Below are 53749 nucleotides of genomic sequence, written 5' to 3'. Positions count from 1 at the left end.
TTCTTTTTCATTCTCTTTTTCATCAAATAGTTGAAGAAGCTCACTTTCATCCTTCGCTTCTAATAGTTGCTTGCGAAACCCTTCATCCATTAATAATGTCGATAAACGAGACAACGTTTCTAAATGAGTATTATTCGCTCCTTCACTTGCAGCAATCATAAAGAATAAGTGTGCCGGTTGTCCATCAAGCGACTCATAATTGATACCGCTTACACTTCTACCAAAACAAATCGATGGTTGTTTAACAGCCTTTGTCTTCGCATGAGGTATTGCAATACCTTCCCCTATTCCAGTCGTACTTTGGGACTCCCGCTTTAAAATAGCTTCTTTAAATTCCGTTTTACTATTTAAACGATTTGCCCCGTTTAATTTCTCAACTAATTCATCTATGACAGCTTCTTTATTTGAAGCTGTCATATCCATAATGACTGTATCCCTTTTTAATAGTTCTGTAATTTTCATATGTTGCTTCCCCCTATCGCTTAGCTACAATTACTTGCGACAATAATTCTTCTACTTTTTCCTTCTTACATAAATCAGCTGAAAATGCTGTTGCACTCCCTGTTGCAACGCCGTATTGAAATGCCTTTTCAATATCTTTTGTCTGTTCATATTTGCCTACAAACCCTGCAACAAGAGAATCTCCGGCCCCAACTGAATTAATTACAACACCTTTTGGAACAGTCGCTTCATATATACCTTCTGCCGTAAATAATAAAGCTCCCTCTCCAGCCATCGATACGATAACGTGTTTTACACCTTGTTCAATTAATTTTCTTCCATAAGGTAAAATGTCTTCTACTGTTGAAAGCTCCACTCCAAACAACTCACCAAGTTCATGGTGGTTTGGCTTAATTAAAAACGGCTTATTTTTAATCACATGTTGCAGTGCACTTCCACTTGCATCTACTACTACACGAATACCTTTTTCAGCTCCAAACGCAGCAATTGATTCGTAAAAGGTACTTGGAATAGAGACTGGTACACTCCCAGCGAGTACAACACAATCTCCAGGTTGCATACTCTCAATTTTTTTCATTAACTGTTCGAACTGCTCTTTTGTTACAATAGGACCTTGGCCATTTAATTCTGTTTCTTCTTTCCCTTTTATTTTCACATTAATGCGAGTATCTTCATCTACTTGGACGAAGTTTGTTGTTACACCTTCCGTCTGTAATACCTCTTTAATAAATTGACCAGTAAATCCACCAGTAAATCCAAGTGCTATATTTTTAACACCTAAACGCTGAAGAACACGAGAAACATTAATTCCTTTTCCTCCAGGAAACTTCATATCTTTCTCCGCTCGATTTATTGTTCCTAAATCAAAAGAAGGAACTTGCACTACATAATCAATAGATGGGTTTAAAGTAACTGTATAGATCATTGTTTATCAGCCTCAATTACATTGGTTTGTTTTTTATATTTTTCTAAATCAATTTCTAAATGGTTTGTAATAATATTTGCATCTTCAACATTTGCAATTTTCGCAAACGCAACTTCTGAAAACTTACTTTCATCAATTAAGAAATATCCTTCGTTTGCTAATGTTAATGCCATTTGTTTTAGGAGCGCTTCTTCTGGATCTGGCGTTGTAAAGCCAAGCTGTTCATGTACACCATTTGCACCTAAAAAACATTTATCAAAGCGATACTTCTGCATACTTTCCTGTGCCATAGCACCGATTAAAGCTTTCGTCCTACTCTTCATCATTCCGCCTAGTAAATACGCACGAATATTATTTTCAACTAAAGCTTCAATATGCATAAGTCCATTCGTAACGACAGTAACATCTTTATTGATTAAAAATGGAATCATTTCAAATGTTGTACTCCCTGCATCTAAATAAATACAATCACCTTGTTCAACAACGCTAGCCGCATAATTAGCAATTTGTTGTTTTATTTGAATGTTTTTGGATGATTTTTCAACCATCGTTGGTTCTTGCCCTTTTCCTGTTAAAACAGCGGCACCACCATGAACTCTTTTTAATAACCTTTGCTTTTCCAATTGTGCTAAATCACGGCGAATTGTCGACTCAGAGCTTTCTGTTCTTTCAACTAATTGCTGTAATTTTACAACTTTCTGTTCTTTTACAAGTTGCAATATCATTTGATGACGTTCAGGAGTTAACATTTTATTCACCTCTTCTTTGATTACAGTATAATGAAAACGGTCACAAAAATCAACCATAAACAATCAAAAATAATCACAAACATTCATAAACGCTTATAAAAAGCAAAAAAGAAACCTATTCGATCAAACAATCAAATAGGTTTCTTTTCTAAATTCACTTATAAAGAAGCTTTATATATACTTAGAACATCATCTTTATTTAATTTTTTAAAGTTACCAAATTCACCATACACCATCGCTTTATTAGCCATTATATCAATTTCATTTTCTCCAATACCGTAATCAGCTAATGTTGCTGGTGCTTCAATTGAAGTCCAAAATTGACGCAGTGCCTCAATTCCTTCTAACGCCACTTCTTTATCTGTTTTGCCATCTGTTTCTATATCAAATACACGAATAGCGAACTGTTTAAAACGACTTACATTTTCCTCTACAACATGTTTCATCCAGTTCGGGAATAAAATCGCAAGCCCACCTCCATGCGGTATATCATGAACAGCAGAAACTGCATGTTCAATATTATGAGTTGCCCAGTCACCTCTTACTCCCATCGCTAAAATGCCATTTAACGCCATCGTTCCGCAATATAAAATTGTTTCCCTATGCTCATAATTTTCTAAATCACTTAAAAGCTTAGGTGCTGTTTCAATGACTGTTCTTAAAACAGATTCACAATAACGGTCTTGTAGTTCTGTATTCGTTCCATGATGGAAATATTGTTCTAATACATGTGACATAATATCTACCATACCATAAATCGTTTGATCTCTCGGTACAGATGCAGTATGAACTGGATCTAAAATTGAAAACTGCGGGAATGTAACTGGGCTTCCCCATCCATACTTTTCATTCGTTTCCCAATTTGTAATTACCGAGCCTGCATTCATTTCAGAACCTGTCGCAGCAAGAGTAAGTACAGTGCCAAATGGTAATGCCTCACTAGCAAATGCTTTTTTCGTTACAATATCCCATACATCTCCATCATATTTGCTACCAGCAGCAATCGCTTTCGTACAGTCGATTACACTTCCTCCACCAACTGCTAAAATAAATTCAACTCCATTATCTTTACAAATTTGAATCCCTTTCTTTACAGTTGATACACGAGGATTCGGTTCAACACCCGTCAATTCAAATACTTCTACATTAATATCGTTTAAAATAGAAATTACATTATCATAAATACCGTTTCTTTTAATACTGCCTCCTCCATATACGAGAAGAACCTTCTTACCAAACTGTGGAATTTCAGTTTTTAACTGTTCTAATTGATTTTTACCGAAAATAAGTTTCGTTGGATTACGAAATACAAAATTTTGCATATTTCTTTACCATCCCTTCTATATGAAAAGCAACTATACTTTTGTATACCATATTTTTTTCATTTCACAAAAAGATTTGCTTAACAAAAAAGCCCCAGCCTAAGGGCTGAGACTTTTATTGATAATAAGGTGAGATCATTAAGTAAACAATAACACCAGATAAACTTACATATAACCAAATTGGCATCGTCCAACGTACAATTTTACGGTGACGTGTTAATTGATTTGTAAAACCAAATACAAGTGCAAACAATGCAAGTGGTACAATAATTGCAGCAAGGATAATATGCGTAATTAAAATAATGAAGTACACATATTTAATGAACCCTTCTCCGCCAAAATGTGTTGCTGGCGCCAAGTAATGATACGATAAATAAGAAACACAAAATAGCAACGTCGTTGTAAATGCTGCGAGGATAAAACCACGGTGCATTTTCACATTCTTTTTAATAATAGAGTATAAAGCTGCTAATAAGAATACGAACGTAAAGCTATTAAAAATCGCATTTAACATTGGTAAAATTGTTACATCAAAATGTACTTCTCCTTCATAGCCAACAGGTCCAAAGAACAAAAATAAAATAATCGCATTTACAATTACAGAAAGCGTTATCACAATAGGAGCATAGCTTTTCTGATTTGTTGATTGATCCACCAAAATGGTCACTCCCTCTTCCTTCGAGTATGTATACATAACCTCACTATTTTAACATATTATTCACAGTGTAAATGTGACAATAGTTTGACACAGCAAGACAAGACAAAGAAAAAAATCCTTCTTAATAAAACTTCTTAAGAAGGATTTTATCGCTTTATTATTCAAATAGCAACGCGATTAATTTTTGTTAAAAAATGTATCGCTATATGCTTGAAAAATTTCAGACACTTGATATCCCATTAATGAAATTGCTGTTAATGAAAAGAAACCAATCATAAGAAATCGAAACCACATATAAATCTCCTCCTTGTATTTAGCTTAAAAAACGTTAGCTACCTTACAAGTTGCGTGGCACTCTTCATCATCACTTTCCTTCTTCTTTACAATTGCTGTTATAAATCGAATCATAAAGAATAGTACAAAAGGAAATTGTTCGTAATTCACATTGGCATAGTTTAGCAACGGCTCGCGCTGCACATCGAACGGAGATGAGAAGGAATAGAACATACCTTGCTCTTCCATATATACAATTACAATTTTCATGCAAAATACTATTCCTAGAAACGAAACAATATCTTGCCATTCTGTCGTATATAACAAGTTATACAGCTCTAATACGTACTCTTCCAACATCATCCCCCCCTTCCTTTTTTACCATTCTGCTCGCCTTCGTATAAAAAGTCAAGAAAAAAGTTTATATTCACTATGACAATAGTAATTACTTGTTTCTATGATTATATATGATTCTTTTATAGCGATGATTGGGTGTAACTCTCTTCTAAAACAAGAAATTAGAATCGAACAGATTCCTCATTTTTACTTTCGGAATTCAATACTGTACTATTTTTATTTCTATTAAAAATAAAATAAGAAATTATTATAAGAAGAGTAACAAGTATCGTTAATAGTGCCTGTGAACGTAAAGATTCAATTGCGATCATTGCAACTAAAACTGCTATAATCGCAGCAATTGTAACATATGTTACATATGGAAAAAGCCACATCTTCACTTTCAAATTTTGTTGTTCTGCTTTCCCCATTTTTTTACGTATCTTGAAATGTGAAATTGCTATAACGAGATAAACGAGTAATGCAATACCGCCAGATGCATTCACTAAAAATAAAAATACTTTATCTGGAGATATGTAACTAAAAACAACTCCAATGTAAGCAAAGAAAGTTCCAAATAAAACCGCCCGAACCGGAACACCACTACTATTCAATTTCAAAAATGCCTTTGGTGCATCTCCTCTTTCTGCCATTGAAAAAAGCATTCTTGAGTTCGTATATAAACCCGAATTTAAACAAGAAAGTACAGCTGTTAAAACGATAAAATTCATAATTTGTGCTGCCGCTGGTATCCCTATATGTTCCAATACCGCCACAAATGGGCTTTTTAGTATGTTCGCTGAATTCCACGGAAGGAGTGTAACAACTACAGCGATCGATCCAATGAAAAATACGAGAATACGCCAAATCACACTATTTGTTGCTGTTTTTACTGCTTTTACAGGTTCGGCAGACTCTCCAGCGGCTACAGCAACAATCTCTGATCCCATAAATGAAAATATAACGACGGTAATTCCAAGTAACACCGAACTTATACCATTTGGCATAAATCCTCCTTGCCCTACTAAATTCGAAGTGCCAGGTGCTTCCGTTCCTGGTACAAATCCTAAAATAACAGCAAGACCTAAGCAAAGGAACAAAACAATACTTATTACTTTAATAAATGAAAACCAATATTCAAATTCTCCAAATGATTTCACCGAGAAAACATTCGTCAACGTTAATAAAATCGTTAATATTAAGCTTAATAACCAGAGTGGGATTTCCGGAATCCAGTATTGAATAATACCAGCACCTGCTGTAGCTTCTATTGCAATAACAATTACCCAGAAAAACCAATATAGCCACCCAATTGTATAACCTGCCCATGGACCAATTGCTTCTCTTGCATATGTTGCAAATGAACCACTTGTCGGATTAATAGCTGCCATTTCCCCCAGCATTCTCATAACGAAAATAACTAGAAGCCCTGCTAATGCATATGAAACGATAGAACCAGGTCCTGCCGAATGCACAACCGCACCACTTCCAACAAACAAACCAGCTCCTATTACGCCACCAATTGAGATCATTGTAATGTGGCGTATTTTGAGGTCTTTCTTAAGATTTTTATCCAACTCTTGTACATCCCCTTCCAAACTAAATTTTGAAATTTATGTAAGAGTACTGTGCGAAAGATTTTGTCCTATACTTTAAAATATATCAAAATATTCTGAATTTAACAATTGCAATTCAATCTCCTTCAAAAATTATTTCATTAGGTTTAATACTTTCCCATACACAATTGTTGAGAAAATTATAGTCCTCTTACAAAAGAAAGAATTTTCAGATATCATTAGATAAACAAGATTATACATCTAGACAACTTTTTGTATAGGAGTGTTAATATGTTAAACAAGTTCAAATTTTTTTGTTGTATTTTAGTAATGTTCTTACTACTACCGCTATCCCCTTTCCAAACACAAGCAGCAAACAATTTAGGTTCAAAATTACTCGTTGGATACTGGCATAACTTCGATAACGGTACTGGCATTATTAAATTAAGAGACGTTTCACCAAAATGGGATGTAATCAATGTATCTTTCGGTGAAACTGGTGGTGATCGTTCCACTGTTGAATTTTCCCCTGTATATGGTACAGATGCAGAATTCAAATCAGATATTTCTTATTTAAAAAGTAAAGGAAAGAAAGTAGTTCTTTCAATAGGTGGACAAAATGGGGTCGTTTTACTCCCTGACAATGCCGCTAAGCAACGTTTTATTAATTCCATACAATCTCTGATTGATAAATATGCTTTTGATGGAATAGATATTGACCTTGAATCGGGTATTTACTTAAACGGAAATGACACTAATTTCAAAAACCCAACTACTCCTCAAATCGTAAATCTTATATCAGCTATTCGAACAATCTCAGATCATTATGGTCCAGATTTTCTATTAAGCATGGCTCCTGAAACAGCTTATGTTCAAGGCGGTTATAGCGCATACGGAAGCATCTGGGGTGCATATTTACCAATTATTTATGGAGTGAAAGATAAACTAACATACATTCACGTTCAACACTACAATGCTGGTAGCGGGATTGGAATGGACGGTAATAACTACAATCAAGGTACTGCAGACTACGAAGTCGCTATGGCGGATATGCTCTTACATGGTTTTCCTGTAGGTGGTAATGCAAATAACATTTTCCCAGCTCTTCGTTCGGATCAAGTCATAATTGGACTTCCTGCAGCTCCAGCGGCCGCTCCAAGTGGCGGGTACATTTCTCCAACTGAAATGAAAAAAGCTTTAGATTATATCATTAAGGGCATTCCTTTCGGAGGAAAGTATAAACTTTCAAATCAGAGTGGCTATCCTGCATTCCGCGGCCTAATGTCTTGGTCTATTAATTGGGATGCAAAAAACAACTTTGAATTCTCTAATACTTACAGAACATATTTTGATAATCTTTCCTTGCAAAAATAATAAAAAACAACAATAGGTTACATAACCTATTGTTGTTTTTTATTTATGTAAATTACTTTTTCACTTCTACATGATGAAGAGATTCTTTTTCATCTCTTACATAACTATTCACAAGACTTAAAAGTAATTTACCACCAATTAACATTGCTTGTTCATCAAAATCAGCACGTAGCGCTATCGTCTTCCCAGGTCTTCCACCTTCAATTACGCCGATTACTCCTCTGCTCCCGATATTTGTTTTCACATCAATATGAAAACTTTTTAAGATTTCAGCTATTTTTCTCGGCGTTTCTATTTCTTGAAACGCTAGCTCTGGATATTGATGAAAATCTCTTCGTCATGAAACTATTTGATTATATAAACTTTCCAATTCTTTATGCCATGTTTCTATCCTAGAAATTCCCCTTTCTTTATTTAACACTTTAAACAAAACTTACATAATATTCAGTATTTAACTATTAAAAAAAGAGAACTTTCTCTAAAAGTCCTCCTACTATTCTAGTCACTATTTTGCTTCAACACAAAAATTGAAAGTTCAGGTACACTCCAAAATCTAACAGGCATCCTAGTAGTCCCAATGCCACGATTTACATATAAATATAACGGCTTACTCTTCCCCTCTACTTCATACATACCTTCAACATAGTTCTCAGCTAGTTTGGTAGTAATTAACGGACCTACAAAAGGAATTTGGACTTGTCCTCCGTGACTATGTCCTGACAGTTGAAGATCAACTGGGTAACGATTGATTTTGGTTACAACATCCGGCTCATGTACTAATAACATGTTGAAATCATTTTGTTTCAAGTTTTTTAAAGTTGAACCTATTTGCGGCTTCCCTAATAGAAAATCATCCAAACCTGATATTGTAATATATTTGCCGTTTTCCACTTTAATTTTCTGCACTTCATTTACTAATACAGAAAAACCAGCTTCCTCCATATATTTTTTGTAAAATAAACTACCGCCCCCGCCCCTATCATGATTCCCAAACACAGCATATTTCCCTAAGGGAGCGTAAATTTTCTGCAAAATAGCCTTCGCTTCTTCTCTTTCCGCACTATAAGACCCAAATTTATCTATTAAATCTCCAGTAAAAACTACTATATCTGGATGTAATTCATTCATCTTCTCCACTAAATGTTCAAGTTGTTTCAGTGTAAACTCTGGTCCTAAATGTACATCTGAAAACTGTAATATTTTTTTATTATTAAATTCTTTAGGAATTGCAGAAGCTTCTATTTCATTCCACGTAACTGTTACTAATTTTCGTTCTATTTCTGTCGCATAATAATACAAACTTACTGGTATCATTAATATACTTATAAAAATAATAATAAATATCTTTACGATTGATTTTTTTCGTTCTTTTTTTACATGATTCGTATTCATGTTTTCACCTCTAGAAACACTTTAAATCCTTATTGTTACATTAATGTGACAACATGAACAATGTTATCAATATGTCGTTCCCTCTCTATTCACTTTGACAATTTTATACAGAAGTCATAACATATTTTTATAATACGTAGATTTTTGAATTTTTTCTATTCATTCCATCATTTTATTACGGAGGGGTTATTCATGTCTGTATTTACACCAGAAGAAATTACGAAACTTGCTGCGAATTCAGGAAGGAAAAAAGGTCATTTATCATTGCTCCCTATACTAATTCTTGGTTTTTTTGGTGGTGCTTTTATCTCATTAGGGTATTTACTCGATATTCATGTTATTGGGACAATGCCAAAATATTGGGGATCATTTTCTAGTTTTCTAGGCGCTGCTGTATTCCCTATTGGTCTTATTCTCGTTATTCTTGCAGGCGGTGAACTAGTTACTGGTAACATGATGACAGTTTCTATGGCCTGGTTCCAAAAGAAAATTACTTTATTTTATTTCATACGAAATTTAGTTATTGTTACATTTAGCAATTTCATAGGAGCTGTATTCGTAGCCTATTTTTTCGGTCATATCGTCGGCTTAACTGAAGGAGCTTTTTTAGCGAAAACTATTTCTATCGCTCAAGCGAAACTACAAGATACACCATTGCAAGCATTTATTTCTGCAATCGGATGTAATTGGCTCGTTTGTTTAGCTGTTTGGCTCAGTATGGGAAGTAAAGAATTTATCGGAAAGATTATCGGTATTTGGTTCCCAGTTATGACTTTTGTTGCGATTGGATTTCAACACGTTGTAGCCAATATGTTTGTCATCCCAGCTGCGATTTTTGCCGGTCATTTCACTTGGGCTGAATATTTTCCAAACTTTATTTTTGTTTTCTTTGGAAATTTAGTAGGGGGTATGTTATTTGTAGCACTACCTTACTTCATATCTTATAATAAGAAACTACCTTCTCATCAAGAGAAGACTGAAATGAGGAACAAATCTCTATCCGCTTAAATGGAATGTCTATAAAGTGTCCTAAAAAATATTACAAATTTCATTTTTTTTGCGAATATATGTACGTACACTTGTTCTCGAATGTTTTATACGTTATAATAACAACTTAAATAGCATTATTTACATATGAGGTGAAAAACATGAACAAAACAGAATTAATTAAAAACGTAGCACAAAATGCTGAGATTTCTCAAAAAGAAGCTACTGTAGTTGTACAAACTGTAGTAGAATCAATCACTAACACTTTAGCTGCTGGTGAAAAAGTACAACTTATCGGATTCGGTACATTCGAAGTTCGCGAAAGAGCTGCTCGTACAGGCCGTAACCCACAAACTGGTGAAGAAATGCAAATCGCAGCTTCTAAAGTACCTGCTTTCAAAGCTGGTAAAGAACTAAAAGAAGCTGTAAAATAATGAAAAATATCCTTCTCATTTATGAGAAGGATATTTTTTTCATAACATAATTAATAAAAATCTGACCATTATGCTGTTTCTTTTGTTCTTTTATGCAAATAAAACCTTTACTTTTAAAAAAAGGTTTTGCGGTAATGCTCGCCTCTGTATATATCTCCCTATGCCCCAATTTCACTGCTTCTTTTTCTAACATCTGTAGTATGTATGAAGCGACTCTTTTCCCTTGATAATCTTTATGTGTAAATAAACGATCTACGTAATGATCATCGTTATAATCCCCAAATCCCAATATCACACCGTTATGATCCGCTACATAACTAATATTCTTCTCTAAAGACTTTAACCAGCTTTCTCTATCTAGTCGATTTGGTGCCCACGCCTGTAGCTGTAACTCATTATAATCTTTTGCATTAACCGTATGAACTGTCTCATAGAACAATTGTAATACTTGCTCTAAATCTTCTTTCTGAAATGTTCTAACTATAATATCTTTTAACATATATAAGTCTCCTTACCAAACTACCTCTTAACTTTTCTACTACATACGATTCCATATTTCTTCTTTATTATATCGTTTTAATTTCTATACGAACAAAAAAACAATACTTATTCAAAGTATTGTTTTTTAATTCTATTCAATTACTTTAATGTAGCTTTTTAAGACTTTAATTTAACTCTTTGTAATCTTAATGCATTTAATACAACGGATACAGAACTAAATGCCATCGCTGCTCCAGCAACCCAAGGTGCTAAGAAGCCTAATGCCGCGATTGGAATTCCTAACGCGTTATAAGCTAATGCCCAGAATAAATTTTGTTTAATATTTCTTATCGTCATTTTACTCATAAAGATCGCATCAGCAATACTATTTAAATCCCCACGGATTAACGTAATATCTGCCGCTTCCATCGCTACATCCGTTCCTGTTCCAATTGCCATACCGATATCCGCCGTAGCAAGAGCAGGAGCATCATTTATTCCATCTCCAACCATTGCTACTTTCTTACCTTGTGCTTGAAGTTTTTTCACTTCTTCTGCTTTTCCTTCTGGCAATACTTCTGCAATTACGTGATCAATACCAACTTGCTTTGCAATCGCCTGAGCAGTTTGTGTATTATCTCCTGTAATCATCACAACGTCTAGACCCATTTTTTTCAGTCTTGCGATAGCTGCTTTTGAAGTATCTTTCACAGTATCTGCAACGGCAACTATACCGGCATATTCTTTATCGATTGCAATAAGCATTGCTGTTTTTCCTTCTCGTTCTAGCGCTTCCATTGATTTAGAAACTTCTTCAATATCAATATTGAATTCCTTCATTAATCGACGTGTGCCAATTAATAATTGTTTTCCTTCTACAACTGATTCGATACCGAATCCTGGAATCGCTTCAAACGTTTCTGAACTTGGGATATCAATTTTCTTTTCTTTAATTCCTTCTACAATCGCTTCTGCAAGTGGATGTTCAGAATTTCTTTCTGCTGCCCCTACTAAACGTAGTATTTCTTCTTCACGGAATCCATCTGCTACAATTACATCTGTTAACACCGGCTTCCCGTTTGTCACAGTACCTGTTTTATCTAGAATAACTGTATCTAATCGGTGTGTTGCTTCTAAATGCTCCCCGCCCTTAAATAAAATACCATACTCAGCCGATCTTCCTGATCCTGCCATAATAGATGTAGGCGTTGCAAGCCCTAATGCACACGGACAAGCGATAACAAGTACGGCAATCATTTTCTCAAGTGCTCCGCCAAAATCACCAGGTGTAACAAATAGCATCCACACTGCAAATGTGATAATTGCAATCACAACTACAACTGGTACGAAAATACCTGAAATTTGATCTGCTACCCTTTGAATAGGAGCTTTTGAACCTTGAGCCTCTTCTACTACTTTAATAATTTGAGCTAATGCAGTATCTCTGCCTACCTTAGTGGCTTTCACTTTTAAAAACCCATTTTTATTTATTGTAGAACCGATTACTCCATCTCCAATTGTTTTATCAACCGGAATACTTTCGCCTGTTAACATCGATTCATCTATCGCTGACTTTCCTTCTACAATTTCCCCATCTACTGGGATTTTTTCACCAGGCTTTACATAGACGATATCACCAGCTACTACTTCTTCAATCAAAATTTTTATTTCTGTTCCATCTCGCACAACTGTAGCTGTCTTCGCTTGTAAACCCATCAATTTTTTAATCGCTTCTGATGAGCGCCCTTTTGCTTTCGCTTCAAATAATTTACCTAAAATAATTAATGTAATAAGTACCGCACTCGTTTCAAAATATAAATCTGTCATATGTTCCGAAGAACCAATAGATTGAATACTTAAATATACACTATAGAAATAGGCGGCCGACGTTCCAAGCGCCACGAGAACATCCATATTAGCACTTTTATTGCGTAACGCTTTATAAGCCCCAACATAAAACTGTCCACCAATGATAAATTGAACAGGAGTTGCAAGTGTTAGTTGCACCCAAGGGTTCATTAACATATCTGGTAAATAAATAAACGAAGTAAATGAGAAATGACTAACCATTGCCCACAATAATGGGAAAGATAAAATAAACGAAATAATAAACTTCTTCTTTTGTCGCTCAATTTCTTGTAATCGATGATCAGTTGATGCATCTTGATCATCTGGTTTCACTTCTAATTTATATCCTAGCTTCGTAATCACGCTCTTCATTTCATTTACATTAACTTCATCAGGATTAAAGTCTACTGTGGCTGATTCTAAAGCAAAATTTACTGTCGCCTTGTTCACACCATCTAACTTATTTAAACGCTTTTCAACTCTATTTGCACATGCTGCACATGTCATTCCTGAAACAGTAAATTCAGCTTTATCACTTACAATTCCATATCCTAACGATTCAACTTTTTCTTTAAATTGTTGCGGATTTGTTTTAGTTGGATCGTACATTATTTTTGTTTTTTCAAGCGCAAAATTTACATTTGCCTCATGAACACCTTCTACTTTTTTTAGACCTTTTTCAATTCTATTTGCACATGCCGCACATGTCATTCCTGATATTTGAAGATTGGCCTCTTTTTTTTCATTCATGTCTCTCACCTCTATATACCCTTATGAGGTATAATTATTAGCAAAATAAATCGTACTTCATTTAAAGTACGATTTATCTCCATATCTAAAAATAATTATTGAACATCGTATCCTTGATCTTCGATTACAGCAACGATATCTTTTAATGTTACAGCAGACGAATCGATAGTAACTTCAACAGTTCCTTCTGCTAATTGAACCTTCACTTGTTCAACACCGTTTAGCTCTTTCACACTGCTTTCGATAGCATTTACACAATGTCCACAAGACATACCTTCAACTTGTAATGTTAACTGTTCCATTTAAAATCCTCCTCTTGTTTATTCATTGTTTGTTAATCACAATTACATCTTACCATACCCCCCTAAGGTAATCAATGGTTTTATATCATGATTTTTCAATTATTTTCTAAAAGTTTATTTTACACACACTTTTTCACTACAATACACCAAAATCCAATATAAGGGTAAACAAAAAAACAAGCCAGTTAAATACTAGCTTGTTTTTACGCTTTTGAAAAACGTTCAAATACTGTCATTAATTCTTCAATTGCTTCGTCACCATTTCCATTTTTAATAGCTCCTGAAACACAATGACTCGTATGATTTTTGAGAACGCCCATTCCTACTTTTTTCATCGCTGCATTAATCGCTGAAATTTGCACTAAAATATCCACGCAATAACGATCATTTTCAATCATATTTTGAATACCGCGAACCTGTCCTTCAATTCTCTTTAATCTATTTATAATCTGTTCTTTTTCTTTTTCTGATCTATGTGTTACTGCTTCATTCTCTTTATGATCCATATTATCACCTTCTTAAAGTTTCTCTTCATCCAATAAAACAATTGTTTTTATGAGTATACCAATTATAGCATTAAATATCTACGCATGATACCCCATAAGAGTATATTTACACTTTATGCCTATTCTTAACAACTTATTAGCTTCTCAGCCTCAATTATCATGATACCCTTTCCTTTTTTCAAAAAAATAATAAGAGGGGATTATCCATCCCCTCTTATTATTCATCCATAAATACAAAAGTCTCAATTTATACGTGTATAAATTGAGACTTTTTTCCTTCTATATATAATTATTGCTGATCACATACTTTTTCATCATTCACTACTGAAGTTCCTTCCACGGTTACCGTATGAAAACAGTCATTTACACGAACTGTCACAACATTATCTTGCCGATCAATAACATGATATTCATTAAAATTTTTATTCAGAGCACTGCGAATTTGTTCTCCTTCATAAATTGGAATTCCATGTGATAAAACCCAAATAAGCCCAGCGATAGCAAGAATAGTTTTCATACGATCTACCTCCTTGAAAATATAGTGAACTTTTAATCCATGCTTTTGCAGCTCTACGAATCATGATTGGAATGAACTAAGCTTTTTTGGAAATAAGTTCATTTCGTCTATTTTATGTTTATGCTAATTGTGACCGAATTGTGACAACTTTTTGTCTCTTTAGACGAAAAGTTGAAACAAAACGTTCAAAAAGGACAATTCTACATATCAAAAAAGGTTATGGAACGTTTCATCCATAACCTTTTTAAGTCCAATCCTACAACTCATCCACCGTACTTCATGTGATCTTTGTAGAGTTGTTTTATTTTCATTCATTGACATCAAAGCAAAACTTCGAAAATACTTCCCACACAAGTTCATTTCTGCTACTTACCCCAGTCTTTTCAAAAATGGATTTTAAATGATCTTGTACCGTGTATATAGATATACAAAGTTCTTGGGCTAATTCCTTTGTCGACATACCTGTAAGAATTTTACGTATTACTTGCTTCTCACGTATTGTAAAACTATAAGCTTCCATAATAAGTGGAAAAATCTCTTCCGGTCTTGCTCTTTCGAATAGAACAATATAACCACCTTGAAAACTACTTGTACGTTCTAACTTACTAGCCCGAATGATTAAAAAATGGCCATAGGCTAAAGGTAGACAAACGTTTTCTTCTCTATTCATACACCCTACATTATACTCGTTAGCCTTTACTTTCGAACAAACCGCACGTATTGGCCTTGGTATTTCTTTTATATTTAACTGTTCATGCTTTCTAAGATTTGAAAGCCACTCGCTGCCACCTTGATTCCAATATAATACACTAAAATCCTCACTTACTATAATCGTACCTGTGCCTATCACCTTCTCTTCTGAAAAAGGTATAGAAACTGTCTTCTTTAAAGCCTCTCCAGCGATTGGGACTATCGTTGCTAAGTACTTACAATCATCGATATGAAAAGCGGGACTTATACTTCCTCGAAATAAACTAAGATGGCCATAACATTTCCCCTTACTCATACAAACGCCCCTTAATTCATCTCCAAAACTTGCTGGTTTTAAAATATTTCGGTATCTAGAGCTTTTCTTTTGTTCACCATTTGTCGCCATACTTAGAGAAGCAACATGAGGAGAGTGTTCTGTTAAACATTTAAATTTATTAAAATCATCTTCTAAAAATTCATTCATAAACAATTGTGGATGAATCTTTTCAACACTCTCATCGGTAAATGCCCCAGTAGATAAAAAAGAAATTGGGTCTATAGTTGTAAAACAAGCGGCGTCAAAATCAATAACTTTACGTATCAAGTGGAGAAATGACTCTTGAAATGATCTTATAGAACTTATATGATTCGCTACCATTTTAATTTCTTTCATTGTTTTTTCATGCATCCTCTTCCCCCCCAGATTTACGGGATTGTTCCCCTTCATAATTTCATTTCATAATAAACCTATAAAACACATACTTAGGAGGTTAAAAATGAATTGGAATGATACTACCGTAAATTCATATGAACAAAGAATTCCATGTAAAATCCCAGGCTACTACCACCTATATGAAATGATGAACCATTTTTTATTTACTACACTCCCTATAAAAAACATGAATCCAAATTTACTAGTTATAGGTGCTGGTGGCGGACAAGAAATTCTCTCAATAGGCAAACAAAATAACAACTTATCTTTTACAGGGGTCGATCCATCTGAAAGCATGCTACAGTTAGCTAAAAAAAGAATTAAAAACGAAGGCATACAAAACCATGTTCATCTTGTACATGGAACTATCCATACATTATTACCAAATCAGTTATTTGACGCTGCCACCTGTATGCTCGTCCTGCACTTCATTCCAACTAATAAGGAGAAAAAAGAACTTATTAATGATATTAGTAATCGCCTAAAGCCTGGTGCGCCATTCTTTCTCGCTTCAATAAATGGTGTGCCCCATACAAGTATGTTTTCTACACAATTACATGCTTGGCGCAATCATATGATGCAAAATCAAATTCCATTAGAAGATTGGGACCGATTTGAAAATTCTTTTGAAACAGAAATATTTCCTATTTCCGAAGCTAATTTATTAACTATTATCGAGGAATGTGGCTTTACTCAAATGACTCGCTTTTTCACTAGTTTTTTAATTGATGGATACGTTGCCTTTAAACAATAAGGAAAAAAGGTAAGCAATTGCTTACCTTTTTTCCTATACGTAACTAATAAATCTCAATCCTTTACTTAAAGACGTCGGCACAACAGATGCATGATTCTCTCCTTCAGCTTCATAAAACTTAAATTTAAGTTTATCGTGGTTTACTTGGAGAAGGCGCTCTGATAATTCATTTGCACCTACAACCATATGCTCTCGTTCTAGTGACCCAACTGTAAGGAACACTCCTGTTTCAAACTTAGCATTGTTTAATTCATGTATAAGGTTCTCTTCTTTTTCAAGTACAGATTTATTATTCCACCATATAGATGGACTACTAATAAAATAATTTTGAAAAGCATTTAAGTTTGTAAATAGTATATGGAGAGCAAATAGTCCACCTAAAGAATGCCCAAATAACGTTTGCTTACCTTTATCAATCTCAAAATTCTTTTCAATTTGTGGTTTCAGTTCTTCTTCAATAAAAGTAAAGAAATTATGTGCTCCTCCTGTTTTAGGCCACGGTTTACCATCTGGTTTTAAAGGAGCATCTTTTGAAATTACGCTAGGCGTAAAATCATAGCATCTTTCTTCCCCTGAAAATGCGCCTTCAATTGGATAACCCACTCCTACTATAACAGCTGGTGAAACACCGGTTTTTTCCGCTCTTACTGATTGTATTTTAACTGCTTCATGAAATGTTTGAAAAAAGGCATTGCCATCTAATACGTAAATGACAGGATATCCTGAATCCGGTGCTGGTTGCCTCGGCTTTGAAATATGAATTTGATATTCTTTACCTTTTAATTTTGAATACATTTTCCACTGCTCTGTATTAGATGTTATAATCTGCTGTTTTTCAACTGTAGTATTCACCCTATCCCCCCCTTTTTAACTTGTTACATATATTTCGATTTTTTCTTCTTGAGATACAACGCTATCATAACCGAAACAAACAGGAGCCCCGTTATACGGATCAATCATGACACGCGCATCAATATGAAATACTTCTTTTAACACTTCATTTGTAATGATTTCTTCTGGGCTACCAGTTATAACAATTTCTCCTTCCTTCATTGCAATAATTTCATCTGAAAACCTTGCTGCATGATTAATATCATGTAATACCATAACAACCGTACAATTATGTTCTTTATTTAACTTCTCCACAATTTGTAATACATCTAATTGATGAGACATATCAAGGTATGTAGTTGGCTCATCTAATAGCAACACTTCTGTCTCTTGTGCTAATGCCATCGCTAGCCATACCTTTTGTCTTTGACCGCCCGATAAATTTGCAATTTGTCTCGTCCGAAATTCAGAAGTTTTCGTTATATCTAATGCCCAATCAATCATTTCTTTATCTTTTGTCGTTAACTTATTTACGTTATTTCGATGTGGATAGCGTCCATAAGAAATTAATTCTTCCACTTTAAGTTCACCTGGTGCAATTGGCGTTTGCGGGAGTAAAGCTAACTGCTTCGCAATTTCTTTCGTTGGAATTGTATGTAAATCTTGCCCTTGCAAATATACTTTTCCGCTTTTTTGTTTTAAAATTCTTCCCATTGTTTTTAACAATGTCGATTTACCGCAACCGTTTGGACCTATAATTGTCGTTACTTTTCCTTCTTGTATTTCCACATTTAAATCGCGAAACACTGTAAGCTTTTCATAACTTGTTTCTAAATTTTTTGCACTTAAAATACTCACTTTTATTCCTCCTCTTACGCTTTCGCCTTATAAAGTAAATATAAGAAATACGGTACACCGACAATAGAAATAACGATTCCAACTGGTAGCTCTACAGGTGTGAAAACTGTTTTCGCAATAAAGTCTGAAGCAATTACAAGAAACATTCCTATTACGCCGCACGTAGGAATTATATACTTATGTTGAATACCGACAAGTCTTTTCGCTATATGCGGTGCCATTAGTCCAATAAAACCGATACTCCCTGAAACAGCAACACATGCGCTCACAAGTCCGATACTGCTTAACAGTAAAATCGATTTCTCTCTTTCTACTGAAACACCTAAACTTGTAATACTCGTTTCTTCCAATTGAAATAAATCTAATAAATAAGCTTTCTTTTGTATAAGCGGAATTAAGATAATAAGCCATGGTAACATAGCCACAATATACTTCCAGTTTGCACTATATATACTTCCAGACACCCACACTGCAGCCATCTCGAAATCGGTTGACTTCATTTTGAGTGATAAATACATAGAGAATGCTCCAAACCCTGAACCGATTGCAATCCCTGTTAATAACAGTCGTTGCGAATCTAACTTACCGTTTTTCCAAGAAAACAAATAAATGATTAGCGCTGCACCTAATCCACCTATTAAACCAAACATAGGCATCATCATTATAGAAATCCAATCTGTGCTCTTTAGTTGCCCTTGAAAGAAAAACATAAAAATAACGATGGCTGTTCCTGCTCCGGCGTTTACGCCTAAAATACCTGGGTCTGCCAATCCATTTCTTGTAATCCCTTGAATAACGGCACCCGCAACACCAAGGCCTAATCCTACTAATCCAGCAATTACAATACGCGGAAGGCGAAACTCAAAAATAACTAAATCATGTTCTGGTACTGGATCAATTCTAAAAAGTGTTTTAAATACATCTGTAATCGTAATATCAAACGTACCATTCGTTAAACTAATGTAAATGGCACATAGTATTAAAAATACAATAATCCCCATCGTCATTCCAAAACGTTGACTTGAACTTTTAAGCATGTCTCTCTCCTCCTCTTGTACGAATTAAATAAAGGAAGAAAGGAATTCCAATTAAAGATGTTACGACTCCAATTGGCGTTTCAAATGGATAATTTACAAATCTACTTAAAACATCACATAACGCTAAGAAAACGCCACCAATAACGCCTGCACATGGCAAAATCCACTTATAATCTACCCCAATTATAAAGCGAGTAATGTGCGGAATAATTAAACCTACAAAACCAACTTTCCCCACTAAAGCAACTGCTGTTCCTGTTAAAAAGATAACTGATAAAATTGCCATCGCTTTAACTAGTTTTGTACGCTGCCCTAAATTAATAGAAACCTCTTCGCCTAATGAAAGAATGGTAATAGATTTTGATATTAACAGCGCTAAAATTATTCCAATTATCCCAAACGGTATCGTGATTTTAATGATATTAGGATCTACTTGATCTAATTTTGCATTAAACCAAAAACTAACATTTTGAGAAATTTGAAAATATGAAGCCATTGCAGCCGATACACTGCTTAAAAATGTTCCAATAACTGTCCCTATAATCGCTAACCTAACTGGTGATAAGCCATTTTGAAGGAGCGAACCAAAACCAAACACGATACCGGCTCCTAGTGCAGAACCAATCATTGAACATAAAACCATACCAATTGATGACATTCCCGGAAGAAAGATCATACAAAGTGTAATAACAAAGGCAGCGCCATCCGTCACACCCATAATAGAAGGGGATGCAAGATAGTTTCTTGTCATCCCCTGCATAAGTGCTCCTGATATGGCTAGAAATGCTCCGACTAAAAGAGCTGCAACTACCCTTGGTAAACGTGAAGTAATAATAATATTATGATTTACATCGCTTGAATCAAAATGAAATAATGCGTTCCACACTGTTTCAGCATCAATACTTTTCGCCCCATACAAAATCGAAAGTATAACTGTAAATAAGATGAGTATGGGTGCTATACATAATATGGTTACTGGTACTGCATTTGTTTTCTGCATATCATTCAACGCACCTTACTTATTGTATTATTTAGATAAATTTTTCACTGCTTCTTTTAAGAATGCTGTTTTACTCCAAGCAGTACCACCTTGTGCCATTGGATCTACAACATTTACAAATACTTTCTTTTCCTTCGCAGCATTCATACTTTGCCAAATTGGATTACTTTCAATTTCTTCTAACACTTTCGGGTTTTTATTTTCACTTGCCTCATATTGTAAGAAAATATAATCTGGGTTAAGTTCAGCAAGTTTTTCAAATGAAATTTTCTCTTGTGCTTTTACAGTTTTCAATTGTTCTGGAGCAGTTAGTCCAAGATCTTTATAAATTACAGGGTTGAAGTATACTCCATCTGGATATAAGAATAATTCGTTTGCTCTTAATCTAATGACAAGTACTTTTTTATCTTTTAACTTATCTCCTAGTTTTGCTTTTGCTTTTTCAGCGTCCGAATTGTAGTCTTTAATAATTTTTTCTGCTTTATCTTTTTTACCAGTTAATTCTCCCATTAACTTTAAGTTATCTTCCCAATTTGTTGAAACGTGTGATACCGGGAATGTAGGAGCTACTTTCGTAAACTTTTCAGCTGTTTCTGCTGGGAATTTCGTACTCGATGTAATAACATCTGGTTTTAATTGTAGTAATGTTTCGAAATTTGGTTGCATTTTCTCACCAACAGATTTCGCACCTTCTAACTCTTTTTCAAGGTATTTTGGTAATTTACCACCTACAGTAATGGCACCAACTGGTTTAATTCCAAGTACCGCCGCATCTTCCATTGACTCTAAACTAGCTGTCGCAATTTTATCTACTTTTGCTGGCACTGTATATTCTTTACCTAAATATGTAATTTTTCGTTTTTCATCTTTTTTCGTTTCCGTAGCTTTTGTCTGTTGTTTTTGCTCGCCTGAAGTTTTATCCGCACTATTACATGCCGCTAAACCTACACTTAAAACTGTAATCATCCCTAAAGTAAATAATTTCTTGTTCATCTTTATATGTCTCCTCTCGAATTTTCAAACTATATTCTCAATAAAATTTAACTATATGAACCTTGTCTCAAATATATATTTCATTAGATTAATAATTTTATCCAGAACTCATTCACGTTCACTTCCCCTAGACTATAATTCTTTTACACCTTCACCACTTGATAACCGTTTCTACTGATAATGATTATCGTTACTAAGTATATATTTAATATGAAATTATTTCAAGAATGATTTGAAAAATTTTAACAAACTGAATTAAAAAAAGAAGTATCCGCCTGATTTTAGGGAGATACTTCTTTTTTTAGAAATTTATATGTAATTCAACTGGACAATGGTCTGATCCCATTACTTCACTATTAATTTTCGCTTCTGTTATTTGGTCTTTCATTCTTTCCGAAACAACAAAATAATCTAAACGCCATCCGATATTTTTCGCTCTCGCGCCCATACGATACGACCACCACGAGTATGCACCTTCTTGATCAGAATAAAGGTAACGATACGTATCAATAAATCCTTCTTCTAAAATACATGTAAATTTCTCTCGTTCCTCATCGGAGAATCCAGGGTTTTTACGATTACTTTTTGGATTTTTCAAATCGATTTCTTTATGAGCAACATTTAGGTCTCCACAAAAAATAACTGGTTTTTTCTCATCTAATCGTTTGATATAGGATCTGAAATCATCTTCCCATTTCATTCTGTAATCTAATCGTTCTAATCCACGTTTTGAATTTGGTGTATATAACGTGATCATGTAAAAATCTTCGAATTCTAATGTAATAAGTCGCCCTTCTTGATCATGCTCTTCAATTTCTAAGCCGTATGTAACAGAAAGCGGTTCTTTTTTTGTAAAAATAGCCGTTCCCGAATACCCTTTTTTCACAGCGTAATTCCAGTATGTATAATATCCCTCTAGATTTAAATCAATTTGGCCACTTTGCAATTTAATCTCTTGCAGACAAAATATATCTGCATTAGATTCTTCGAGATATTCTAAAAATCCACCCTTTGCAATAACTGCACGTAAACCATTTACATTCCATGAAATTAACTTCACTTATAGTCCTCCTCTTGATGTTCACTTTCAAAGTTCATGCTATCACAAAATAGAAAAACAATCATATGTTCATCTTTGTAATCTTGCTCTTACATTTGTAAATACGTACATACGCACTTTATTCAGGTTATACTACTTTCAGAGGTGATGTTTTTGCACAATGAAGGGTTAACATTAACGAGTGAGTATTGGCATGCAATTATTCATAATGATTCTTCCTATGATAGCAAATTCTTTTATGCTGTGAAATCAACTGGAATCTTTTGCAGGCCATCATGCAAATCAAGAATACCGAATAGAAACAATGTACGAATTTTTCATCATGCAGAACAAGCATTAAGTGAAAACTTTCGCCCGTGCAAACGTTGTAAGCCAAACGGGATCACTTTACCTAATGAAGAGTGGGTAGAACAAATTAAAGACTATATCGAAAAGCATTATGACGAATCCTTAACTCTCGACATGCTTGCGGAAATGTGTCATGGTAGCCCTTTTCATTTACAGCGTACTTTCAAAAGAATAATAGGGCTAACTCCTATAGAATATATACAACAATTCAGGGTTCTTAAAGCAACCGAATACCTTTTACACACAAATCAATCTATTAAAGAAATTAGTACTGCTGTCGGGATAGAAAACCCAGAGTATTTCGCAACTTTATTTAAAAAGAAAACCGGATTTACTCCTACTGAATATCGAAAAAAGAACGAAATGAAAGAGGGATACGATAATGAATTCCTACAAAAATAATTATATATATTGGACGCTACTTACACATAAAAATTGGCGATTTCATATTGCTGCAACTGAAAATGGACTATGTTTCATTGGATCACAAGACGAAAACTTTGAAGAATTAAATATATGGGCTAGAAAAAAACTGCCCCAACATATATTGATCCATAGTCCAGATTACTTGCAAATATATACGAAAGAAATTATCGAATATTTAGAAAGCAAGCGAGAAACTTTTACATTCCCTATCGATGCTTATGGAACTAATTTTCAATCATCTGTTTGGAATGCGGTACGTGAAATTCCTTATGGAAAGACCTATTCTTATACAGAAATTGCTGAAAGAATTCAAAAACCTAAAGCTGTGCGCGCCGTTGCTTCTGCTATTGCTGCTAACCCTCTTCTTATTACCATTCCTTGTCACCGCGTTATTGGGAAGAATGGGAAACTAACCGGATTTAGGGGTGGATTAGAAATGAAGAAAAAATTGCTTACATTAGAAAAGTTGCAGGTGGAATTCATATGACAGCAGAATATAATAGCGCATTATCTATAGCAGTTCCAAAAGAATTTTGTTTCCAAGAAAATTTACGTTATCTATCACGTTCTAACAATGAATGTATGTTCCATATTGAAGATAACAAAATTTATAAAGTTATCCCTGTTCAAGATATAAATCCTTTAGTTGAAATTAGTGTGAATACAGATGGCAATATTCAAATACTTTGTTTAGAAGAATCATTCACATCTGAAAAATCGATACGTGAAGCTGTAGCTAACTATGTAAAAGGATGGTTTGATTTAACTACTGATTTAGCCCCCTTTTATACATTAGCTAAACATGATTTACTCCTTCAAGGACCAATTGAACAATATTATGGCCTTCGTACTTTAGGTATTCCAGACTTATTTGAGGCACTTTCCTGGGGAATTATCGGTCAACAAATTAACCTAACATATGCTTATACGCTAAAAAGAAGATTAGTTGAGCAATTTGGAAGTTATGTAGAATGGGACGGTAGAAAGCATTGGATATTCCCATCACCTGAAACAATTGCAAATCTACATGTAGAAGATCTCCAACAATTAAAAATGACGACTAGAAAATGTGAATATTTAATCGGTATTGCGAAGCTTATCACAGAGGGAAAACTATCAAAAGAGGATTTACTGCAAACACAAGATGTAAAGGTTGCTGAGAAACAATTAACCGCTATCCATGGTATAGGCCCATGGACTGCCAACTATGTTTTAATGCGTTGTTTAAGATTTCCTTCAGCTTTTCCAATTGATGATGTTGGTCTGCATAATGCAATTAAATTTATAACAGGTTCCGAAAATAAACCGACTAAAAATGAAATAAAAGATTTCGCGGCAAACTGGGCTAATTGGGAGTCTTATGCGACTTTTTATTTATGGCGAGTACTATATTAAAAGAACCAAGTAGCACATTCGTACTACTTGGTTCTTTTTTAAGCTTGCTCCTCAAAACGTCTTGCAATTTCTACAATAACTTGAACGGCTTTTTCCATATTATCTACCGAAACATACTCAAATTTACCGTGATAGTTTTCACCACCAGTGAAAATATTCGGCGTCGGTAATCCCATATATGATAATTGTGATCCATCTGTGCCTCCGCGAATCGGATGAATATTTGGTTCAATGTCTAAACTTTTCATTGCTTCATATGCAATATCAACAATTTCTCTTACCGGTTCAATTTTTTCAAGCATGTTATAGTATTGATCATTCATTTCTAAGACGACTGCATCTTCACCATACTTTTCTTGCATATTCTTCACAATATTTTTAACGTTATTTTTACGTGCCTCAAAATTTTCACGATCAAAGTCTCGAACAATATAATACGCTTTACTTTGCTCAACATCACCATTTAAAGAAAGTAAATGATAGAATCCTTCATAGCCTTCTGTATATTCTGGCGCCTCTTCTACTGGTAAATGCCCATTAAACTCCATAGCCAGTTTAGTTGCATTGCGCATTTTATTTTTCGCTGTTCCAGGATGTGTATTCGTTCCGTTAAACGTTAACTTAGCACCTGCAGCATTAAAACTTTCATACTCTAAACCACCTAATGGACCTCCATCCATCGTATAAGCGAATGATGCACCAAACGCTTCTACATCAAAATGCGCTGGCCCACGACCAATTTCTTCATCCGGTGTAAATGCTACTCTTATTTTCCCGTGCTTAATTTGCGGATTATGTATTAAATGGTTCATTGCAACCATAATTTCTGTAAGACCAGCTTTATCATCTGCTCCTAGAAGTGTTGTACCATCAGTTGTAATAATGGTATGCCCTTTATATGATGGTAATTCCGGGAACTGCTCTGGTGTTAACACAACATTTAGCTCTTCATTTAACGTAATTGCATTACCATCAAAATTTTCATGAATTTGTGGCTTGACGTTTTTCCCTGTAAAGTCTGTTGCCGTATCTAAATGAGCTAAAAATCCGATTACAGGAACATCCTTGTCCGTATTAGCTGGAAGTGTTGCCATTACATAGCCATTATCATCCATCATTACTTCTGTTAACCCAATTTCTTTTAGCTCTTCCACTAATAACTTACCAAACTCAATTTGTCCTGGTGTTGTTGGTACTGTATGGCTTTCTTCATTTGATTGCGTATCAATTTTTACATATCTCGTAAATCTTTCAATAAGTTCTTGTTTCAAGTTCATTCACTCCCTTTTACGTTTCTCTCTCCATTATAATCCTTAAAACGAAATATTTTAACTTTTTTGACTGTGAAGATACATATTTCATTTACATTGTTAACATTTTTAAACGAATGATAAAAAGACATAATATTTGTACATTAAAACCGTAACAGGTAACATACATAATTATAAAATATGGGAGGTTTTAAAGATGAGGCTAACTCTCTTTCGCTATTTTCTTTTTTTCTTAGGATTAATTTTCTTTGGCCTTGGAAATGCTCTTGCGGTCAAAGTTAAATTTCTAGGCTTGCACCCTTGGGAAGTTTTAAATATGGCTCTCTACCAAAAGTTTGGATGGACCATTGGTACGTGGAGTGTCATATGTGGGTTATGTCTCGTTCTAATATCTTTACTAGTAGATCGAAAATATATAAATGTCGGTACATTTTTGAATGCACTACTTATCGGTCCCATTATGGACTTTTTCTTACAATCAAACATGCTTCCAGACGCTAGTAATTATTTATGGATAAACTTACTCATTTTATTTTCTGGTATTGCCATTACAGGTATCGGGGGAGGGATGTACGTTGCAGCTGGGATTGGCGCTGGCCCTCGTGATGGATTCATGCTTACTATTTCCGACAAAACAGGACTTTCTATTAGCCGTGCTAGAATCATAGTAGAATGTATTGTACTAGTTGTTGGATTTATGCTAGGCGGTCCTGTTTTCATCGTAACTTTTCTGTACACCTTTATTCAAAGTCCAATCTTTCAGCAATCATTTAAGATGTTTCAAACACTTTTACATACTTTACATAACAAAAAGAAAATTAGTGAACATATTTAAAGTACTGCTTAATGCAAATAAATTCACCCTATTTACGACTCCCGCCGCAAATAGGGTGTTTCTGTTTTTATCTCGCAATTTAAGAATATATAATACTACTCATTCACAATAAAAGTATATACATCATCATAAATACAACCATTTACTTTAATCACATACTTCCCAGGTTTATTAAAACTAATTGTGTATTTATTTAACTGAATTGCTTCTTTATCTCCAGAAAGAATATCAATACTTCTGCCACTTAATACATACAATTCATTTAGATCCATCGTTACATCAATTGTATTGAAATTTTCCACTTTCACTTGCTGTGCTTCCGCAACGCTTACACTTGGTTCTAAAAACAGTAGTCCACTTAATCCAATCGTCCCCGCTAAAGCAACTCCCGCAAACTTTTTAATCTGTTTCATTACAATGACCTCCTTATAGATTTTGCGTAAAGGTGATGTCCCCCTTACACCACAAAGCCTATATGTAATGAAATGAAAAGTAAACGGGGACTGTAAGACAAAATTCTACATCTTTTTCTCCTATTGAATATAAATCCAACGTTTGGAGTTTTGACACATTTAAAATTGTTTCCCTAAACCAATTCCCCCATAATTTATTCAAATACTGAATAATTACTTATTGATTTAACATTCTAAAAATAGTTGATAAAGATGCTTTCTATTCAAAAAAAGACTTTGCTATAAAAGTAACTTTTACAACAAAATCCATGCAACTAATTTTATTCCGCTTTCCATAATCTCTCTACATTCATTAATTGTTCTTCTTTAAACTCCATCTTATATATATCCGGTTTTGACGTATTCATTAAAAATTCAAAACCATATTGTTTATCAAAATAGTTCATCATTAATGTCATGACAAGCCCATGTGTACCAATTACAATTTTGCGTCCTTGAAAATCTATTAAGATTTCTTTTAATACTTTCACTACTCTTCTCTGGCAATCTGCATATGACTCTCCTTCTGTTCGTGAAAAGTCCGGATTAGAGAACATCTTCTGTACAAGTGGATACACCTCTTTGTCTGATATAACCTGACCCTCACTTGAAAACATACACTCTTTAAGATTTTCATATATTACTATTTCTTTTTCATGGAAATTAGCTGACTCCTCTATCGTTAACATAGCCCGATTATAGGGACTGGAAATAAAAGTATCAATTTTCTCCGCTTTTAATATGTCAGTTACTCTACGGGCATCCATACGTCCCTTCTCAGTTAACCCGCGCATTCTTTCATTTCCTTCTAGTTTTGGTGATTCACCATGTCTAACCATATAAATATATGTGCTCATAATTTCTCCTTAAAATTGTTTATTAGTTAATACATCACGTTCATTTATCCCATTTCAACACTTAAGTGTAATACTAAAATACTTTATAAAATGTGCTGATTTGTTCGTCTAATCCATTCTCCTACTAAACTCTCAAATAATTCAGGCTGCTCAATTTGCAAATTATGCCCTGCCATATCTAACACTGCTAATGTTGCCCTGGGATATTCTTCAATAATTTCTATAATATTTTGATAACCTACTGATATATCTTGTCTTCCAGTCAGTAAAAGAACGGGCTTTTCATATTTTTCACGCTGAAAATCCATAGTAAGAGAGTAATTCTTTTGCAACCTTTCAATAAATTCATAATTAGCAACATCTAACCCAGGCTTAATTTCTTCTTTAAATCGCGTATATGTATATTCATTTGCTATTACAGCTAACTCACAAAATTTCTCTCTTTCCGTGGAAGTAAGCGTATTTAAAAATTCCTCATCTTGTACAATTACCTGTTTATCTGGAAGAATCCTTTTTTCTGGCTCCGCTACAACAACAGGACATACTAATAGTAATCCGCTAACTCTCTCAAACATCTTTGTAAGTATACCTTTGGCTAAATAGCCTCCATATGATTCTCCTACCAATAAAAATTTTACAGTAGAAATGATTTCCTCAATAAATGTGATAAGCACTTCTACTATACGATCTGAACTATTTATCCAATTTGGAGCGTTCGATTTCCCCATACCAGGTAAATCAATATATATTCGCTTATAACCTTCATATTTCTGAAATACTGATTCCATACATTTCATCATTAACCTATGATCAGGGGCGCAGCCATGTATGATAATGACCGGTTTACCCTCTCCCACAATTTCATAGTATATTTCTGCATCTTTAATTCGATATATCATAAAAAAACCTCCCTATTTAGTGGCAATACTATCCACTCTGTAAGAATACACGTTCTTATTCTATATCCTTTCCCTATATTTTCACAAATGTTAATTTTCAGATTTAAAATAAAAATCTCGCCTAAAAAATCCTCATCATTTTATATGCAATTTTGCATCTCCACTTACAAATCACTAAAAAAACTTTACAATTCAAAGGATGACTAAATATACAATTTCTATTTAAAATCTTGATACAGTCTATACTATCAACCACAATGTTTTTTTAACTTTAAGAATACTTACACTATTTAACACTTTCCTTATAAACATGATTTTTATAAGGAAATCTGATACAATTCTTAAATAATATTATTATGTATAGATATAACGAACATAGTACATAATTAAAGAAGGTGATTTCATTGAAATTAAATAAAAATTTACAATTATGTATATTAATTGGGACATTAATATGCTATTCAATCTATTTTATGTTTTTCTATCTGTTCCCTACTCATTTTTCAAATTCAGATGTACGCTTCGCTTCACTTATCGTTGAAGCCATTACATTTGTATCACTGATTTACTCTATATATTCTAAAAAAGTCAGTTCAAATCCGTTTTGGATATGTATTACAATAGCAATTGGTAGTTTTTTATTAGGGAAAATAGTATATACATATCAGGATAGCTTCTTCGAAATTCCAATACATCGTTTTACTGTTTCTGACGTATTTTACATGTTTTTTCTATTTTTCTGTCTTATCGCTTTCTGCTATAAAATTTTAAAGGAATGCAATAAATGGGAAAAAGCGTTCTTTATTTGTGATATATGCATAGTACTTACTTCCATATTTACATTAGAATGGTATTTATTTAACCAACCAAGTTTAAATATATTCTCTCTTTCACTAGGAGATGTTTTCCTTTCATTTTTATACCCAATTGCAGATTTATTATTTCTGCTGCTAGGTGTTAGTCTCTTTTTCCGTCCAACAATTTTTAAATCCAAACGGAAAATTTATATCTTTATTTTTGTATTAATAAGTTCTGCAACTTTTAACTATATTTATTTTTACTTAAATAACCACTTATCAACTGAAACGATAACATTATTACGTCTTTTATATAGAATACCTATATTACTTATTGCAATAGCTGGCTCTATTCCAGAAGATCATAATAGCCATAAAAATTATTTCATTGTAAACCCTATAATAGGAAAAAAAGCTTTAGTTGTATTTCCCTATCTTGCTGTTGCAATACTAATCGGGTTTACATTAAAAGAACAAACATCATCTTCAACTCTCATTACAGGAAATTGTATTACTTTTATTTTCGTACTCATTCGTCATTCTATCGTACGTATGCAAAACAATTCCTTAACAAAACGTTTGCAGGCATTTAATGCCCAACTAGAAGAAAAAGTTACTTTACGGACGTCTGATTTAGTTCATAAATCAGAGGCTCTTTCTCAAAAACAACAAAAGTTTAAATCATTATATGAATATCATCCTGACCCTATTTTCACCATTGATTTAAATGGAATATTCTTAAATGTAAATAAGGCTGGGAGTGTACTACTTGGTGCACCAACGGATGAGTTACTAGGTGAAACTTGTTTTTCGATTATTTTAGATGAAGATAAGCATAAGCTAGCATTGGCATTAGAGAAAGTGAAACAACAAGAATCGGCATCCTTACAACTTAGTTCTCAATATAAAGATGGCTTTACTTATTTTTTATACGTTACAATCATTCCTATTATAATAGACGGACAAATTTCAGGAAGCTATATTATGGTGAAAGATATTACTGCACTAAAAAAACAGCAAGAAGAAATTAAATATTTAGCATTCCATGACACAGTAACGAAAATTGGGAACCGTGCCTTTTTTCATAAAAAATTAAAGAGAGTTATAAAAAATGCTAAAATAGCAGAAAGCGAGTTTGCATTATTATATTTAGATTTAGATCGCTTTAAAGCAATTAACGATACACTTGGACATTCGTCAGGAGATTACATATTAGAAGAAGTAGCAAAGCGATTCCAATCATGTCTTCCATCACATACTCATCTTTCAAGAATCGGTGGCGATGAATTTACAATCATAATTGAAAACTATACTGACGAAGATTACTTATTCCAATTATGTAACCAATTATTTGAATGCATGAAAAAATCATTTATCATACATGAGCATAAATTAACTTTATCACTGAGTATCGGCATCGCTATTTATCCACATTCCGGAATCGATACCGCTACACTCCTGAAAAACGCCAATGTTGCAATGTATGATGCAAAAGCAAAAGAGCTTAACTCTCTCTCTATTTATGACGATGTAATCGCTAAAAAAATTGAAAGACGATTACGATTAGAAAAAGATTTACCAAACGCACTACAAAATGAAGAATTGTTCCTTTTGTATCAACCTCAAGTTGATAGTGAATCTAATAAAATCATCGGTGCAGAAGCTTTAATTAGGTGGAATCATCCTGAATTAGGTATTATTTCTCCATACGAGTTTATTCCGATTGCAGAAGAAACACTACAAATTATTTCAATAGGAAAATGGACATTAGAGCAGGCTTGTAAGCAAATGAAACGTTGGCACGGACTCGGATATTCACATTTAAAAATAGGTGTAAATTTATCTGCTAAAGAATTTGAACAAGAGGATTTTGTAAGGTCTATTTCTTCTACTTTAACAAATACAGGTTTACCAGCAAGCTCTCTTGATCTTGAATTAACAGAGCGAATTGCAATGATGGATGAACGAGAAACATTGATAAAACTGCGTACACTAAAAAGTCTAGGGATTCACATTTCAATCGACGACTTTGGTACAGGTTATTCTTCGCTAGCCTACTTACCTTTATATCCAATTGATACATTAAAAATTCCGAGAGAATTTATTACAATGTCTGAAACATGTGATGATGGAATGGAAATTATTAAAACAATCATCACATTAGCAAATACACTAGGAATGTCTGTCATTGCTGAAGGTGTAGAAACAAAAGAGCACGTAAATTTCCTTCAAAAAAATAAATGTCAGTTTATTCAAGGTTATTATTACAGTAAGCCTATTCATATTGATGCATTTACTGAGCTATTAGAAAACGGCATTCACCCATATTACATAGCTAATTGGAATAACTAACAATAAATTTGAACAAATATAGTAAAAAGGAAAGAAGATACCTTCTTTCCTTTTGTTTTTCCATTTACATTTCTATTACTTCACCACATCATTTATTATATCTACTAATTGATGAATCCCCTCATCATTTGTTTTTTTATATTCATTCATGTTTTGAATATATTTCTCCTGATTTGTATACAACTTATTTACTGCATGTATAAATGTATTCGTATTTACTCTGTCTTGGAGTATTACTTCCGCATATCCTTGCCGTGAAAAATATTCAGCATTTAAACCTTGATCTCCCCTACTGGAACTGTTAGTTAACGGGATAAGCAACATCGGTTTCTTCAAAAATAACAATTCAGAAATAGCAGTAGAACCCGCTCTGGAAACTACAACACTTGCCATATTTAGTATATGCGGCAACTCGTCTCCTATATATTCAAATTGCATATACCCCTCCATGCCAATAGATGGGTCTACCTTCCCTTTACCACATATATGAATAATATTAAAGTTTAATAGTATTGTATCTAAACATTTCCTTACCATATCATTTATCCATTTAGCACCTTGACTCCCACCCATAATTAATAACACTGGTTTATCTTGTTGAAATTCACAATATCTTCTTCCTCTTAATACGTTACCCTTCTCAATTTCTTCCCTTACAATCGGTCCTACATAAACCTTCTTCTCATTACTTACATTTTCTCCTGTCTGAGGAAATGTTGTGCATAGCTTTGTAGCAAAAGGTAATGCTATTTTATTGGCAAGTCCTAATGTGCTATCTGGTTCACGTATAATTATAGGCACACGATTTAACCATGCTCCTATAGCTACAGGAACTGAAACAAATCCTCCTGCTGAAAAGATAACGTCAGGCTTTGTTTTCTTAATTAATTTATAACTTTGTAAACAACCGCTTATAATTTTAAAAGGATCTTTAAAATTCTCCCAATCCCAATATCTCCTAAGCTTGCCCGTTGAAACACTATTGTATTTAACATTTTTCACTAATGATTTTTCAATTCCATTTTTGGATCCAATATACTCGACTCTCCATCCTTGCTCTATAAATTTAGGAATTAATACAATATTAATCATAACGTGTCCGGCTGTACCGCCCCCAGTAAAAAGAATCGTTTTGCTCATAACTTATACCCACCTTTATTATTAAAAATCTAGCTTTATATTTACCTTTTAAATGTAAATAAACTTATTATTTTTTATATAAATCTTTAACTCCACCTCTATATCTTGTAAAAGATCTTTAATGAGTTCATAAAAATCATTTCCATACTCACTACACTCATATTGAGCAAAGATTTGAATCACATACCTAGTTTCGGTCTCTAATGCTGACTTTATTCGATTAACCCTTTTTTCTTCTACATACGCTTGATATTTATGTATTGCCTCATAAAGACGCAATACATGCGCTTCTTCATCTTTCCAGTCCAGCGTATCAACAATTGAAAGAAATAGCGTATTTTGATTATCTATTACTTCATAACCATTCATATATTTCTTACACCCTTTTTTGTTTTTCATTGCATGCAGATGTCACTACACTTCGCATACTCAAGTACATCTTTTAATGATTGATGAAATTCAATTTCTGGGATCCAACCTAACCTTTTTATTTCCTCTATTACTAAACTCTCATTTGAGTCGCTCCCACTTTTCTCTGTTTCCTCTATAAAAAAATTTAGCTGTGTTAATTCTTTATATTGTTCTAGTACATCTAATAAAGATCGTTTTACTCCTGATCCGATGTTATATTGTTTTCCATTTATTCCATCTCGTAATAACACATGATACGCTTTAACCGCATCACGTACATCTAGAAAATCTCTACTATCTTTCAAACTGTTTACTTCAATAATAGCTTTACTTCTACCTGATTCTATATCTATCATTTTCTTTGCGAGAATCGAACAAATGCCATTCGATACCCCTGGACCAATTAAATTTGAAGGCTTTGCAATGATAATATTTGAATCCATTAATTCTCCCCAAGCCTCTGCAATAATGACTTGCATCGTTTTACTTAAACTATATGGATTTGAAATTTTCATTTCGTCCATACTATCTGCTTGCAAAGCAGATCCTATAACTAATGTTCTACAATGCGATGCTTCTTGCTTAATTGCTTCTAATAAATATAACGTTCCTATTACGTTAATCTCTATATATTCAAGAGCAGATGTCCAAGATTCTATGACCGAATTCCTTCCTGCTAAATGCAATACGTAGTCTGGCTTTATTTGTTTCATTACCTTTATTACTTCGCTCTTATTAGTTAAATTACAAGTAATACCATTTCTAATTTTTTCTCTATGTGCACGATTTTGAAACATAGGAATTACATGAAAGCCCTGCTCTAAAAAATATTGGCAAGCATGGCGTCCTGTAAAACCATTTGCACCAGTTATTAAAAGGCTCGCATTTTTTTTCATCGCAAAAATCCTCCTTTTAATAGCATTTGTTTCACCTCATGTTTTGCAAGTAAGTCTTGTTGAGAACTAAAACTCTTCACATCCACTAGCGGATAGCTAGAATAATATTCTTGAAGTCCTTCTATAGGAATGGTCGGTAGTACCACAAAATAATTTTGATCAAAACTTATACTTGTTTTACTCTCTACCTCAGATAAAAGCATTTCACTTAATTTTTCACCTGGTCTTATCCCTACCTCTTTTACCTTAACGTTCTTTTTTTCCGAATCTTCAATTAACACTTCTGCTAAATCTGTTATTTTACATGCCGGCATTTTCATAACAAAGATTTCCCCGCCTCTACCTTGATATACGGCTTTAAATAACAATCCAACAGCATCTTCAACTGTTAAGAAAAATCTAGTCATATTCGCATCGGTAATCCCTACTTGTGAAGATTTTTTAATTTGTTGTTTAAAAAGCGGTACTACACTTCCACTCGTCCCTAAAACATTTCCACCACGAACACAAATGAATTTTGTTTTCTTCGTTTGTATATTCGCATGAACCATTAATTTTTCACCAATTGCTTTTGTCATCCCATACGTATTTGATGGATCAGCTGCTTTATCCGTTGAAACATATATAACTTTTTCAACTCGCATCTGTATAGAGGCTTCAATTACATTTTGCGTACCATGTATGTTGGTTTTTATAGCTTCATAAGGATAATACTCACATACTGGAACGTGTTTTAAAGCTGCAAGATGAAATATATAATGTACACCTTGGCAAGCATAGACTAGTTGATCTTTATCACGAATATCTCCAATAATAAATTTTAACCTTTCATCATTTATAAACTGTTGCTGCATTTCAAACTGAACCGTTTCATTTCTTGAAAAAATTCTAATTTCTTTCGGTGATTTTTCTAATAGTTGTTTTATAAGTTCATGCCCCCACGAACCTGTACCACCAGTAATTAAAATTATTTTATTTAACATTCCTTTTCCTCCTACGAAACATCTCAATTTAAATAGTATTTATTGAATTATTTTCAATTGATTCAAATCATAATCGTCGTTTGTTACATTTAATTGACAAAATAAAAAACAGAAACTATTAAACAACGTTTCTGTTTTTCATTTCACCTCACAACAGTAAGATTTTTTATACTGTTTGCATGATAAATAAATTCCTTGTAAAAAAACACCGCTCATTTATTTCTTATACTCGTAATAAAATAAAGTGAAACTTTAATCAGTGGGGATATTGTTCATCCCCCACTAATTATCAGCCCTCACCAATCGGGCTTTTACGGGCAGTTGATCCCCCACCGAACATCTTTGCTTCCGCTGAATTTTGAGGTGGGGATCTTACTACCCGGCAAATAGCGGGATAAATAGAATGATTCATAGCCAATAATCATGTTTAAATTTATGAAAAAGGGAGGTAACGGAATGGACCAAAGCAATTCAAATCATACATATAACGGACCTTCCAAAGCACTGCCCCTCTCCCTATTCGATGTAAAAAATGAATTGAAACAAAAAAGCAAGCTTATTCCTTCTGATACCTTGTATAAATTAACGAAAGAAGAGCAACTCATCATCAACAAAATAAAAATACAAACAGAACAGCTAAATAAAAATAATGTTACAAGAACACGCGCATACTACCAATTTTACATTCAATATCCAGAAATACATTGGGCACTGCTTGGACATATGGTATCACGTAACGGCGGTTGGAATATGACTGATTTAAAGGGCGATTTATATACGAGAATCTTATCAGAGAAAGATCAATTCATATTTTTTTCTTTTTTAGAAAGAGGGAATTGGCTTATTTTCCAAGATGTATACCCTCAATTTTTACTTTACGAACAAAGTGTAAAGAAATCACAAAAGTTATTTCACCTTCTCCCTCACCTAAATGTTTCTACATTTATGGAAACGATGTGGAACGATTTTTGGAAAACAGGCAACAAAAAAACATTAGCCATTGCAACTATTATTAATGAACAAAACTACTTAGAAAAAAGAGTGATTCAAAATGTACAATTTAAAAAGACTGTACTAAATAGTATTGGATTTAAACTCTTTGATTTCTTTCAGTTTAATCATATCCTTTTCCCATTCTACGAAAATGATAAGAAACAAAAAGTGTTACTATTTGGTGATACAATGAAACATTTCACTTCCTTACATGAACGAATATTAATTGGAAAAAGATTATATTCATTATTATTTCGAGATACACATGTTTTATCTCAAATAATAAGCTGGGCCCAACACCATCCGCACACGGGATCAAGGAAAGATTACTGGCCCCATTTATTTTCAAGTGTAAATGAATCTTTTTCCCGTGAGTTTTATAAGCGCCGAATAAAAAAATGCCAGTTACGAAATGACGCTTATCGCATATACAGCCCTGCACTCATCTATGCATGGCGAGATATGAAGCATGAGGAAGTTGACAGTGAAGATTGGTTTACCGATTGGCAAGTTGTACATTATTTAGTTGATAAGGAGGAAAATATAAATGGACAAATTACAGAAGACTACTGCAAAACACTCGAAAAAATTGAACTCGCAATTCTCGCAAAGAAAAATGTCCTCCTCCGAGAAGAAGAATGAGTTTCTAGCATTAGTAGTTACAATCTTTCTCTCTGCTATTATTGGAACTTGTTTAGATGCTTTTTTTGTTCATAAACAAATATATTCCTTTCCAGCTAGACCCTTCTCATCCACATTTTCGGTTAATATAGCTTTTACATTATTCGTACTGCCGATTTTAACAGTTATCTTTATACACATTTCAAAAAAATTATCTAAAGTTTCTAGAATTCTATTTATTATTTCAATTGGTATTTGTGCTAGCCTTTTTGAACAGATTGCTGAAAGTTTAGGTTTATTTATACACAGTACGAATTGGAACCATACATATTCTTTATTTGGTTATATGATTTTCCATTCTTTTATTTGGAACATATATAATTGGATAAAAAAATAAAGAGACCATTATAGGTCCCTTCTTAAGCATACTCTTCCATTATTGCTAATGGTGCCAGTGTTTGTAGGCTTTTAGAGCGTAAACGATAGGCAACGACTTTCTTCTTATATTGCTTAATGACATCAATATGTTCCTCATAGCTATATAGAGAAAACCTAATCTCTTTATTCCCTTTCTTCGTATCAATGACTATTGGTGTCCCTTCTCCGTGCGGCGGGAAATAATGTTTATCTAAAAACAAAGCTTCATTAAATTCATGAATAACTTGTAGTTTCATTTCTCCCTCTATATTTTTTCCATCTATTGATATAGAAGTATTTTCCGCCTCAAGTTTTTGATGCAACTCAAATTTACTAATAATTGATTCTACAACAGAAGTGGGCATACTAGAAACTAATACTTTAATAGCTCCAAAAACAAATAATGTAACTATAAACCATGTTGTCATTGTTATCATCTCCATTACATTTAAAAAATAAATTTCGTTCCATACGGTATTAGTATACTAATGAGTATTCCAGTTACAATCATCGTTACCGAACCGATAGTCGCTTCTTTCTCGCCTTCCTTCACTAAACGACTCACACCGATAATATGTGATGCACAGCCCATTCCAACTCCTTTTCCAATCGTACTTGTTATACTGAAAAACTTAAGTACTGTCGGTCCGACAATAGCACCTGTTATCCCTGCAACAACTACAAAACTAGAAGTCATAGATGGAATACCACCAATTTGATCCGCTAATGAAAGGGCAATAGGCATCGTTGCTAACTGTGGTAAAGTAGTTAATATAAGTTCCTTATCTATATTTAAAATTCCGCCAATCACTACATTCATGCTCGTTACAGCCACTATACCTATCACTACTCCGATAAGTATCGATAAAAAATTTTTCATCAGTATCTTTCGCTCTTTAAATAGAGGTATGGCTAATGCTACAATTGCAGGGCTCAATAAGCTTGAAAGAATGTCTCCACCATTTTCCCTATACTCATGATGAGAAATACCAAAAATCAAAAATAAACAAATCATAATTGCCGTAACTGTTAACACCGGTAACGTAAATGCAAACGTAAATTTTTTATATAGATTTGTCGCCAAGAAATAAATTGCTACAGTAATAATAATTAAGACCATTTGAATCGTGCACCTTGTCGATTTTATTTTTTTGATGTTACTAATAATTGACTTATATAACCTGAAACAATTAAAGTTACTATAGTACTTGCAACTACTAAAAGGAATATAATACTCCCCTTACTTAAAAGAAAAGATCCGTATTCCATGAGCCCTGTTGTCGAAGGGATTAAAAATAACGGTAAAAATACGATTAACTTTTCCGCACCTAACTCAAACCACTTTAACGGTAGAACGCGAGTGAAAAGAAACAGGAACAGTATTAACATCCCTATTAAACTTCCCGGTATTGATAGATGGAATATTTCCTGAATCCACATACCCACTAAGCTAAATACATATAGCACGCCTACTTGAAGTAAAAGCGTCACGTACTTCATTTATTTCCCTCATTTCACTATCACACATCCATATTATGAAATCTCATTTAGCGTGTAAGCAAACCGTTTAATTCCAAGTTGAATTTGTTCTATATTCGCTCTACCAAACGTAAATCGTATATATTCATTTTTCGAACCTAAAACACTGCCCGGAACAAATGCGACACCATTCCGTATAGATTCACCTAATAAGTGATATTCATCAAACTTTCCTTTCACTTTACACCATACATGTATTCCACCCTCTGGCACGAAACATTCAACTCGGTCTCCCAATGTTCCTTCAAGCTCTGTAATTAATTCATCTCTTCTTTGCTTTAATTGTCCACGAAGTATCGTAATATGTGTATGAAAATCCTTTGATTCTAAAAATTGATTTGCTACCCACTGCGTAAATACACTATGGCCAAAATCAACTTGTTGCTTTGCATCTGCTAAACGCTCAATTACTCGTATAGGACCAATTATCCATCCAATACGTAATCCTGATGCAACAATTTTTGATAATGAACTTATATAAAGAACATTTCCATTTTGATCCATTGATTTTAATGTCGGATTCACTTCTCCATTAAAAGAAATTAAACTATACGGATCATCTTCTACAATTGGTATACCGAACTCAGAAGACAGTTCTAAAATCTTTTTACGTCTCGCTAATGAAAGTACAGTACCCGTTGGATTCTGATAATCTGGATTCAAAAATACCATCCGAATGCGATGCTTTTTGTGCAAATCGATTAAGTCATCTGGATTCATTCCATGCTCATCAACAGGTAAATGAAATATGTTTAAACCGGCCGATTTAAACATTGGAAGCGAAAAACAATACGAAGGATCTTCAATCGCGATCGCATCGCCAGGTTTTAATAAACATTGAACGATAAGATTAAGCGCCTGTTGTGCTCCAGACGTAATAAGAATAGAGCTTGAATCTGCTTCAATTTGTTTATATTGCTGAACATGTGCTGAAATTGTTTTTCTCAACATCTCATTTCCAAGTGGATGGTCATAACCGAGGTTTTCCATAAATGTTTTCTCCGACAAAATTGTTCGAAATCTATCACTTGGAATTAATTCTGGTGACAGTTCACCACTTGCTAAATTAATTAAATCATCTTTTTGTGTTTCCGTTCGAATTTGTTGAACGAGTGGTACGTTAGGTAAGAATGATCCGTCCTCCACGTACCTACCCCAGTTCGGTATTCGTTTATGTGAGACACCCCATATGTCTGTATTGACCCGTGTTCCGCTTCCCTTTTGCCGTTCTACTACTCCAAGTGATTTTAATTCTTCATACGCAGCTACTATTGTACTCCGGTTCACCTGTAATCCCTTTGCCAATATACGCTCAGAAGGTAACTTACTATCAGAAGGAAATTCACCTGAAGAAATGCCTCTTTCAATATAATCAGCAATTTGTTTATATACAGGTGTCTTATCTGCACGATTTGGTTTCCATTCCATCTAGTTCCCTCCTTTCAAAACGAACTATCCTCATTTTTTACTAACAGTATTCACCGTAAAAATAGTATTAATTAGTCACATTTTCTTATCCGTAAATGGATATATCCAAAATAGTTCTCTTTCTGATTACTCGATAGCTTCTGAAATTCCAACTTCATACTCTCATTTCAGTTCTTTCACAAACTATCAAATCATTACCACATACCATGTTACCCCAACCAGTAGAACAAAAAGAAGAAGAATATAGATTGCAGATAAGTTTTTCACATTTCTTTTTGTAGACTTACCGTAATTCTCCTCCACGTTTCTTGCAACTAGTACAGTCCCAAATAGCGATACAATTACAATAATAACGACTAGTGAAATTGCAAAACTCATTGTCTTTTCACCTCTCTAAGACCCATCTATTTTAATTAAAGAACTTACATAAAAACCTTCCTCTTTAAAACACTGATAACATACTACCTTTCTTCTCTTATCATAATAGATGTTTGTAAAAAGCGGACCAACCACTTTCGCGTTTTTTTGCTCATCCACTTTAAAAATAAAAAGCAACTGATCACTTAGGACCAGTTGCTTTTTCGCAAGGTTAATTATATCCATTTTCCACTTGAAATTAACCCGATTTAAAAGTTTGATTTTTTCATAATGAAAAGTATCGTTCACACCATTTACAAAAAAGAACCTATGAAGGTCCTTTTTCAAATTATACAACACAGCACTATGTTGAGTATCTTAAAGTTTATACTAATGATAAAGTGAAACTTTAATCAGTCTTCACCAATCGGGCTTTTACGGGCAGCAGGCCCCTACCTAACTTCTTTGCTTCCGCTGAATTTTGAGGTAGGGGTCTTACTGCCCGGCAAATAGCGGGATAAATGTTAATAGACTTATTCTTCAATAATGAATTGTGAAATTAGCATTTCTAAATTTTCGACTTTCTTTTTCATTTCATTAGATTTCGTCGTTATTTCTTGAATCAATGTGGCTTGTGCTTGAATTGATTGTACCGTTCGATTCGTTTCTTGTGCGACTTGTGTTGCAGTTTCAGAAACTATTGACAAAGAGGCATTTACTTCTTCTGTCCCAGCAGACATTTCTTCTGTGGCAGCAGACACTTCTTGAATTTGGGTCGTTATTCTATTAATATCTTGCATAATAGATGAAAATGCGAGTTCTGCCTTATGCGCTGCTTCTTTACCACCACTAGCCTGTTGTTGACCTTTTTTCATTACATGAACTGTATCCTCTGTATCTTGATGTATAAAACGTATTAAATTATTTATATCATTTACAGATGTTTTAGATTTCTCAGCTAGACCTCTTACTTCAGCTGCAACTACTGCAAATCCTTTTCCATTTTCTCCAGCACGTGCTGCCTCAATTGCAGCATTTAAAGCAAGTAAATTCGTTTGTTCCGCAATATTAGTAATAACATCTAACGCTTCTTCAATTTGTTGTGTACGCGTAACAAGTCTATCAATGACCTTAGAAGTTTCTTCGACAACTTCATTCACGCTATTCATTTGATGAATAGATTGTTTTATAACTTCACTACCAGAGTTTGCTTGGTCTATTGTTGCAACAGCAACTTCAGCAACCATCGCTGAAGATTCAGCTACTGTTTGAACACCAGTTGCAATTTCTTCCATTGAAGTTGAACTTTCTTGAATACTAGTCACTTGTCCCTCTATTTCTTTATTTATTTCAGAAGTAGTTCGAACAACCTCGTTTGATATATGTGCTGCCGTTTTCGTCTCTTGTAGCATATTTTCAGTTGAAACAATCACTTCTTTCGCCGTAACCTTCACCTGACCGACTAATTGTTGCAAGTTATCTAACATACTATTAAAGGACTGTACAATATGGCCTAATTCGTTCTCGGATTTATAAGAAGTTCGAATTGTTAAATCTCCAGCAGATACTCGTTCCATATCTTTTTGTAATAATACAATTGGTTTTTTTATAGCATTTTTTGTTATAAAACCAATAAAAATGATTATTATGATTCCAACAAATGAAATAATTACAAATGTTATGATTGTATTTTTCACACTATTAACATTCTCTTTTTGTAGCTGTTCAGCAGCATTATTATTATATAAAATAAGTTCACGAATAGACTGAATTGTTTTTTCCATATTAGGGTCAATTTCTTTTAAATAATAGCTATAGGCTTCTTCATTATTAGTCAGTCCCAAATCTTGTGCTTTTTTCATTTGTACTCTTAAATCTTTAAATTGACTTTGAAACGCATTATACAAATCTTTTTCTTTATGAGAACTAATTCTAGTTTCAAATTGTTTTAACAGCTCATCATTTTCTTTTCTAGTCTTATCCATTTCTATTATGAGTTCTTTCATTCTTTTTTCATCTTTCGATATCATAATCTCCATAAAATTCATATTAACATGGTGAAAATTTGATTCTACAATTCCTATCCATTCAATTGGTAATAGTCTTTCTTCATACATACTAGAAGATGCATTTTCACCTTTTTGAAGCCCTAAAAACCCGAGTGAAGATAACATGATACAAGCCAAACTCGATATAATGACTAACACATTTAATTTCGTTCCAATTTTACTATTTTTAATAAAAGACAACAAAATCACTCCATCTATATATTATATTTTACTTGTTTTATATTACAACAACAATCGACATTTATCGACATTTTTTTATTAATCTTATAATTATATTCGAAGAACTTGATTCTCATACTATCAAATACTAAAAAGTCTTATGGGAATTCCACAAGACTTTTAATAGAGTTATATTGTTTCTATGAAATTATGATAAAAATTAAAGCGACTTATTAGTTCTTATAACTTCTTGATAGAGAATCGGTGACCACTTATCACTAATATAATCTTGGATAACCCAACCAACTCTTTTTGGATTCTCTTGTTTAATATATGCCGCGATCTCGGGATTTATATAAGACGCATAATAATATGGACTATTCCATGCTGTACCACCCGAAGACAAGCTTGTAAAATTAATATATAGATGATTTAAATCCTCGCTATTGTTCATCGTTTCATTGATTGTATCTTTAATAGATTTTACTTTCTCATCATAACTCACTTTATATTTATCTTGTACTGTTACATTTACATTTTTGTTTACAGTTGTGGTAAACGTCTCATTATCTGGCCAATAAAAATTATTATATCCTCCAGATTCATTACTGCCACTATATCTTTTTAGTAGTACAATTTTCCCACGAGCATCTCCAAGTTTTATATTTCCTTCTGTTTTTAAAAAGATAGGATCAACAAAATAATTTTTTTCAAACGTACTACTAAATGAATCTTCTGCCCCTTTCATATCCTCATACTCTTTTTTTAAAGACATAATAATTGTTTCACTCGGGTTATCTTTTAAAAATTGTTTCGCTTCATTTATGAATTCATGCAGTGTTACGTAAAGATATAATGGCCCATGATGAAGAACTATCGTATTATCATCTGTTAAACGTCCTCTTATATCAAAAATGCGAGCTCCATGGTCCATTTGATAGCGAAAATCATATTCTTGCGTCATTCCCCACACTTGCTTAATCGGATTTTGCAACTTGAACGTCCCACTATCGTGTGTTCCTGGAATTGAAATTCGTGCTAACGGAATATTATCAGGTATAGGTTGCATCCATTTCGACCAATTTTCAAGCTCATTAACAGAGCTAGCTGCAACTACTCTCTTATCATGTAAAGCAAATACAAATGTGATAAATATTGTACTACATATGAATAATTTCAAAATTAACTTCTTATTTCTCATTATTATCACTCTCTTTTTCTGTTTTTATATCAAACTTATTGAATATAATATAAGCTAGTTCATAAAAAATAAATAACATTTCATCAATATGAAATATTGCATAGAAGTAAAGTTAAAAAATCATTCACATATACTAAATTAGAAAAATTTAAAGGAACTTCATCTGAAGTTCCTTTTGCTTATTTTATGTTCAATACATATGAACCATCTTTATTCTCATATTTATAGACGTATAAATAATATTTTCCTGGCTTTGCATTATAAGTTCCTTTAACTACATTTCCTTCATTTTCACCATATGCTACATAGTTATTTAAATCTGATTCATGATGAAGTACCCATGTCATTCCGATATTTTGTTCATTTAGTAGAGAAATATTAATATTTTCCGGCGAGTCAATTTGGAAAGTAAATACATCTACTCTATCACTATTATGTAGCGTTCCTTTCACCGGTGTATGAAAGTTAACTTTATTTGCCTGTCTAGGCTCATTATTTGGTTCATTTTCTGTTACTTGTAATTCATTCCCACCGTTTAGTTTTCTTTGTTCATAGCCTAAGTTTACTAGTATAGACTTCAAATCTGGTAAAACACCAATTTTATCTGCATATGGATCTTTAGATTTTGTTCCTGTGCTCTGGTTGCTTAATATTGCTCTTAGTTCACTAGGTCTATATGGTTGTCCTAAATTTTCTTTAGCAATGCTTTGTACTAAAGTCGCTGCCCCAGCAATAATTGGCGAAGCACTAGATGTTCCGCTAAAGCTTGAAGTATAAAGATTTACAGCACTTCTACTTTGCTCGGCTGTAGTTGTATCTACATTTTCTCCCCATCCGTACACATCAATACGGCTTCCATAATTCGAAAACCACATACGTTCATGAGGGAAAGATGAAGAGCCAGCTCCTACCATAATTGCACCCGAATCTTTAAAATCTTTACTATTACGATTTAAGACTTGCTTACCCTTTCTATCTTTGAACTGATCTAAATCATTCCACCCATTTGCTCCAGCCTCTATAATTACAATTCCCTTATCTGTACCAGCACGAATTGCATCAAAAATATCTGGTTGTACTTCAACAGGTAAATATTTATCACCATATCCATCAAAGGATGCTTGCGCCTCTAACAATAAAACATCCCCAGCTTCTAACTGATTTACAGCGCTTAATATTGCATCAGCCGTATTATACTGTCCGTTATCTCTTATTTGAGAGATAACCTTTGCTTTCGCTTTTGGCGCAATCCCAATATTCCCGACTTCATTGTCCTCAGAGGATACAATTCCTAGTACAGACGTCCCATGACCGACATGCTGATTTATATTTCTTCCAGACATTAATTCAATATTTTGATGTAATAAATCCTCATGATTTAATAGCCATCCGTATTCCATATCAACAAAAGTGATACCATTTCCATTACCGCCTTGAACTCCCCAGGCGAAAGGCGCATTAATACCGTATGGGGCTGCTTCAAGATAACCTTGTTTTTTAAATCTAGGATTTTTATTAGGATTAAGAGCTACACTTGATGATTGCACTTCAGGTGGCATTATTTTCTCTTGTTTCTTCATATACGCATCTTCTATTAAAGAAGATGCCTTTAACTTATCTACTATTTCTTCTTCATACCCACTATTTTGATTTTGAAGAATATAGTAGTTTAATAAACTTGTAGATACATGATTAGGTGCTTTCACTTCAAGGTTTTGTATTTGTTCCGGGCTTACAGATGTGAATAAACGAGTAAATGTTACATCTGGATATTCTGTCAAAAGATCTTTTATTACTTTATCATTCGTTTGAGATTGTATTTGTTTTTCAATACCATCTTCATATGGAAAATCCAAATCTGCTTTAAATTTTACAATGATTTGCTTATCTGTTTCTTGTTCTATCCCTAATTTACTCTGCTGTTCTATAGAATCAGCATGTACACTATTGATAGTGCCTCCTGTTCCTAAAAGTGTTGTAATGATTACAGTTGACGCATACATTTTTTGAAATATTTTCATTACATCAATCCTCCTATTAATAATTATTAATCATTATATTAATCTATAATGATTTTATTTCTATAACGTATTCCCTTTCTACTAAATAGATTATAGTAATCAGAAATATGAACTTCAATGTATTTTCATATGCAATATTTCATATTCTGACTCTACACTACACGAATATGAAACTTATAGTGATTATTTATTTTATATGTGCTAATATACTTACATTAATATATTACGCATATACACATTCTGAACTACATTACTTAATAGTTTCACCTTAATTTTTTCTTAGGAGGATTTACAATGAAATTACTAAAAATAAAACATATAATCCCTTTATCCGCGGCTGCAATTACATTCGTATGTAGTCAAAGTACAGCTGAAGCTTCTACCATTCATACAGTAAAAAAGAACGATACACTTTGGGGCATTAGTAAACAATACGGAGTTTCAATACAATCCATTAAACAGGCTAATAATAAAGGAAACGATAAAACCTTTATTGGCGAACAGTTACATATTCCAGGGTCCGTGAAATCAAATGAAATCACTGTTCCTCAAAACGCCAAGCCTGCGAGCATTTCTGGACAAATTATTTATCAAGTACAACCGGGGGATTCATTAGAAACGATAGCAAAGCGTTACAATGTCACCGTCCAATCTATAAAACAAATTAACAATACAGTCGGAAACAAGCTTTATACAGGACAACATTTAAAAATTAACTCAAGCATTTCACAAAAAGAAAAAGACTTAATGGCACGCTTAGTTACTGCTGAAGCAGGTGGCGAATCCTATAAAGGAAAAGTAGCAGTAGCAAAAGTTATACTAAATCGTGTAAATGCAAAAGGTTTTCCAAATACAATAACAGGTGTTATTTATGAACCTATTAAATACGGATATGCATTTACTCCTGTTACAGATGGCAGAATTAATCAGCCTGCAAGTGCAGAAGCAAAAATGGCTGTAGAAGAGGCTATCTCCACAAATGGAGTACATTCTGACTGGATTTATTTCTACAATCCAAAAACATCAACAGACAAGTGGATTACGACACGTCAAACAGTAGCAGTAATTGGTAACCATGTGTTTGCTAAATAAGATTTAAAATCATTAACAGACCTCTTCACTTAAAAGGTCTGTTTTTTTTCTATGTAAGATGTTATTAATCATATGACATAGTGATTTTTCAAACTATTTCTTCTTTCAAATAAAAATTTTTGTATTTACTCCACCACTCGGAGAAGTTAATACAGCATCAAGTTCAAAAACTCCCACTTTATTAATAAAAGCTATTTCTTAACTTCATAAAATTGTTATACACTAGAAAAATAAAAAACAAACTATTCGTTAGCAGGTGAAAGAATATGTATGATGTTACAATTATCGGCGCTGGAGTAAGTAGCATTTTTATGGCTTATTCACTAGCTAAAAGTAACAAAAAAGTTTTAATTCTTGATAAAGGTAAAGCGCTAGAAGATCGCCATTGTCCTTTAGACGAAGGAAAAGTGTGTAATTGTACTACATGTGATAAATATTTCGGGTTTGGTGGTTTAGGAAGATCTGAAGGGAAATTTAATTATACAAACGGATTTGGCGGAGAACTTGAGCAAAAAGTCGGTAAAGAGGGCTTTATACAGCTCATGGCTGAAGTAGATGAAATTCTATGTCAGTTTGGTGGAAGTTCTGTCTCAAAATATTGTACTGAAAATTCAAGTCTCACTAAAAGAGCTGAAGCGTGTGGTTTACAAATGCTAACAACAGAAGTAAGACATCTTGGTACTCCCCTTTCCAATAACATTTTTCAGCAGCTCTATGAATTTTTACTGACGAAAATAAAGATCAAATTTCAAATAGATGTACAACATATTCTGAAACAGGAAGATTATTTTACAATAGAGACAAATCAAGGAACAGTTCAAACTAAGCAACTAGTATTTGCAACTGGGCGTTCAGGGGCCGATTGGTTAAAAGAAATATGCAGTTCTCTAAGTATTTCTCAGGAGCAAACACGTGTAGATTTAGGAATTAGAGTAGAAATGAAAGAACATCAATTACGTTCTATATTAAAAGATACTTTTGAAACAAAACTTTCTTATCAAGGTGAGCATTTCACAGCAACTACTTACTGTATGAATCCAAAAGGACGCATCATTCGAAAGTACGAAGAAGGTTTAGTTATGCCTGACGGTCAAAATTTTCGAGAGCAAGGAACTGGCACTTCTAATTTAAACTTCACTTTATTTATTCCTCGCTATTTTCCAACTCTCAAAGAAGCAAATGTATACGCAAGTTCAATTATTAAAGGCATTAACCAAGGACGAGATCGGATTGTTATACAGCGCTTAGAGGACTTATTAAAGAAACAACCTACGGCGAAAAACAGCATGGAACATAATCGTATACAACCTACACTACAGGGGGATTATGGAGATTTGAATCAAGAAGTTCCTCAATTATATATTGAAGGGCTGAAAGAATTTTTATTACGTTTAGAACAATTTATACAAGAGCCTATTGATCAACATACTTTACTATATGGAATTGACGGAAAGTTCTATGCTCCTACGATAAAAATCAATAACTCTTTTGAAACAAGTGTGCATGGACTATTTTTAGTTGGAGATTGTTCCGGCGTCACTCATTCCTTATCTCAAGCTGCTGCAAGTGGTCTGTATGTTGGAAAGTACTTATCTGACATTTAATTTCTATCATTAAGATGTCAGTCAAATATTTTCAATTCCAAAACACTTTTACTTATATATAGTAAAAGTGTTTTAATAATCCCTCCTATCCTTCCCGGCTAATGATTAACTGGCAAAGAAACGGAATTTTACAAAATACATATGTAACATAACTGTATATTTAAAACGATTGACATTCAATTCTAATAAATTGAATGTCAACAGTTTTAAAAGTCTCTATCCATTTTCACTTTCATTTGTTCGATATTTTGTAACATCATCATAGTGTTTAATATGGTAGGATGTCTATAAGTCAATTTCACTACAACAATGACTTGTTCTGCCCGTTTCTCAAAAAGAGTTATATTTATGCTACTACGCTTTAAAAATCCCCATTGTATGTATATGAATATTTCAAATTATTCCCTTTAGAAAACATAATCTAAATGGTTCATTAAACTCTAATAGTTATAAAAACATAATATATAACTTCAATTAAATAAATTGTATAAAGAAGGTGTAAAAATGAAGAATAAAATAAATTTACAAATGCAAAATATAAGTTTTGTTATAATAATGGCTTTAGCAGTATGGTTAAAAACATATCTTATTACGCGATTCAGTTTTGATTTAAAAATTGAGTCTTCAACGCAAGAGCTTATTTTGTTTATTAGCCCTCTAGCCGCATCATTAGCATTTGTTGGATTAGCATTATTTGCAACTGGTGAAAAGCGAAATTATATAGCGCTATGTATTAATTTCTTATTAACGATCGTGCTTGTTGGAAATGTAATGTTCTATGATTTTTATAGTGATTTCGTTACATTACCAGTACTTGGACAAACCTCAAACTTTGGCCAATTAGGCGGCAGTATTATAGAGATATTAAACTACAAAATTATACTCGCATTCGTAGACATTGTTTTCTTCTTTATTTTATTAAAAAAGAAATCATTGGTCTTTAAAACAGAACGTGTAACTCATTCTACACGCTTGTTATACTTTCTTTTAACGATTGGTGTATTCTTTGCGAATCTACAGCTTGCAGAAAAAGAGCGCCCTGAATTATTAACGAGATCATTCGACCGGGTAATGCTTGTCAAAAATTTAGGCTTATATACTCACCAAGTATATGACTTAACACTGCAAGTAAAAGCTGGGTCACAAAAAGCACTTGCTGATAGTAGTAAATTACAAGAAACTGAAAACTACGTAAAAGCAAACCAAAGCGAGCCAAACCCTAATATGTTTGGTGCAGCGAAAGGAAAAAACGTAATTGTCGTCACTCTTGAATCCTTGCAGACCTTCTTAATAGGCGCATCAGTCAATGGGCAAGAAGTTACACCATTCCTAAATGAATTCATAAATGAAAGTTATTACTTTGATAACTTTTTCCATCAAACTGGTCAAGGGAAAACATCCGATTCTGAATTTCTAATCGATACGTCGTTGTATCCATTAAATCGAGGGGCTGTATTCTTCACACACGGTAACAATGATTATACTGCGACTCCAGAAATTTTACGTCAGCAAGGTTATTTCACTTCTGTATTCCATGCGAATAACGCAACATTTTGGAATCGTAATATTATGTACTCCGCTCTTGGTTATGATCGTTACTATAATGAGCTTGATTACAAAATTACGCCAGAAACAAATTTAAATTGGGGATTAAAAGATATCGAATACTTTGATCAATCAGTAGATATATTAAAAACTGTTGATCAACCATTCTATGCTCGTTTCCTTACTTTAACAAACCATTATCCATTCACGTATGATGAAGATACAAAATTCATTGAACCATACAACTCTGGTAATGGCGTATTCGATCGTTACATCGTAACTGCACGTTACTTAGACGAATCAATTAAAAAATTTATTGAGCGTTTAAAGGCCGAGGGAATGTATGATGATTCTATTATTGTGTTATACGGTGATCATTATGGCATTTCCGAAAAACATAATCGTGCAATGGCACAGTTTTTAGACAAAGATCAAATAACAGAATTTGATACTTTAAATTTACAACGTACACCTTTATATATTCATATTCCTGGACAAACAGAAGGTCAAACTATTTCAAAGCCTACGGGACAAATCGATATGAAACCTACTATTCTAAATTTATTAGGTGTTGGTTCTACGAATGATATCCGTTTTGGCCATGATATGTTTTCAGATGAATATACTGGCTTTGTTGTTTTACGCGATGGTAGCTTCGTTACAGATAAGTATGCATACAAAAACAACACTTTCTACGACCGTATAACAGGGGAAATTGTAGATTTACCAAAAAAAGAAGCTCAAGCCCTCATTAAACGTGCACAAAATGAATTACGAATGTCTGACAAAATTATTGAAGGCGATTTATTACGCTTCTCAGAAAGTAATAAAATTAAAACTGGCGAAGTACAAACTAAAATTAAAGAAACAGAAAAATAATCTATATATGAAAAAGGAGCAACTTATTACAATTGCTCCTTTTTACTTTCTTATAACACATCAGATTTTTCATATAAAAAATCTGATGTGTTTACTTTTATTCTACGCTTGTTTCTAAAGCTACATCCGTATAGGTATTATCATCACCTATATTTAAAATTACTTCACATTGACGCAATCTCAATTCAAAAAGCATGATAGAATCATGATAGATTTCAGGATTTGATTTCATCTTATGTAATATCTCTTGTTTTTCTTGTATTTCTAAATGCGTGTTTTCTACAGCTTGCTTTAAGGAGTTAAATGGATTCCTAAAGAATATATTAATATCTCGCTCTTGTGTGTTTTCAAACAGCTCAAATTGCAAGAAAAATTTCTTCATAATAGAAGCCGTTACTTCAGTATAATCTTCATTTTCTACATACTGTTTGTATTTGTTATATAGCATAGATTTATTTTTAGGAAGAACTCCAAATAATTTACCGGCACTTTTCAACAAAAATTGTGCTGGCGTAAATCGACGTAAAATATTTACTTCATCCATTTGTATTCTAGTCGTCATCCTGTCAGTATCTCTGCGCCAGTCATCAAGCACTTTAAAATCACATTCTAACTGTATTCTATTTTCTCCAAATAGTGAATTAAGCCCTTCACTAAGTTCTTCTAAATACGTTTGACTTTGAAGAAGCTCATTATTAGAAGTTGCAATCCAATTTTGCATAGAAAGAGCGAGATTAGGTAATACAGTTTGTTCTAAATATTTATGCACTTTTTCATTCATTGCTTTATTTAGTTCCGTATCCATGTGCCCGAAATCACTTTCTTCACTAATTAAATTAGAACAGCTCTTTAATATCTTCGGAATATTTTCAGTAAGATCATTTGTAATTTCAGTCTTCATTGAACGATATGATTGTGTAATGAAATGAATTTTTTCCCTCTCAAATGCAGTAAGGTTATTAATGCTACCGTTTAGTTTCACTAGCATATCTTCATTCCAATTAATAGCATCTACTAGATTATTTTCTTTCTCAACACGTTTATCCAAAAGATATGTAATTGTTTTTCGAATGAAAAATAATAACTTTTCAGTACGTTCTGCATCGATATTTTTATGATTAAAGTTAAAATGAATAAACTCAGTTAAATCATTTAATTGTTTACTACTTGTATATAACGAGGAATAAGGGAAAATTCTCGCATGCGGGAAATATGTGTTTATTCTCGTTGCCGTATCATGTAATACCCTTTTCACTTCTGCTTCACTGTAAATGTTATCGATTTTATTTAATAAGAAATGAATTTGTAAATTTGGCGTATGTTCTTGAATACTTAATAGAATGTCACGTTCTTTGTCAGTAAAAGGTGAATCCGCATTCAATACGAACAGTAATTCGTCTACAGAATTTAAATATTCGAATATCTCATCTCTAGTGTCGTTATTCCTATTAAAGCCAGGTGTCACTACAAATGTAAGTTTATTTTCATTTAAAAATCTGCATGGTAATTTAAATTCAACACACGCTCTATCTCTATATGTTTGATGGTGCTGAGACATCATATTATGGTAATCAGAGACATCTTCCGTTGTTGTAATTGCTGAGTCTGTTATAGCGTTTATTTCTATATGAGCATCATTTTTTAAAACTACTACATTTGAAATTGATTTTTCTAATATGTTTTCTCCTAATATAGAGTTAATAAATGTAGTTTTTCCATTTCCTGAAGTTCCCGTTACTAAAATACGATTTGTTCTTAAATCTGCGAGTTCGTCAACTAACCATTTAAATCGGTGACCTATTTCTATATTGTGCTTTTGTGCCCACTGTGTAATAGATTCAAAAAGGTGTAAGCTGTACTCTAAGCCATTTACATGATTAATAGAATGTGACAGTAAGTTTTCCGCATGCTCTATATTTGCTGAATCTATTTTGGAAGGGAAAATCTCATCCCATG

Annotated in this window: 51 protein-coding genes and 1 pseudogene; 14 read left to right on the top strand and 38 right to left on the bottom strand. The window is 33.4% G+C overall.

The annotated features are described in order from the left end of the window. The 7 genes from MR160_RS15230 to gabP form a co-directional block, all read right to left on the bottom strand. Positions 1–462 (bottom strand): PTS sugar transporter subunit IIA (locus MR160_RS15230; protein ID WP_242297666.1); only part of this gene is annotated, 462 nt, incomplete at its 3' end. A gap of 13 nt (positions 463–475) precedes the next feature. Beyond that, the gene (pfkB, locus tag MR160_RS15225) at positions 476–1387 is read right to left on the bottom strand and encodes a 1-phosphofructokinase (RefSeq protein ID WP_000640856.1); all 912 of its coding nucleotides are present in this window, start codon (positions 1385–1387) and stop codon (positions 476–478) included. Continuing rightward, on the bottom strand, positions 1384–2136 hold the full coding sequence (locus tag MR160_RS15220; RefSeq protein WP_000957288.1) for a DeoR/GlpR family DNA-binding transcription regulator: 753 nt from the start codon (positions 2134–2136) through the stop codon (positions 1384–1386). Before MR160_RS15220 ends, pfkB begins: the two co-directional genes overlap by 4 nt. 158 nt (positions 2137–2294) lie before the next feature. Continuing rightward, complete coding sequence (locus MR160_RS15215; protein ID WP_086390344.1) at positions 2295–3458, bottom strand: iron-containing alcohol dehydrogenase; 1164 nt, start codon at positions 3456–3458, stop codon at positions 2295–2297. Positions 3459–3573: 115 nt separating this feature from the next. Then, positions 3574–4116 carry a DUF420 domain-containing protein gene (locus MR160_RS15210; RefSeq protein WP_000228316.1) on the bottom strand — a complete coding sequence of 181 codons (543 nt, stop codon included), beginning with the start codon at positions 4114–4116 and terminating at the stop codon, positions 3574–3576. Between the two features lie 318 nt (positions 4117–4434). Beyond that, a complete protein-coding gene (locus MR160_RS15205) occupies positions 4435–4749 on the bottom strand; it encodes a hypothetical protein (RefSeq protein ID WP_002162598.1) in 315 nt (104 codons plus the stop codon). Positions 4750–4907: 158 nt separating this feature from the next. After that, a complete protein-coding gene (gene gabP / locus MR160_RS15200) occupies positions 4908–6302 on the bottom strand; it encodes a GABA permease (RefSeq protein WP_000360100.1) in 1395 nt (464 codons plus the stop codon). Positions 6303–6572: 270 nt separating this feature from the next. Here gabP and MR160_RS15195 point away from each other — a divergent pair, with 270 nt between their 5' ends. Then, positions 6573–7655: a chitinase gene (locus tag MR160_RS15195; protein WP_086390346.1), complete on the top strand. Its 1083-nt coding sequence runs from the start codon at positions 6573–6575 to the stop codon at positions 7653–7655. A 154-nt stretch (positions 7656–7809) separates the two neighbouring features. Here the strand turns inward: MR160_RS15195 and MR160_RS15190 are convergent. Further along, a pseudogene (locus tag MR160_RS15190) lies at positions 7810–8046 on the bottom strand (amidohydrolase); the annotation flags it as partial. A gap of 107 nt (positions 8047–8153) precedes the next feature. Then, entirely contained in the window at positions 8154–9047 is an 894-nt protein-coding gene (locus tag MR160_RS15185; RefSeq protein WP_242297664.1) for a metallophosphoesterase, read from the bottom strand. A 192-nt stretch (positions 9048–9239) separates the two neighbouring features. Between MR160_RS15185 and MR160_RS15180 the strand changes: the two genes are divergently transcribed. Both MR160_RS15180 and MR160_RS15175 read left to right on the top strand, forming a co-directional pair. Beyond that, on the top strand, positions 9240–10055 hold the full coding sequence (locus MR160_RS15180; protein WP_242297663.1) for a formate/nitrite transporter family protein: 816 nt from the start codon (positions 9240–9242) through the stop codon (positions 10053–10055). Positions 10056–10195: 140 nt separating this feature from the next. Continuing rightward, positions 10196–10468, top strand: coding sequence for an HU family DNA-binding protein (locus tag MR160_RS15175; protein WP_001043904.1), 273 nt, complete (start codon positions 10196–10198; stop codon positions 10466–10468). A gap of 19 nt (positions 10469–10487) precedes the next feature. Here MR160_RS15175 and MR160_RS15170 read toward each other — a convergent pair whose 3' ends face one another. The 6 genes from MR160_RS15170 to MR160_RS15145 all read right to left on the bottom strand — a co-directional run bounded on the left by MR160_RS15170 (position 10488) and on the right by MR160_RS15145 (position 16249). Then, positions 10488–10967, bottom strand: a complete 480-nt coding sequence (locus MR160_RS15170; protein WP_000910172.1) for a GNAT family N-acetyltransferase — start codon at positions 10965–10967, stop codon at positions 10488–10490. Between the two features lie 158 nt (positions 10968–11125). Then, complete coding sequence (locus MR160_RS15165) at positions 11126–13546, bottom strand: heavy metal translocating P-type ATPase (RefSeq protein ID WP_001003184.1); 2421 nt, start codon at positions 13544–13546, stop codon at positions 11126–11128. A 95-nt stretch (positions 13547–13641) separates the two neighbouring features. Then, positions 13642–13848, bottom strand: a complete 207-nt coding sequence (gene copZ / locus MR160_RS15160) for a copper chaperone CopZ (RefSeq protein WP_000436973.1) — start codon at positions 13846–13848, stop codon at positions 13642–13644. Between the two features lie 203 nt (positions 13849–14051). Further along, entirely contained in the window at positions 14052–14354 is a 303-nt protein-coding gene (locus tag MR160_RS15155) for a metal-sensing transcriptional repressor (protein ID WP_000349643.1), read from the bottom strand. Between the two features lie 289 nt (positions 14355–14643). Next, the gene (locus MR160_RS15150; protein WP_000849105.1) at positions 14644–14871 is read right to left on the bottom strand and encodes a hypothetical protein; all 228 of its coding nucleotides are present in this window, start codon (positions 14869–14871) and stop codon (positions 14644–14646) included. A gap of 307 nt (positions 14872–15178) precedes the next feature. After that, on the bottom strand, positions 15179–16249 hold the full coding sequence (locus tag MR160_RS15145) for a helix-turn-helix transcriptional regulator (RefSeq protein WP_000544759.1): 1071 nt from the start codon (positions 16247–16249) through the stop codon (positions 15179–15181). Between the two features lie 88 nt (positions 16250–16337). On the opposite strand from MR160_RS15145, the gene MR160_RS15140 reads away from it, so the two are divergent. Next, on the top strand, positions 16338–17027 hold the full coding sequence (locus MR160_RS15140; protein ID WP_044782941.1) for a class I SAM-dependent methyltransferase: 690 nt from the start codon (positions 16338–16340) through the stop codon (positions 17025–17027). 33 nt (positions 17028–17060) lie between these two features. Here the strand turns inward: MR160_RS15140 and MR160_RS15135 are convergent, their stop codons facing one another. The 6 genes from MR160_RS15135 to MR160_RS15110 all read right to left on the bottom strand — a co-directional run bounded on the left by MR160_RS15135 (position 17061) and on the right by MR160_RS15110 (position 22806). After that, positions 17061–17879 carry an alpha/beta hydrolase gene (locus MR160_RS15135; RefSeq protein ID WP_001098706.1) on the bottom strand — a complete coding sequence of 273 codons (819 nt, stop codon included), beginning with the start codon at positions 17877–17879 and terminating at the stop codon, positions 17061–17063. Positions 17880–17894: 15 nt separating this feature from the next. Continuing rightward, complete coding sequence (locus MR160_RS15130) at positions 17895–18716, bottom strand: ABC transporter ATP-binding protein (RefSeq protein WP_000025762.1); 822 nt, start codon at positions 18714–18716, stop codon at positions 17895–17897. Between the two features lie 14 nt (positions 18717–18730). Further along, the gene (locus tag MR160_RS15125; protein WP_000920455.1) at positions 18731–19753 is read right to left on the bottom strand and encodes a FecCD family ABC transporter permease; all 1023 of its coding nucleotides are present in this window, start codon (positions 19751–19753) and stop codon (positions 18731–18733) included. Then, complete coding sequence (locus MR160_RS15120) at positions 19746–20753, bottom strand: FecCD family ABC transporter permease (protein ID WP_001173054.1); 1008 nt, start codon at positions 20751–20753, stop codon at positions 19746–19748. Before MR160_RS15120 ends, MR160_RS15125 begins: the two co-directional genes overlap by 8 nt. Positions 20754–20780: 27 nt before the next feature. Further along, positions 20781–21746 (bottom strand): iron-hydroxamate ABC transporter substrate-binding protein, encoded by a 966-nt coding sequence (locus tag MR160_RS15115; protein WP_098900202.1) that lies wholly within the window; start codon positions 21744–21746, stop codon positions 20781–20783. Positions 21747–22047: 301 nt separating this feature from the next. Continuing rightward, the gene (locus MR160_RS15110; RefSeq protein WP_000767606.1) at positions 22048–22806 is read right to left on the bottom strand and encodes an exodeoxyribonuclease III; all 759 of its coding nucleotides are present in this window, start codon (positions 22804–22806) and stop codon (positions 22048–22050) included. Positions 22807–22959: 153 nt separating this feature from the next. Between MR160_RS15110 and MR160_RS15105 the strand changes: the two genes are divergently transcribed. The 3 genes from MR160_RS15105 to MR160_RS15095 are packed head-to-tail and all read left to right on the top strand — an operon-like array spanning position 22960 to position 24975. Then, positions 22960–23556, top strand: coding sequence for a bifunctional transcriptional activator/DNA repair enzyme AdaA (locus MR160_RS15105; protein WP_000551298.1), 597 nt, complete (start codon positions 22960–22962; stop codon positions 23554–23556). Continuing rightward, positions 23537–24067 carry a methylated-DNA--[protein]-cysteine S-methyltransferase gene (locus MR160_RS15100; RefSeq protein ID WP_001089834.1) on the top strand — a complete coding sequence of 177 codons (531 nt, stop codon included), beginning with the start codon at positions 23537–23539 and terminating at the stop codon, positions 24065–24067. Before MR160_RS15105 ends, MR160_RS15100 begins: the two co-directional genes overlap by 20 nt. Further along, a complete protein-coding gene (locus MR160_RS15095) occupies positions 24064–24975 on the top strand; it encodes a DNA-3-methyladenine glycosylase (RefSeq protein ID WP_242297662.1) in 912 nt (303 codons plus the stop codon). Before MR160_RS15100 ends, MR160_RS15095 begins: the two co-directional genes overlap by 4 nt. 38 nt (positions 24976–25013) lie before the next feature. Here the strand turns inward: MR160_RS15095 and pepT are convergent, their stop codons facing one another. Further along, positions 25014–26246, bottom strand: a complete 1233-nt coding sequence (gene pepT / locus MR160_RS15090) for a peptidase T (protein WP_000807003.1) — start codon at positions 26244–26246, stop codon at positions 25014–25016. 196 nt (positions 26247–26442) lie between these two features. Here pepT and MR160_RS15085 point away from each other — a divergent pair, with 196 nt between their 5' ends. Beyond that, positions 26443–27081 (top strand): YczE/YyaS/YitT family protein, encoded by a 639-nt coding sequence (locus MR160_RS15085; RefSeq protein ID WP_001241258.1) that lies wholly within the window; start codon positions 26443–26445, stop codon positions 27079–27081. A 95-nt stretch (positions 27082–27176) separates the two neighbouring features. Here the strand turns inward: MR160_RS15085 and MR160_RS15080 are convergent, their stop codons facing one another. The 3 genes from MR160_RS15080 to MR160_RS15070 all read right to left on the bottom strand — a co-directional run bounded on the left by MR160_RS15080 (position 27177) and on the right by MR160_RS15070 (position 29289). Beyond that, a complete protein-coding gene (locus tag MR160_RS15080; RefSeq protein WP_000809494.1) occupies positions 27177–27494 on the bottom strand; it encodes a hypothetical protein in 318 nt (105 codons plus the stop codon). Between the two features lie 320 nt (positions 27495–27814). Further along, positions 27815–28390 carry a histidine phosphatase family protein gene (locus MR160_RS15075; RefSeq protein ID WP_097891015.1) on the bottom strand — a complete coding sequence of 192 codons (576 nt, stop codon included), beginning with the start codon at positions 28388–28390 and terminating at the stop codon, positions 27815–27817. Between the two features lie 83 nt (positions 28391–28473). Next, the gene (locus MR160_RS15070; protein ID WP_097891013.1) at positions 28474–29289 is read right to left on the bottom strand and encodes an alpha/beta fold hydrolase; all 816 of its coding nucleotides are present in this window, start codon (positions 29287–29289) and stop codon (positions 28474–28476) included. Between the two features lie 404 nt (positions 29290–29693). Here MR160_RS15070 and MR160_RS15065 point away from each other — a divergent pair, with 404 nt between their 5' ends. Beyond that, positions 29694–32438: a sensor domain-containing protein gene (locus tag MR160_RS15065; protein ID WP_000773541.1), complete on the top strand. Its 2745-nt coding sequence runs from the start codon at positions 29694–29696 to the stop codon at positions 32436–32438. Between the two features lie 75 nt (positions 32439–32513). Here MR160_RS15065 and MR160_RS15060 read toward each other — a convergent pair whose 3' ends face one another. The 4 genes from MR160_RS15060 to MR160_RS15045 are packed head-to-tail and all read right to left on the bottom strand — an operon-like array spanning position 32514 to position 35868. Continuing rightward, a complete protein-coding gene (locus MR160_RS15060; RefSeq protein WP_000047567.1) occupies positions 32514–33578 on the bottom strand; it encodes an undecaprenyldiphospho-muramoylpentapeptide beta-N-acetylglucosaminyltransferase in 1065 nt (354 codons plus the stop codon). 48 nt (positions 33579–33626) lie between these two features. After that, positions 33627–33977, bottom strand: a complete 351-nt coding sequence (locus tag MR160_RS15055) for a DUF6572 domain-containing protein (RefSeq protein WP_002082318.1) — start codon at positions 33975–33977, stop codon at positions 33627–33629. Further along, complete coding sequence (locus tag MR160_RS15050; protein ID WP_000739089.1) at positions 33974–34885, bottom strand: SDR family oxidoreductase; 912 nt, start codon at positions 34883–34885, stop codon at positions 33974–33976. The genes MR160_RS15055 and MR160_RS15050 overlap by 4 nt, the downstream gene beginning before the upstream one ends. Further along, positions 34882–35868: a UDP-N-acetylglucosamine 4,6-dehydratase family protein gene (locus tag MR160_RS15045; protein ID WP_097891011.1), complete on the bottom strand. Its 987-nt coding sequence runs from the start codon at positions 35866–35868 to the stop codon at positions 34882–34884. The genes MR160_RS15050 and MR160_RS15045 overlap by 4 nt, the downstream gene beginning before the upstream one ends. 456 nt (positions 35869–36324) lie before the next feature. On the opposite strand from MR160_RS15045, the gene MR160_RS15040 reads away from it, so the two are divergent. Together MR160_RS15040 and MR160_RS15035 are read left to right on the top strand one after the other, a co-directional pair. Beyond that, positions 36325–37503, top strand: a complete 1179-nt coding sequence (locus MR160_RS15040) for a DUF2515 domain-containing protein (protein WP_000372811.1) — start codon at positions 36325–36327, stop codon at positions 37501–37503. Next, positions 37478–37879, top strand: a complete 402-nt coding sequence (locus MR160_RS15035) for a CBO0543 family protein (protein WP_042595508.1) — start codon at positions 37478–37480, stop codon at positions 37877–37879. The genes MR160_RS15040 and MR160_RS15035 overlap by 26 nt, the downstream gene beginning before the upstream one ends. 22 nt (positions 37880–37901) lie before the next feature. On the opposite strand, the gene MR160_RS15030 is transcribed toward MR160_RS15035, so the two are convergent. The 8 genes from MR160_RS15030 to MR160_RS14995 form a co-directional block, all read right to left on the bottom strand. Next, the gene (locus tag MR160_RS15030) at positions 37902–38327 is read right to left on the bottom strand and encodes a YfmQ family protein (protein ID WP_000214632.1); all 426 of its coding nucleotides are present in this window, start codon (positions 38325–38327) and stop codon (positions 37902–37904) included. A 20-nt stretch (positions 38328–38347) separates the two neighbouring features. Continuing rightward, positions 38348–39019, bottom strand: coding sequence for an LrgB family protein (locus MR160_RS15025; protein WP_000242949.1), 672 nt, complete (start codon positions 39017–39019; stop codon positions 38348–38350). A 23-nt stretch (positions 39020–39042) separates the two neighbouring features. Further along, a complete protein-coding gene (locus MR160_RS15020; RefSeq protein WP_000878483.1) occupies positions 39043–39399 on the bottom strand; it encodes a CidA/LrgA family holin-like protein in 357 nt (118 codons plus the stop codon). 33 nt (positions 39400–39432) lie between these two features. Further along, the gene (gene pdxR / locus MR160_RS15015; protein ID WP_000454959.1) at positions 39433–40866 is read right to left on the bottom strand and encodes a MocR-like pyridoxine biosynthesis transcription factor PdxR; all 1434 of its coding nucleotides are present in this window, start codon (positions 40864–40866) and stop codon (positions 39433–39435) included. Positions 40867–41052: 186 nt separating this feature from the next. Then, on the bottom strand, positions 41053–41244 hold the full coding sequence (locus tag MR160_RS15010; RefSeq protein WP_000006462.1) for a hypothetical protein: 192 nt from the start codon (positions 41242–41244) through the stop codon (positions 41053–41055). Positions 41245–41756: 512 nt separating this feature from the next. Then, on the bottom strand, positions 41757–43472 hold the full coding sequence (locus MR160_RS15005) for a methyl-accepting chemotaxis protein (RefSeq protein WP_242297661.1): 1716 nt from the start codon (positions 43470–43472) through the stop codon (positions 41757–41759). A 199-nt stretch (positions 43473–43671) separates the two neighbouring features. Further along, positions 43672–44652 carry a phosphatidylinositol diacylglycerol-lyase gene (gene plcA / locus MR160_RS15000; protein WP_001244684.1) on the bottom strand — a complete coding sequence of 327 codons (981 nt, stop codon included), beginning with the start codon at positions 44650–44652 and terminating at the stop codon, positions 43672–43674. Between the two features lie 179 nt (positions 44653–44831). Beyond that, positions 44832–46673, bottom strand: coding sequence for a S8 family peptidase (locus tag MR160_RS14995; RefSeq protein ID WP_000689210.1), 1842 nt, complete (start codon positions 46671–46673; stop codon positions 44832–44834). A 294-nt stretch (positions 46674–46967) separates the two neighbouring features. On the opposite strand from MR160_RS14995, the gene MR160_RS14990 reads away from it, so the two are divergent. The 3 genes from MR160_RS14990 to MR160_RS14980 all read left to right on the top strand — a co-directional run bounded on the left by MR160_RS14990 (position 46968) and on the right by MR160_RS14980 (position 51793). Beyond that, positions 46968–47765, top strand: coding sequence for a cell wall hydrolase (locus tag MR160_RS14990; protein WP_000771008.1), 798 nt, complete (start codon positions 46968–46970; stop codon positions 47763–47765). A 266-nt stretch (positions 47766–48031) separates the two neighbouring features. Beyond that, a complete protein-coding gene (locus MR160_RS14985; RefSeq protein ID WP_000272409.1) occupies positions 48032–49369 on the top strand; it encodes an NAD(P)/FAD-dependent oxidoreductase in 1338 nt (445 codons plus the stop codon). A 504-nt stretch (positions 49370–49873) separates the two neighbouring features. After that, positions 49874–51793, top strand: coding sequence for an LTA synthase family protein (locus MR160_RS14980; RefSeq protein WP_000791036.1), 1920 nt, complete (start codon positions 49874–49876; stop codon positions 51791–51793). A gap of 97 nt (positions 51794–51890) precedes the next feature. On the opposite strand, the gene MR160_RS14975 is transcribed toward MR160_RS14980, so the two are convergent. Beyond that, the coding region (locus tag MR160_RS14975; RefSeq protein WP_242297660.1) for a dynamin family protein at positions 51891–53749 on the bottom strand (1859 nt) is incomplete at its 5' end.

The sequence above is a fragment of the Bacillus cereus group sp. BfR-BA-01382 genome (genome assembly GCF_022663475.1).
In the GTDB taxonomy this organism is placed as follows: domain Bacteria; phylum Bacillota; class Bacilli; order Bacillales; family Bacillaceae_G; genus Bacillus_A; species Bacillus_A thuringiensis_S.
Note: the sequence above shows the minus strand (reverse complement) of the source record. Positions and strands in the feature narration are given on the sequence as shown.

Coding starts and splice junctions, on each gene's coding strand:
- pfkB (WP_000640856.1), bottom strand. CDS start 1,387: ATGATCTATACAGTTACTTTAAACCCATCTATTGATTATGTAGTGCAA.
- MR160_RS15220 (WP_000957288.1), bottom strand. CDS start 2,136: ATGTTAACTCCTGAACGTCATCAAATGATATTGCAACTTGTAAAAGAA.
- MR160_RS15215 (WP_086390344.1), bottom strand. CDS start 3,458: ATGCAAAATTTTGTATTTCGTAATCCAACGAAACTTATTTTCGGTAAA.
- MR160_RS15205 (WP_002162598.1), bottom strand. CDS start 4,749: ATGTTGGAAGAGTACGTATTAGAGCTGTATAACTTGTTATATACGACA.
- MR160_RS15195 (WP_086390346.1), top strand. CDS start 6,573: ATGTTAAACAAGTTCAAATTTTTTTGTTGTATTTTAGTAATGTTCTTA.
- MR160_RS15185 (WP_242297664.1), bottom strand. CDS start 9,047: ATGAATACGAATCATGTAAAAAAAGAACGAAAAAAATCAATCGTAAAG.
- MR160_RS15180 (WP_242297663.1), top strand. CDS start 9,240: ATGTCTGTATTTACACCAGAAGAAATTACGAAACTTGCTGCGAATTCA.
- MR160_RS15175 (WP_001043904.1), top strand. CDS start 10,196: ATGAACAAAACAGAATTAATTAAAAACGTAGCACAAAATGCTGAGATT.
- MR160_RS15170 (WP_000910172.1), bottom strand. CDS start 10,967: ATGTTAAAAGATATTATAGTTAGAACATTTCAGAAAGAAGATTTAGAG.
- MR160_RS15165 (WP_001003184.1), bottom strand. CDS start 13,546: ATGAATGAAAAAAAAGAGGCCAATCTTCAAATATCAGGAATGACATGT.
- copZ (WP_000436973.1), bottom strand. CDS start 13,848: ATGGAACAGTTAACATTACAAGTTGAAGGTATGTCTTGTGGACATTGT.
- MR160_RS15155 (WP_000349643.1), bottom strand. CDS start 14,354: ATGGATCATAAAGAGAATGAAGCAGTAACACATAGATCAGAAAAAGAA.
- MR160_RS15150 (WP_000849105.1), bottom strand. CDS start 14,871: ATGAAAACTATTCTTGCTATCGCTGGGCTTATTTGGGTTTTATCACAT.
- MR160_RS15145 (WP_000544759.1), bottom strand. CDS start 16,249: ATGCATGAAAAAACAATGAAAGAAATTAAAATGGTAGCGAATCATATA.
- MR160_RS15140 (WP_044782941.1), top strand. CDS start 16,338: ATGAATTGGAATGATACTACCGTAAATTCATATGAACAAAGAATTCCA.
- MR160_RS15125 (WP_000920455.1), bottom strand. CDS start 19,753: ATGCTTAAAAGTTCAAGTCAACGTTTTGGAATGACGATGGGGATTATT.
- MR160_RS15120 (WP_001173054.1), bottom strand. CDS start 20,753: ATGCAGAAAACAAATGCAGTACCAGTAACCATATTATGTATAGCACCC.
- MR160_RS15115 (WP_098900202.1), bottom strand. CDS start 21,746: ATGAACAAGAAATTATTTACTTTAGGGATGATTACAGTTTTAAGTGTA.
- MR160_RS15100 (WP_001089834.1), top strand. CDS start 23,537: ATGAATTCCTACAAAAATAATTATATATATTGGACGCTACTTACACAT.
- MR160_RS15095 (WP_242297662.1), top strand. CDS start 24,064: ATGACAGCAGAATATAATAGCGCATTATCTATAGCAGTTCCAAAAGAA.
- MR160_RS15085 (WP_001241258.1), top strand. CDS start 26,443: ATGAGGCTAACTCTCTTTCGCTATTTTCTTTTTTTCTTAGGATTAATT.
- MR160_RS15080 (WP_000809494.1), bottom strand. CDS start 27,494: ATGAAACAGATTAAAAAGTTTGCGGGAGTTGCTTTAGCGGGGACGATT.
- MR160_RS15075 (WP_097891015.1), bottom strand. CDS start 28,390: ATGAGCACATATATTTATATGGTTAGACATGGTGAATCACCAAAACTA.
- MR160_RS15070 (WP_097891013.1), bottom strand. CDS start 29,289: ATGATATATCGAATTAAAGATGCAGAAATATACTATGAAATTGTGGGA.
- MR160_RS15060 (WP_000047567.1), bottom strand. CDS start 33,578: ATGAGCAAAACGATTCTTTTTACTGGGGGCGGTACAGCCGGACACGTT.
- MR160_RS15055 (WP_002082318.1), bottom strand. CDS start 33,977: ATGAAAAACAAAAAAGGGTGTAAGAAATATATGAATGGTTATGAAGTA.
- MR160_RS15050 (WP_000739089.1), bottom strand. CDS start 34,885: ATGAAAAAAAATGCGAGCCTTTTAATAACTGGTGCAAATGGTTTTACA.
- MR160_RS15045 (WP_097891011.1), bottom strand. CDS start 35,868: ATGTTAAATAAAATAATTTTAATTACTGGTGGTACAGGTTCGTGGGGG.
- MR160_RS15040 (WP_000372811.1), top strand. CDS start 36,325: ATGGACCAAAGCAATTCAAATCATACATATAACGGACCTTCCAAAGCA.
- MR160_RS15035 (WP_042595508.1), top strand. CDS start 37,478: ATGTCCTCCTCCGAGAAGAAGAATGAGTTTCTAGCATTAGTAGTTACA.
- MR160_RS15030 (WP_000214632.1), bottom strand. CDS start 38,327: ATGACAACATGGTTTATAGTTACATTATTTGTTTTTGGAGCTATTAAA.
- MR160_RS15025 (WP_000242949.1), bottom strand. CDS start 39,019: ATGGTCTTAATTATTATTACTGTAGCAATTTATTTCTTGGCGACAAAT.
- MR160_RS15020 (WP_000878483.1), bottom strand. CDS start 39,399: ATGAAGTACGTGACGCTTTTACTTCAAGTAGGCGTGCTATATGTATTT.
- pdxR (WP_000454959.1), bottom strand. CDS start 40,866: ATGGAATGGAAACCAAATCGTGCAGATAAGACACCTGTATATAAACAA.
- MR160_RS15010 (WP_000006462.1), bottom strand. CDS start 41,244: ATGAGTTTTGCAATTTCACTAGTCGTTATTATTGTAATTGTATCGCTA.
- plcA (WP_001244684.1), bottom strand. CDS start 44,652: ATGAGAAATAAGAAGTTAATTTTGAAATTATTCATATGTAGTACAATA.
- MR160_RS14995 (WP_000689210.1), bottom strand. CDS start 46,673: ATGAAAATATTTCAAAAAATGTATGCGTCAACTGTAATCATTACAACA.
- MR160_RS14990 (WP_000771008.1), top strand. CDS start 46,968: ATGAAATTACTAAAAATAAAACATATAATCCCTTTATCCGCGGCTGCA.
- MR160_RS14985 (WP_000272409.1), top strand. CDS start 48,032: ATGTATGATGTTACAATTATCGGCGCTGGAGTAAGTAGCATTTTTATG.
- MR160_RS14980 (WP_000791036.1), top strand. CDS start 49,874: ATGAAGAATAAAATAAATTTACAAATGCAAAATATAAGTTTTGTTATA.